Here is a 43017-nt window from a genome sequence, read left to right on the forward strand (position 1 = left end):
CGCTGGAACAACTCCCAAAGCCCGTCCGGTACCAGGCGTTCGACCATCAACACACAACCAGGCTACCGGTAACCCCAAATGAGATGGCCTCTAAGTAGGCGGAGTCGCGGCTGGGGGTGTGTTCATCAGTCCTGCGTCTGGTCAGCGCGGCTTTCGGATGCTGTCGATGATGCGGGTCCAGTTGTCGCTGCCGTGTCCGTTCTCGATCGCGCGCTGGTAGTGGGCCTGCACGGCCAGGGGGAGCGCGAGGTCGAGGCCGAGTGACGTGCTGGTTTCGACGATGTGGTCGGACGTCGCGCCCATCATGGTGACCGTGCTGAGGTCGCCGGGATGCTCTCCGGCATCGAGCGCGGCACCAGGCTTCTCTTCACCAGCCCTCAGGATGTCGCCGATCGAGTCGGCGGAGGAGAGCAACTCCGGCAGCACTTCCTCGGCCTTCATTCCTGCGGTACCCAGCATCGCGGTGGCGTGCATCAGTCCCGACAGGGTGGTGAGGAACACCGCGAGTTGGGCTTGGTACATCATCTGGGCGAGACCCGGATCCTCGCCCAGATACTTCGGTGTGCCGAGCAGTGCCAACGCCGCCCGGTGGTTCTCCATCACCTCGTCGGGGCCGCTGTAGTAGGCATGGGACGCCTCGGTGCCGACCATCGGCGCCGGGACCATGACACCACCGCTGAGGAAGGCGGCGTCGTGGCCCGCTGCCCAGGATGCTGCCTTGCGCGTGCGGTCGGGGGTGTCAGAGCTCAGGTTGACCAGCGTCCGGCCGGCGAGCGATGCGGTGGCGCTGTCGAGGATGTCGTACATCGCCTGGTAGTCGGTGAGGCTGAGGATCACGAGGTCACTCGCTTCGACCGCCTCGCCAGGTGTCGCTGCGAGCGTTGCTCCGTCGGCGACGACGCCGCCGGCCCGACTGGCGGTGCGGTTCCAGACGGTGACCGGGTGGCCGGCGGCGAGGAGGGTGCGGGTCATCGCCTGGCCCATCGGGCCAAGTCCGATCACGGTGACAGCGCTGTCTTGCCTGGTGGTGCGGTTCTGTTGTTCGTTCACCCCTCCATACTCGGAGAGCGCCACTACTCTCGGAAGTACCCACTATTTTCTGCGGTACTTACCTTTTAGTAAGGGGATCAGTGATGGCGAAGGCGCCGAGACGCGGGCCTTACATCTGTGGAATCGACGCTGCCCTCGACGTGGTGAGCGGCAAGTGGAAGGGACTGATCCTCTGGGAACTTGACGCCCATCGTGTACGCCGCTTCGCTGAGCTCCGTCGCGGTCTGCCTGGAGTGAGCGAAAAAATGCTGACGCAGCACCTGCGTGAGATGGAGCAAGACGGTCTCGTGCATCGGGAGGTCTATGCCGAGGTGCCGCCGCGGGTGGAGTACTCCCTGACCGGTCACGGGCGCGCGCTCAATCAAGCGCTCGGGCCGCTCGGCGCCTGGGGGACTGAGCGGATACGTCGTGAAGGCTCCGAAGTGGTCGACGTAGCCGAGACCTCACACAGCTAGGCATCCCCGGCCACCAACCCTGTGCGTGCGCGCCCCTCCTGAGGGCTGAATGCTGAGGGGCACCGCGCTACCCAAAGGCGTGAACAGCGCCCCACGCCGCAACACCTAGTAGTGCCTGTTCAGGTGCACTCGCTGGTGGCGTGTGCGGTTGAGGGGCAGTGTCGTTGACCGGTGTGTGACACCTGGGGAGTTGGATGAGGTCCGGTGCCGTCTGGAGCACTTCGCGGCGGATGTGTTCGAGCCGTTCGCGCGGGCGGATCAGCGGCGGTGGGGCGGGGTGTATCTGCGAGGGCTGTTGCTGGACGGGCAGCGCAAATCAGTGGAGCCGATGGCCGCCCGGCTGGGTGAGGACGGCAACCGCCAGGCCCTGGCCCACTTCATCACCACCAGCCCGTGGGATCCGGCGCATGTGCGGTCCCGACTCGCATGGAAGATGGCCGCGGCGATCAAACCGACCGTGCTGATCATCGATGACACGGGGCTTCCTCAAGGACGGCGACGCATCGGCCTGCGTGTCGCGGCAGTACACCGGCACCGCTGGGGCCCGTAATTGAATAACTGTCAGTGAAGGGGCTCGACGAGAGTCATCCGGGCATGCAGTTGTTCCAACGTGCGGGCTGCCGAGCCGGGTAGAGGCGCGACGACAACTCGGTGCAGGTCCAGGAGCCGGTTTCCGTCTTGGAACTGGTTGGACAGGTTGGTGCGGGTGACGCCCAGCAACTGCGCCAGGAATGTACTGGTCACCGCTTTGCGGCGGCGCAGGATGGCTGCCAGGAGTCGGTGGGTAGTGGTCCAGGCTGCTGGTTTGCGGGTGGAGGTAGCTGCGTGGGCGGTGGAACCGTCGCTGGAATGCCGCCTCGGCCATGGCGTCCCAGTATGGTTTCGAGATCGCCACCAGGTGTTCGAAGTCGGTCCGTGGCATGCCGGTCAGGGCCGGATTGGTGAGCATCGTGGTCAGGTCCGGATCGATCCGGCGGCCGACTGTCAGCACCTCTGGCGTTCGAGGTGGGACAGGAGCCAGTGAGTAGTTCCAGTCGCCGTGGAAGGCGTTGGTTGTGATCGCCAGGGCGTGGAATTCGGCGGCTGTGACACTGACGCCCAGGTCGTAGCTTCCGGTGTCGAGCTCGGCTCCGATGGTCAGCCCGGTCCTGGTGGTTGTGGCGGCGATGGTCTCGATGACGACCTGGTAGCTGGTCAGCGGTCACCCCCGCCAGTTCGCGGTGATGTGGCAGAACATTCGATGCTCTATTTTGTTCCATTTCGAAGCCCCGGGACAATGCCGTTGCTTGAACTCGTCAAGCAGTTCCCAGTGACGTTGGAGGAGCGGGGTCGTGCAACTCGACTCCACCCGACTCGGGACACTCCGGAGCCTCCATCAGACCCGGAGCGCTTCACGGCACGGGGCTGGGTACTTACCGGTGGGTGGTCGAGCGCACCTTCGCCTGGCTGCACGGCTTCCGGCGACTGCGCATCCGATGGGAACGCAGGGCGGACATCCACGAGGCATTCCTCAAACTCGCCTGCTGCCAGATCACCCAGCGACAACTCGGCTCATTGAGTCAGCCGTTGTAAGGGCTCCGTATCTCATCCTGAAACGATCAGTTAGAGAACGTGCCGCGAAGTTCAGCGGATCCCGACCGCAGCGAAGGCCGCTTCGACTGCGGCGACCTTGAAGGTCAGCTGGTTTGCGGGCAGTGCTCGGAACAGAGTCCGTGCGCTGGCCACGACCGCGCGTCGGCTGTCTGTGAACTGCGAGGTTCGCGACAGCCGCTGCGTGAGGGCCAGATAGAACATGGCCGCCACCTCAGCTGGGCTCAGTTTGAGTGAGCCATCGTCGGCCTGTGCGGTGAACAAGTGGAAGGCCGCCTTGTTGTGGATCCCGCTGTTGACGTGCACCCCGCCCCAATCACCAGCCCGGGTATTGGGCAGCACGCGGAACTGATCCATGTGTGCCGACTGCCTGAATCGAGGCGGGTCCGACAGGTCACGGAGCGGCTTGTCCCCGGGCAGGAGGTTCTCACCCAGCAGCCAGTCCCAAGTGCGGGGATCCTCCTTCCCCGAGTTGGCGACGATCGTTCCGAAGATGTCGGAGTAGGACTCGTTGAGGGCCCCCGACTGGAATGCGTACTCCAGACGTGAGGTGTGGTCCGTGACACCGTGGAACATTTCGTGCGCCACCACGTCAATATTGGCGGACAGAGAGCGTAGTTCGTCTCCACGCAGCACTTGGCCGTAGACCATCTGCCGGCCATCCCAGAATGCATTGATCCATTGATTGGGGCCGGGACTGCTGTCGGCGACGACGCAGTTGATGGTCGACCGCATGGGACCACCTCGTCCGTCAATGTTGTCCCGTCGCAACACATTGCGCAGAAACTCGGATACCGCGACGGCGTTGACGTGGGCGCTGACGGCGCCTGGTGTCCAGGTCGGCGGATTGGCGATGGGGTCACCCGGCAGCCGATCACGGTCGACGGAGGGGTCGCCGAAGTTGAAGCCGAAGGTTTGGACGTTGTGGATAGGGTCGTTCATCACCAGGCTTTCGCCTTGCCGTGAGACGAGGAAGGTGCACTTGACGTCGAAGCTGTCGGTCGCAGTTTGCTCTTCACCAGCGGTCATGCTGGGTGTACGCGGCAAGATGGATACGACTTGCCCGTCGTGAGCGTCCACCACGTAGTCGACCAACCGGGGCGGCTCGAACTTGCTTTGCTGGCCCAACTTAAGCTCAGCCGTGTGGTCCAGGGTCACCGGTACGTCTTCGAGTATGTACACGAGCCGCCAGCGAGACGCGGTAGCGTCGAAGTACTGGTTCAGGCGAGGAACCGCACCGGCCAGAACGGGTTGATAGCCATGCGGCGCGGTGGCGGCCGCTGCCAGGGCGTCGCCCGCCGAGACGGTGGCGACCGGGTCAACCCCCTGGGGCTCGCCGAGAGCTGAGTCGATGCCGACCAGATCGTTGGCCTTGTCGAGTTCCACGGTCACCAGTGAGCCGTAGACCGGGATGTCGTTCAGTGTCTGACGGAACTTCACCGTGCGGGTGTCGGTGAGCGGGATCGTCTCCGTGCCGATCGTCTTGAACCGGCTGGTGACTCCGTTCGCCACCGGAGCATTGAAGGATGGCACCATCGCGCTTGCCAGGGCCTGGTCGAGGTAGCGACGCGCCGCCATCTCGGGATCAAGGTCGCGCTCACTTTCGAGCCCCTCCGGCCTGACGCCGGGACGTGCAGCTTGCTCCTCCTGCAGTTGCGCGATGGTGCGGGACGACGACTCGTCGAATGTGTGCAACGAGAAGCTGCTCAGGCCGTTGTCTGGGGTTCGTTGGTTGGCCATGACGCTATTCCTTCCCGAGCAGGGTGCGTGGTTTGGCGAAAAACTCGCTCTCGACGAGGTGCAGCGCATGCAGTGGGTGGGGCGATACCCGGAAGCCGGCCGAGGTGGCCACCGCCCTCTCCGCCGCGCTCTCACCCACGAACAGGAAGTGGGCGACAGGGACAGCGGCGCGCTCCCGTGCGAGCTTGAAGAAGGCAGGCTGGGATTTGTCCAGCCCTTCGACCGAACTGAACAGGCAGAGGTGAGGTTCGACCAGGCCCGACAATCCGGCATCGGTAAGCACCTGGTTCATTCTTTCCGCGGTCTCGTCGCCGGTATTGGAGATCAACCCAAGTGACACGGAGACACCCTCATCCCCTGCCCGCAGCCGGGCCAGGACATCGGGAATAAACCGATACACGTCTATACGGGCGAGGCGCCCTCCCTCTACAACCGCGTTCGCCAGTGTGTCGCCGATGTCAAACAGGATCACCAAAACCCTGGCCATCCCCTCATTCTACCCACACCTCAAGTCCGCGCACCCGCTGACAAGGCATGGCCGGACCCGTGGCCTGCGCGGAAGAGTGCCCTTAAGGCTCGCAGAGAATTAACTTGGTGGTTTCGGGACTTGACCTCGCAGGCCAACGCCCCGTTCGCCTCCAAGTTGTTCTTCTGCGAGCCCTTACAACGGCTAACACAATGAGCCGAGTTGTCGCTGGATAATCAGGCAGCAGGCGAGTTTGAGGAATGCCTCGTGGATGTCCGCCCTGCGTTCCCATCGGATGCGCAGTCGCCGGAAGCCGTGCAGCCAGGCGAAGGTGCGCTCGACCACCCACCGGTAAGTACCCAGCCCCGTGCCGTGCCGGGTGCCACGGCGGGCGATGGCCGGGACGATGCCGCGATCGCGGACCTGGTCGCGGTAGATGTCGTGGTCATAGCCGCGGTCGGCGAACAGCGAGTCGGGCTTGCGGCGCGGACGACCCACCCGGCCGCGGACGGGCGGGATCGCATCGAGCAGCGGGATCAGCTGGGTGACGTCGTTGCGGTTGCCGCCAGTCAGCAGGACCGCGAGCGGGGTGCCGTGCCCGTCGGTGATCAGACATCCGATGCGTTTAAGGAGTCAAACTGCGGTCGTGAGGACCGGTTCGGGCTGGGTGGGAAATGCGATGGTCTCGTCGTAGCGGACGCGGTTGTCGAGGCAGTGGTGGAGGCATCCGATCATGCGGTTGAAGACATTGCGCAGGGCGGAGATGTGGCGGTCGCCGTGGGTGCGTCTGCGGTCGTAGTGGGCTCTGGCGCCGGATGAGGCAGTCAGGGAGGCGAAGGCCCAGATGTAGCCGGCAGCGGCGATCCGCTGGTTCCTGGATTCTTCGAGTCGCCCGCCAGGCTGGCCGACGGCAGCAGGAGATCGCGCGCGTCGGCGGATTCCAGTTCGGATTCCCCGCCAATCTTTCGACTGAGGTAGGCGACGCCGAGCCAACGTTGGCCCTCACGGCAGCCTGGGAAGCGATCAAAGCCGTTCACGAGATCGCAGCCCACCGCGACTCCGGCACAGACTTCGAGCAGTACATCGGCCCGCCGTCGCGGGCATGGTGCGGGCACAGGCCGCGATGGCGCACCGGGCGGGATGGAGGGGAGGTGGATGAGGTTGCTGGACATCAGGTACACGTTCGGGCTCAGCAGCGCCACGATGACGGGGAGCACGACCGGGTTGGTCCTCGTCCTCGGCTCGATGGCGCACGACCTCGGGTGCCACGCCCTGCGCGGCGACGGCTGACCACGGCCGCCGCCTGGAACCGGCAGTCGTCAGTCCGGGAAGCCCAGTTCCGGCGACCTGCCTGGTTAGCGGAAAATCCGCTGCCTGTCCGGCGGCCCGGCGCCTATATGGAGGTGAGAACTCCGCGCCCGGCCGGCCGCCGGGCCAGCCCGCACGGCGCGGGCTCCGACGGAACGGCGAGTCACTTCTCCGACGGAAAGCCTTCATCGCTGTCCTCGCCCCAGATCCGCCATTCACTCTCTACCCGCTTACCAGAAGAAAGCCGCGCCTTTACCCGCACAAGAGGGGGCGTGAGACTGATAAGCCGAGGAAGCGCTTCAGAGACGTCCACGGAGACCTGGCACTTCTTACCGTTAAGAGGAGGAACTTCGAGCGGTTCGGGGAGCTCAAGGTCAACGTAGAGATGGTGTCTTGTGTCCCAGAAAGAGTAAACGCGAGGGGTAGCTTGAAGCTCAACTTGTTCCACGTGGATAGCGGTAGCCCCTCGGTTGAGGAACCGCACGGTGAACTCACCAGCCAACTCGCGTACTCAAGCACTGGCTCGACGCTTGGCCGTGTACGGCGGTAGGTCTTGGCGGAGATCAAGACGTTGACGGACGTCACCGCCCCCACGCCGATTGCTGTCCAACGGGCTACCCAGTCGGGATCACTCATGCCCCATCCCTGCCCGCCCCTGGAGAGCCTGTGACGGCTCCTGCCGGGGCTTCACTCCATGTAGGCGCAGGGCACCAGCTCGCCCACGACAGCGGCTCACAGGGCCGTACAGCCCATCAGCCGACGGCGCGTCAGACACGGCCTTTACCTGCACAGACCATGATCATAATCGGACAGCCGACGGTTACCTGACGATCAAGGCTCGAACCCTTGCCGACAAGCACCAGGAGCAGGCCGCTGGAGCGTTGTCGGCAACGAGCTGGAGCCATCCGGTCAGCGGTTGTTGCGGGGGCACTCGGCGTCGGTGCACTCAGTCAGGCCGGGCACGTAGCGGGGCTCCCCTGGGTCGTTGGGGTTGGAGCGGAACCACCTCTCAACCCTCCGGGGACTTCCGCGCTCCGGGCACAGCTCAGGCTCGTATTCAGCCTGCTCTGCGGCTGTGTATTCACCGTGTACGTTCGGCATGAATTCACGGTAGGTCCGGCTCCCCCGTACGGCACGGCGGAGCCGTACAGGCGGCTCCTGGAGCCTGTACCGGCCGCAGACTCACGAGAGAGCCCCGCACCGCCTTCTCTCAGGCTCTGTGCGGGGCAATCCAGCTCACTGCGGGCGCCGAGCTCGTCAGAAGGATCCGGTGGAGTCTGGCCCAGACCCGGTTCCGGCTCCACTGGGCGAAGCGCCGGTAGACGGTGGGCCAGGCCAGCCCGAACACCGGCGGAAACTGTCGCCAGGTGCAGCCCGAGGTGGCCACGAAGATGATCGCCGCCAGGCATTGGCGGTCACCGGCCCGCCGCCCTGCGAACGTATGACCTGCGTCGACGGAACCACTCGCCGGAACAGCAACCACAACCCGTCCGGCACCAGACGCTCAACAAGATTCGTCATGCCCTGCACAACGAAGACGCCCGCCATAAGAAACGGTGTCGTAGTGCCTTCTGGCACGGCCTGCCGCCTTCGCAGGTTGTCAGCGCCAGGCAGCGTAGCTCTGGGACGATGTCCGTCGGGCTCAGCCACGAATACGCGGCTGGCAGGCCTTGACTTCCTTGTCGGACAGCGGCTCGCCCTGGATGGCGCGCAGGGTGCTGAAGTGCGCCTCGATCGAGTTCGCGGGGTGCCCGCGGTCGCCAAGGCAGGACAGGACAGCGTTGGGCTCGTCCTCGGCCCAGTCGTAGGTGGCGCACCACAGGGCGTACGAACGCCAGCGGCTGGCCCGGGCGTTGCGGGAGCTGCGTGGCACGGCATTGGTGAGCTTGCGGGCGGCCGACGCCGAGATCCGCTCGCCGACGGCGGAGACGATGTCCGGCTCGGCGCGGCGGCGACGCCGGACAGCCGTGGCGCGGCCGGACCCGACAGTGGGGACGAGTTCGCTCGACGTCATGAGCGGACTCCTCGGTCGTCATGCGGGGACGCTGCCAGGTGTGCTCGGACAGCCGGTGTGCCGGGTCGGCGGGGGCGAAACCGTGACGCCGGTAGAAGGCCTCCAGGCGGGTCCGGTCGGCGCCGAACTCGTCGGTGGGGGTGCACGCCAGGACCAGGCCGCGGGCGTCGGCCTCCGCGCAGAGCCGGGCCAGCACGCGGGTGGCGTGGCCGTCGCCGCGGTGCCCGATGGAGACCCGCAGGTAGCGCAGCTGCAGCAAGTCCTCGTCGGCGGCCAGGTCGAGGCCAAGGAGTCCTCCGGGTGGCATCGACCGCTTGAGCTCCCTGACCAGGTCCTGCAACCAGCCGTCTTCGCAGGCCGCGGTGGTGCGGTCGCCGCTCCCCGCTTCATGCAGGTCCTGGGATGCGGTCATGAGGTCGGCTCGCGGCGGGTCTTGGCGGCGGGGACGCCGGGGCAGACGCCGCACTCGGCGCCGCGCCAGTTGCGGTGCGCGGCGTGCGGTGCGGTTTTGTCGCACGGTTCGTCGGACACCGGCTGCCAGATCCTCAGCGTCATCTTCTCCCCCGCTCCTCTCAGGCCGTCTCACAGAAGTTCTTGCACGGGCCGGATACCTGCTGACACGGGTTGTCATGGCCCCAGCGATTTCTGATTACGGCTAAGCAGGGACAATCGGGTACCAGCCTTCCCCAACTCGCCCCCTCCGAATGGTATGCGGCCGGGTGGAAGTAGCCGAGTTCCGTGGATCGGATCGGCGTTCGAAGCAGGCGCATTCTCCGTACGTCGGCATCCTGTCGGCAGAGGGTAGGGGCCGCCCGGGTCGAAGTGCCGGGCGGCCCGGACAGCGAAGCGATGCGGTTCAGGACAGTGCCTTGTAGACGCCCCAGCCCTTCGCGATCAGTGTCCGTGCGCCGAACGTTCCCTTGCCGTTCCCGTTCTGGCGGTAGAGGTTGCCGCCCGTGTCCCGCGCGACGATGTCGGCCTTGCCGTCGCGGTTGAGATCGCCGACGCCGACGACAGCGTTGTATGTGCCACCCCAGTTGGCGAACAGCTTCACCCTCGCGGAGAAGGCGCCGTTGCCGGTCCCGAGGTAGCGGTACAGGTTGTTGGCTTTGTCCTGGGCGATCAGGTCTGCGACGCCGTCACCGTTGAGGTCCCCGACCCCGACGACCTTCTTGTACGTCTTCCAGTTGTCGTACAGCTTCACGCGGGCCGACAACTTGCCTGCGCTGGTGCCCTTGTAGAGGTACACGGTGCCAGTCGTGGCGTTGCGGGCGATCAGGTCGGGGCGCCCGTCCTTGGTGACGTCGCCGGGCGAGGTCAGCACGTCGTACTGGTTCCAGCCGCTGGCGGCCAGGGTGGTGTACGGCGTCGTCGGTTTCAGAGGCGCGTTGCAGCCCGGCTTGTACAGGCGCACCGCCCCGCTGCTCAGCCGGACGAGGACGTCGTTGCAGCGGTCGCCGTTCAGGTCGCCGAGCGGTACTGCTCTGGTGGACGTGGCCCAGCCGCTGCCGGCGACCTTTCCGGAGAACGCTCCGGTGGACGCCTTGCCGAGCATGAAGGACATCGTGCCGGCGGAGTCGAGCGTGAGCAGGTCGCCGGTGCCGTCGGGGGTGGCCGATGCGCCGCCGAAGTCACGAGCGGCGGCCGCGCCGCCGGTGACGGTCACCGTGCCGGAGGCCAGCGTCACGGACGAGGCCGCGCCCTCCTGGGTGGCGCGCAGAGTCCAGGTCAGTGGGCCGTTCGGGGCGAACGTGCCGGACGTCGTACGGCCGTTCCAGCTTGCCGCTGCCTTCATGCCGCCGTCGGGCGTGCCCGTGAGTGTTCGGACGGTCCGGCCCGCCGGGTCGGTGAGGATCACGGACCATGTGGAGGCGGGCCTGCTGAGCTGCCAGGTCGGCGCCCAGGCGGCGCTGGCTCCGGTGGTGCCCTTCAGCGGCGCCGTCGCCGGGATGCTGGAGCTGCCGACGGCGAGCGCCGGCCAGGCAGTCCGGGAGCCGTACAGCCGGTCCACGCCGTTCGCAGTGCCGGTCCAGACAGCCGTCCCGGTGCCATCACCGCCGACGGAGACCTGGCCGCGAACGAAGGGGTTCTGTGAACCGGGGAGTGCGGTGGCCGTACTCCAGGCGTCGTCTCTGCGCACGGACTCCATCAGCACGCGTCCGGTGCCGCTCTCCTGGGTCCACAGGGCGTGGACGGTGCCGTCGTCGCCGATGACGGCGTCGTACTGCTCTGGCACGTACGCGGTCGACAGCGTCTGGACGGCCGACCAGGCACCGGAGTCCGCGTCGCGGGTGGCGGTGCGGGTGTCGTAGACGGCCGCGTAGTCGACCCAGACGAGGGTGACGTCGCCGTCGGGTGCGATCAGGGGCTCGGGGGTCCCGACCGGGTGCTCCGTGGCGGTCAGCGGATCGGCCGGCGACCAGGCGCCCTCGGGGGTGCGGGCAGCGGTGAGGATGGCCTGGGACTGGGACTGGTCCCTGGCGGTCCAGGCGAGCGTCATGGACCCGTCGCCCGCTGCCGCTACCTGCGGGGCTCCGCCGGACAAATACGTGCCGGTCACGGCGACAGATGCGCTCCACTCCGCCGAGCCGGCCGCCCGGGAGGCCGCGTGCAGTCGAATGGACTCACCGGCCGTCTGTGTGTAGACCACGACGGCGGTGCCGTCGGCGGTGACGGCGACGCTCGGGGCCGAGGCGTGAGCCCCGTCCACCGCCGCAGTGCTGACTCGGACCGGTGCCGACCAACTGCCGTCGGCACCCCGGGTCGCGGCGCTCACCTCCCACCTGGAGGAGCTGTCGGCCCTGCTGCCCCAAGCCGCGGTGAGCGTGCCGTCTGACGCCTCGGCGACGTCGATGCCGCCGTCGCCCCAAGACGCGTCGGTACCGACGAGCTCGGCGGGGGCCGACCAGCCGGACTTGTCGGCCGCGAGCACAGAACTGACCAGCCGCGACTCATTGCGGCCGGAATAGGGCGATGTCTGGGCCGGGAACTCCCACCAGACGGCGGTGACGGTGCCGTCCGCGGAGGCGTGCAGCGTCATTCCGCCGCCCTCCGTCGGGGTGGTCGCCAACAGGGTCGGCGTGCCCCAGACGTCGCTGCCGGCCGGGCGTACGGCGGCGTACAGCTTGCGTTCGTAGCCTGTCGTGAACTGGTTCCAGAGCGCGACGGCGGACCCGTCGGCGGCGGTCACGACGTCCTTCACGGATGCTTCAACGTTCGTACCGGTGATGGCAGTGGGCGCTGTCCAGGGCGCGACCGGCGCCGCGGCGGCCGTCGGCGGAAGCAGCGTGACACCCGCGACCGCGAGCGTCACCGAAGAGATCGCGGCTGTGAGTCTGGCGCGTGACAGGGCGGTTCTGCCCATGTGATTGTCCTCCCCCGCGAGGATCAAAGTCCTCGCACAAGTGAGCGAAATTTTACCAACCTCTTGATCGGTCTCCGCTCGCCTTTTCCTGGGGGATCGCGTGGGCATTCCGCCAACTGGCTTGTGATTGGCCCTCGTCCGCGCCAAGACCACGACCCTTCCGCGCCTACCGGCCGCCACTCGCGCTGCCGTGGCGCCTGATGCTCTGTTGCGCCCCGAAGCTGATCTCGTTCGGCCGCCAGCAGGATGCGCTGATGCACGATCGGAACGGATTCCCCAGGGCGAAGCGGCGCAGCTGCCCTGCCGACGGCAGGGCAGCTGCGCCGAGGGCACGACCGTGCCGTAGCCATCGCCCAATGCAGAAGCTGGCGTGAATGAATCGCGACACGGACAGCGGGTCCAAGCGTGACCAGCAGCCTGCCGTCGAGGAACAGCTGGACAAACCCCAGCGCCACGCCTTAGTTGGCGGTGCAGAGCAGACGCGTCGGCTCAAGCGGCGACTCGGGCACGCATTGTGGAGGACCCAAATGCATGCCTGATTGGCGCTTCTCACCATGCAGCAGCGGAACGCGTGCGTCACGGTGAAGGACTCGAAGACATGTCCGCCTGTCCTCGTCCGACGCTGGCCCTGGGAATCGAGGAAGGCCGCCCTCCATCAGTGTTTTCGCTCCGGAGGGAGTGCAACGTAGATACGGTGCTCTAGATGATCAATTCCAAGGGATGCCTGCGGAGGGTGTGGGGTGGGCGGCGGGCTGCCGGCCGTGGTTGTCGAGGTGGCAGCGGGCGGTCAGGCGTCGGGGTCGACTTCGGGGTGCGTGAACCGCACGGGCTTGCCCAGCGACCGGCCGTAGGCGATTTCGGCTCGGGTGCTGTCTCCGATGTAGTCGCCGACTACGAGCACCTCATCAGCGAGCCGGATCTTCGCCCGGTGCAGATCGTCGAGTCGAACCTTCAGCGCCTCGGCCTCGACAGGATCGGACCAAAGTTCGTGCGGCGACTTCATGTCACAGCCCGGTTTGACGACAATCTTTCCGGCTTTGGTCTCCCGCAGATCGGCCTCGTTCATCTCGGTCATGAAGCGGGTGGAGCCGCAGATCACGACGATACGCGGGAGGCTCAACAGCTTCTTCGCGTCGGCGAGCTTCTCCTCGGGGGTGAGCAGTTGCGGGTATGACACTGGTTCCTCCTGGTGGTGTGGTCCAAGGGGTGCCTGCGGAGACGAGAAAGAGGGTGTCCAAGATCGTTTTTGTGTACAGCGGGCAGCACCGCCAGCCGACCAGTGACGGAGTCCGTTATGCCCGCTGAACAGTACGAACGCTGGTTCCGGTGCTGACAGCCTCGCACAGAACGGATATCCGTCCCTGGCAGGGTCGGCTGCCGACTCCGCCGACGCTGTCGGATATGGTGAAGGCATGTGCTGCCCCATGACTACCCGGACCGCCGCTTAGCGGCGGTACCCGAGGTTGCTGTAACCGCGGCCTCATTGCTGCCCCCTGCCGGGGCCAGTGCCGAGACGTACCGCCGGATCAGTGTCCTGCCGGCAGCCACTCGCTTATTTCTGTGCTGCCGGGCCATCCTGCCTGATCAGGGGAGTCATGTCTCAGCCGCAGCGTTTCCATTCACAGTACGAAAACCCATTCCCATGCCCGAATGCAGCCGGGCCCCTCGTCATGCAGGACCCGCGTGTCGCCACCCTGTTCCTGATGGTCGGGCTCCCCGGAGCCGGGAAAACCACCCGGGCCAAAGAGCTCGCCGCAACGCACCGGGCGCTGCGGCTGACCCCAGATCACTGGATGATCCCGCTGTTTGGCGATTCGATGGCCGACGGCAGGCGTTGGGTGCTCGAAGGGCGGCTCATCTCGGTCGCTCTGCAGGCGCTGCGGCTGGGGACCAGCGTCGTGCTCGACTATGGGCTGTGGGGCCGCGATGAACGGTCGGCACTGCGCTGGCTGGCACGGTCGGCCGGGGCAGCATGCCAGGTGGTCTACGTGCCCGTGGACAAGGACGTCCAGCTCGCCCGCATCGCGCATCGTCAGGCGACGACACCGCATCAGACGTTTCCGATGAGCGAGGCCGACGTAGACCAATGGCGGGAGCAGTTCCAGGTGCCTGACGCCGCCGAACTCGATGGCGGCGAGATTCCCAGCCCGCCGGCGGGCTGGCCGGGCTGGTCGGAGTGGGCGGTAGACCACTGGCCCTCGTGCACCGACAGCTAGGTGTTGCGGGTCAGGACGTTGGTGACGGCGCATAGTGGTGGGCAAGATGGGTGGCGAGGTCGCGGAGGTGAGCCCTGGCCTCGGTGGGGCCGTGCACAGTGATGGCGCTCCCGAACGGCAGTAGTGCTCGCACGTCCTCCAGATGCAGGAAGCGGATCGTCACCTTGCGTCCAGTGGCGGATTCTTCATGGTCGTCCGGGACGAGTCGTAGGCCAAAGATCCGTTGCGCTCGCTCGATCTGGGTCTGGTCGATGGTGGCGCTGACCTCTATCGCGTGGTTGTGCTCCCACTGATCAATGAGCGCTGCAGCGACGGTGGCCAGGGTCTGGCTCTCGCGGATCCGTCGTGGCTGGTCGACTTCTTTCCATGTCGTGATCCGTTCGAGTCGGTACATCCGTGGCACTCGGGCACAGTCGGCGACGAGGTACCAGATGCCGGCCTTGGCGAACAGCCCGTAGGGATCCACGACCAGGTCGCGTGGGCATGACTCGCGTGGGCTGTCGTACTCGATCCGTAGCCGGCGGCCTCGCCGCACTGGGCCGATCAGCGAAGCCGGAGTCGTGCCGGAAGCTCGTGCCTGACGCCAGGGACGGCTGTCCACGTGCACTACGTCGGTGAGCGGCAAGAGCTCATGAACTCGACGTGGCTGTGTAGCGACGATCTTGGAGAGCGCGCGCCTGCTTTCGGCCGATGCGTTGAGCTCCGCACGTTGCTTCTCATCCAGCCCGGTGAGCGACAGATGATCACGCTCGCCCGGTGTGAGTCGCGTGAGGTCGAGCCCGGACCCGGGCAGCATGGTCACGCCTCCGAGGCGGCCCCGGTGTGCGGTCACCGGCAGACCGGCGTCGCGGAGCCAGTTCAGGTCTCGGTTGATGGTTCGCAGGGACACCCCGAGCGCTGAGGCGAGTTCCTGTGTGGTCACGGCATCCCTCGATTCGAGGAGCAGCATCAGGGTGAAGAAGCGGTCTGGGGTCACCCACCAATTTTTTCAGGAATTGCGACACGATGCGGCGCATATCGCGGTCAGGCTGGTGGATGCGTACCTACGACCTGGGAGAAGGAACAACCATGACCAGATCCGTCGTGTCCATCGTCTACGTGAACGACGCTCCCGCCGCAGCTCGTTTCTACGGCGACCTCCTCGGCATGAACCCCTCGTTCGAGACTTCGGGATACATCACCTTCGACCTCGGGCCAGGCGCTGACCTCGGTGTGTGGTCCGGCCAGTTCGAGGATCTGTCACCGGACGTCCCGCGCACCAGTGAGGTGTGCCTGGCCATCGACGGTGGACCCGACGAGCTCAACGCGATCTTTGAGCAGTGGAGTTCCAAGGGGGTCACGATCCTGCGCGAGCCTCATGATGCGGGGTTCGGGCTGACCTTCCTCGCAGCCGATCCTGACGGGAACCGTATCCGCGTCGCACCGCGGGACTGAAAGGCCGCAATGCGGCAGGCGCGCACGATGGGTGTCGCGCCTGCCGTCGTCCGACTTCGGGAGGACGACGAGTGCCCCACGCGAATGCGCCCCTGAGCGTCGAGGGCCGTAGGCGGCTCGTGAAGCGGTGCCGGACACGTCCCATCGCCCACGTCGCCGCTGAGATGGGCATCTCTCGCGCATGCGCCGGCAAGTGGGTAAATCGCCGGCGGCTACACGGTGATGCGGGATTGCACGACCGGCCGTCGAGTCCGCACCGGAGTCCGAACGCGAGTCCAGCATGGGTCATCGAGCAGATCGAGTCCTGGCGCCGCGAGCACAACTGGTCCGCGCAACGGATCACCGACAAACTGGTGAGTATCGGCGCGCGGTGGACCCGACCTGCAGATGGGTTGGGTCCACCGAAGCTTCTGGCGCAGGGCAGCTGGCTCGCCGGCCAATCACTGAGACACAGAACACTGGGACACATGTTCCGCTTGCATAAGGCGTACCCGACATCTTCGAGCCGGCGGCCGGGTGAGGCCTCGGAGAAGTCGATGAGCGCGACGGGCGTGTCGCCTCGAAACACGTAGTTGTTCGGACCCGGGTCGTGGTGGCACACGACTTCAGAGTGGCCGGCGAGTTCGCTTCCGCTGGTGGCATCGTGCAACTGTCGGAGCAGTACGGCGGCGGCTTGCACCTGCCCGTCCGACCACGCCCGAAAGCGTGCGGGAACATCCCCTTCAATGAACGTGAGGATGTCGCACCCGTCAGCCTGGCCGAGGTTATTTCGGCGCGGCCTGAAAACCCTCTTCCTCCAGCAATTTGAGAAGCCTGGCAAGGAATGGCGACGAATCGTTCGACGGCTTTCGCACCGTGTTGCCCACCCGGACCACACCGAAGGCCATGCGCCCCCCGGTAAGGGCGATCTCGGCAGGTGGCTCTCCACTCATCACGCCTGTTCACGCCCTCCCACCCAGCTTGTCCGCGCCTCACCACTGGCCGTCAGCGAGTGCGCGAACGCCACCGGCGCGGACCCCGGCCTCGAAGGTGCTGATGGTAGCCGCAGGCGGGCCCGTTCACAGGTACGCCGCTCCGGTCGGCTCCCTGGTCAGACGGCACTTCAAGCCACATTGACGAGCGCCCAATTCCGGGCCGTGCCTCGATAGTTCGAGAATCCTTTCTTCCGGCTTCGCCCCAGGTCATCGGCCCGCACCGGCGCGGCTGACCGGGATCGCACCGTCGGCTCGGATTGTCCGGATCACGGTGTAGTCCCCCGCTGATTGTCAGTGGCGTGGGCGAAGGTGCCTTCCGCAGAGCACATGCACACCCCGCCGAAGGAGACCAGTGCCGTCAATGCCGTCGTGCAATCCCCCGCTCGGGCTCCAGCCGTGCCGGTGTCGCCTTGAGGGGTGAATCGAACGGGCAGGTGCCTTGCGCTCAGACCGGCAGCTCTTGCCCACTGCACCCGGCATCGAACTTGCACTCGACCAGTCGCCCGAGGTTGCCCGTATCGCGCCTGTGATCAGGGCGTTGTCCGGGTGCTCTGCCCGATCCCCCACTACCGAGGAGAATCCGTGAATCCCGTCCGCTTGCTTACCGCCCTTCACCCCGTGTTCGAGAATCCCCCCGCTCAGGCGGTTGAGGCCACCGCCTTCCGGCGTCCGGTCGACGTGCGTCGGGCCCTGTTCGCTTCCGCATCACGACCGTCATCGGGGTGGGGGGCATGACCAATCCGAAAACCCCCGCCCCCGCTCTGCTCGCGTGGGCCAGCAGGGCACTCGGCGCCCGGCCGTCCGTCCAGGACGCCTCACACCCGCAAGAGAACTCCCGTGTCTTTCAGCTCTCCCTGCCAGGCAACGTCCGCTTCTTCCTGAAAGTGTCCCCGCGCCCGTTGATGTACGAGCGCGAGACCCTCGCCCTGCGCCACGCGGTCCCGGCACTGGGCGCCGGCCGCGCGCCGCAACTGCGCGCCTCCAGCGCGGAACACCTGGCCCTGCTCCTGACCTCGGTCCCAGGACGGCCGCTCAACCAGCTCACGCTGACGCCCGCCGCGGAAGCCCGCGCCTACCGGCAAGGCGGCGCCCTGCTGGCCCGACTCCACGCGGCCGGTGACCTGTCCGGCCCCCGGCGTGCCGAGGCCGAGCAGGCACTGCGCTCCGCAGCGGATGGCGCCGAAAGGCACCTGCGGGAGGCCGGGGACCGGGTGACTCCGGCGGAGCAGAAGTTGGTGCGCGACTTGGCCGGGCAGCTTCGCGGCCTTCCGCCGCTGCCGCTCGCCTTCATCCACGGCGATGCCTGGGAACGCAACCTTCTGTGGTCGAAGGACCTGGGACAGGCCGGGTGGGTCGACTTCGAGAGGGCCCGGTTCGCGGCCGCGGTGCAGGACTTCGTGTTCATGGCCTGCACGACGTGGGCGGATCGGCCCGACCTGCGTGCCGCGTGCCTGCAGGGCTACGGCCGTGACCTCCTGCCCGAGGAGCAGCATGCGCTGAAGTGCCTGGCGGCGCTCGACGCGGTGAGCTGCCTGGTCTGGGGGCCCAAGCTCGACGACCCCCATGTCACCGCACGCGGCCGGCGCACCCTGGACCGGCTCGTCGAGGGGGTGTTCGCGTGACGGCACCACGCGAGAAGACGACGAGAACGCAAGCGGGCGAGGCGGACACGTCCGACGCGTCAGCGTCCGTTCCGGCGGCCCGGACGGGGGTTCCGCAGCCTTCCGCGCCACCGGAGCTCGACTTCAAGGGCCGTCCCCACCGGCTGGCGATGGAGGACGCCACGCTGTGGGAGATGGCCCGCCGCATCCCGCAGGCCCTGGCACAGACCGCCCGGCTGGCCTGGTCCGTGGACCGTCGCATGGTCATCACCATCATGGTGTGCCAACTGCTGTCCGGCATCGGCACCTTCATCATGCTGACGTCCGTCTCCCACGCCCTGGGGCCGCTGCTCGGCGCCGACGACCCGCGTGCCGGGCTGAGGGCGGCGTGGCCCGCGCTCTCGACCGCGGTGGTGGCGATGGCCGGCGGTGCCGCGGCGTGGATCCTGGCGGACTGGGCCACCCGTCGGCTCAATCCGCAGATCGCCGCCGCCGCGGACCTGACCATGATCGACCTGCACATGCGCGTCGAATTGTCCGCCTACGACCAGGAGGGCTTCAAGGACGCGAGCCAGGCCGCCGAGATCGGGTCCATGCGCGCCGTCGACCTGGCCGACGACGCCAAGACCCTTACTCAGGGGTTCGTCCAGCTCGTCTCCGCCGCGAGCGTCCTGACCAGCCTCCATCCGCTGCTGCTCGGCGTCCTGGTGCTGTCCGTCGTCCCCCGCGGTCTCGGTGGCGTGATCGCCGCCCGGATCGACTACCGGGTCCACGACCGCACCCTGTCGGCCAGAAATGTCCGGTCGATGATGCGGTGGTGGCTGACGACCAGCGAGCTCGCCGACGAGCTGCGCGCCAACACGATGCGTCCGTACCTGTATTACTGGTACCGCACGATGTGCGACAGGGTCGTCGGGCGTGAACTGGCGGGTTCCCGGCCGTACTTGCTGGTGACCCTGCTCGCTGCCTCCCTCTCCGGACTGTTCACGGTGGGTATGTGGGCCTCGCTCGCGGGCCTGGTCCTGGCCGGCGCGATGAGCACGGCCGCCGCCGGGACGGCGATCGTCGCCTCCCAGACCTCCGGACGCGCCCTGAACAGCCTGGTCAGGTACTCCGCGGTCATGTTCCACCACGGCCTCTACCTGCACGACTACTACGCGTTCATCGCCGCCTACCAGTCCATGACGGCCGAACGCGGCGACACCCAGGCCGACGCCCCGCACGAAGTGACCCTGGACAACGCCTCGTACACCTACCCCGGCGAGGACAAGCCGACGCTGCACTCCGTCTCCCTCACCCTGCGCCGGGGGATGCTGATCGCGCTCGTGGGCGAGAACGGCGCCGGCAAGTCCACGCTCGTGCGGCTGCTGGCCGGCCTGATCGTGGCGGACAACGGCGGCAGAGTTCTGTGGGACGAGACCGACCTGGCCACCGCCGACGCCGAATCGGTCTGGCGGCACGTCGGCCTCGTCCCGCAACGGCACGGCCGCTGGCCCCTGGCCGCCCGCGAGAACATCACCCTGGGCCAGCCCCGCGAGCACGGCGACGAACGGGTCTGGGAAGCCGCCGACCGCGTCGGCATGGGCGACGTGCTGCGCGCGCTCCCCGACCGGCTCGACACCCTGCTGGCACGATCGGTGTGGGGCGGACATGAACTGTCCGGCGGGCAGTGGCAGCGCGTCGCCTGCGCCAGAGCGTTGCACCGGCAGCCCGCCGTCCTCATCCTCGACGAGCCGACCAGCGAGATGGACGCGCGCGGTGAGCACCAGGTCTTCCACCAGCTCCGGGAGTGCAAGCAGGACCGGATCACGGTGGTGGTGACCCACCGCCTCGACAACGTACGGCTCGCCGACTGGGTCATCGCGTTGGACGGCGGCCGGATCCGGGAACAGGGCACGTTCGATCAGCTGATCGCGACGGAGGGCAGCCTCGTAGGCGAACTGCACGCACTCGCTCAAGATCGCTGACCTGCGTCACCCGATCGCGGGTGTGCCCGGGGCCGGTGCCGGCCTCGGGCACACCTCTCTACGGGCTACCGCTGCTGGATCCACCACACGATGCCCGCCACGCGTGCTGAGCCCAGGGCCCAGCACGCGCCGCGGACCAGGCTGAAGAGCGCGGCATGGCCCAGCTTTCGGGCGATGGGCGTGGTCATTGTGACGTGTTCCTCTCCTCGATGGCTGCCGTCCGGCCGGCCGGCCGGACGTGGAGATCGGTTCCGCGTGGGGGTGGTGACTGTCCGAAAGGGAGGGCAAGGCGGGAGAACTGCCTCTACGCTCCTGGTCATCGGCGTGCCCGCCGGCCCCGACGCGGGCAGCGGAGGGCAGGCGGGCACAGGGGAAAGGTGGCGCGGGTGGACGAGTCGTCCAAGGCCCGTGAGCTGTACGACGCTCTGCGAGCCCTGGAGGACAAGGCCCGAGCCGGATACGGCAGTTCGGGCACGCGTATTCGCGTCGTGGGTCGCAACGACCAGTCGGTATTCCTCGAGACGGTGATGCGGCAACTGGCGCTGATCGCTCAGCGGGAGGTCGCAGCAGCGGAAAGCCGTCCCGAGGACTTGTCCGGACTGTGCCGGGCCGCGGCGGAGACGTGCCAGAACCGGGGACGGCGCTGGTGCTGATTGTGGACGGCCTGGACGAGGACCAGGGAGCCGCTTCCGGTGGGCCGAACATTGCCGCCCTGCTGCCAAGGTTCCCGCCCGCTGGGATGCGAGTGGTGGTCACGAGCCGACCCGCTCCGTCCGTGCCGGACGACGTTCCAGACGACCACCCTCTCCGGGCCCGGGACGTCATCCGGACGCTCGCGCCGTGGTCTCACGCCACGGGCCTCAGCGTCCTGGCCCGGCATGAGCTGCGGCGGCTGCTGGACGACGAAGCGGTCGGGGTCCCGCTGCTCGGATTGCTGGTGACGTCCCGCGGCGGTCTGACGTCCGCCGACCTGGCCCGTCTCGTCGGGGTACGGCCGTACCGGGTGGACCGGCTCCTGCGGGGGATCACCGGCCGCAGTTTCGCACCGGGGAGCCACGGCCAGGTCCTGCTGCCCGATTCTCACGCCACCCCGCACGTCCACGCGCTGGGCCACGAGGAGCTTCGTCAGGAAGCCCTGATCGCCTTGGGCGATGTGACCGGGTTCGAGAGGCAACTGCACGAGTGGGCGGATGGCTATCGCGACCAGGAGTGGCCCTCGGACACCCCGTCCTACCTGCTCTACGACTACCCGCGCATGCTGCACAGCGCCGGCGATCTGAAGCGGCTGACCGGCATCGTCCTCGACCCGCATCGTCAACGGGCCCTGATGGAGCGCGCCTCGCTGGACACCGCGTTCAACCACATCGAGCTGACCGCCCAGTTGGTGCGCCGCCAATGCACCGAGGACTTGGTGGAGTTGACGGCGCTCGCGGCGTCCTCGGCTGCCGTCGTGCGGATGCCCCGGCAGGCGCGGCCGTCCAGGCCACCCGGTTCGTCGTCCTGGCCACGCATCCCGCTCTGCGGGAGGATTCCGACCGCATCGATGACGCCGAGGAGGCACTCGATGACAGCGTCGCCGTCGATGATCCACGGGTGGTTCAAGTGGCTGTCGAGCGGCACGCCTTCGAAAGCGCCCTGCAGGCCGTCATCGAGGAGTCCGGCCTGGGGAAGGACGACGATGCCCTCTTCGACGCCTGGGACACTTTGCACCCTGCTACCGCCGATGACGGCGAGGACGGGGCCGACCTCAGCTCTGACAGGCGGGAGGCTGACTCCATGAGCCAGGAAGTACACATCATCAATGTGACGCAGATCACAAAGCCAAGGTGAGGGGTGATTGCCGGTTCGCCTCCAGGCCGGGCCATAGAGGTAGCACCCTCAACACGCGCCACGAGCAAGGAGCATCACATGGCCCTCCTGTGTTATTCGGACCTTGACGACGATGACCATGCCGACGTCTCAACGCTCCACGCTTCGATGGAGAGCTGGGTACTCGGTCTGCTGGCCGACACCCAGGACCGAGCCACCCGGCTGCCCGCACGCTTCGCCCCGCATACCGACAAGCGAGCGCCACGGCCCGTAGCGCTGGCGCTGCGGACGATCCTGTTCATCCGGTACGCGCAGGAGCAGTTGTTGGACAGGAAGGCCTACCTTCGCTATCTGTGCCCAGACTGCCCCCGCGACGGACAATCGCGTTGCCCGTCCCCTCAGTCGCGCCCGGCACGGCCGGCCGTGCACGAGGCCGCGTATGCACTGCCCGTCGAGCCGCTGTCCCTGCGCGGTAAGACCTGGCTGGTGCAAACCCGGCCCGCAGCTTCCCGGGTGTTCGAACGGCTGCGCCGGATGGCCAGGCAACGGCGGGAATCCGCGCCCAGCGGCAGTGAGCAGGCAACCGGCAGGCGCGCCGTGCATCACTTCTACTACGAGATGGCGCGCATGTGGAGGACACAGGGGCTCCCTGATCACGCCGTGAACATTGACGAGAAGCGGGACGGGTACTTCGTCCAGGACGTCATGGGCGCGCTGATGCTGAGGGGGGACGACAGGGAAAGGGATACTGACGCCAGGCACTCCCCCGTGAATTTCATCGCCGCCGTCCTGCACACACTGGCCCAACAGCTCGGCGGACCTCAGGCTTTCACGACCCGCGAGGCCGTCATGGCCGCGCTGGTAGCGCGCAACGCCTGTATCGAAGGTGACACGGCAGCCGTGGACGAGTTCTCCCGGGCATGGCTCGGCCTCAGCAGGCCGCAACAATGGCGCTCGGCCGTCGAGATGGCCCTTCTCTGTGACTGGGTCGAAGCTCTCGGCAGGCACCTGAGCAACGACGCCGAGATCATGGAACTGCTCCATCGTCACACCGACCGGGCACATCGCTGCCTGCAACCGCTCTGGGAACGAAAATCCAGCGGCCGCCGGGTGCGCCTGCTGGACGAGCCTGTGACCCCGGGCGTGTCACTGAGAGACGTGATCACCGACCACCGACGCCCTGAGGACCATCTGATGCTCGGGGAGGTGGAAGACCCCCGCATCCGGACCGTTCTCACGCACCTGACGCCCTCGGAGAGAGCCGTAGCCATGACCTACGCTATGCAGCGCATGACATGGGCCCAGGCCGCAGCGGAGGGCGGTGCCGGCGATCCGGAGGCTTTCGGGGAACGGGTGCGCCGCAAGCTCAAACGGCTGGGAGCGCGCCGTAGTACGGTGAAATCGTCCGCCCCGGTGCCGGTGGCCGGCCGGTGAACATTCTCAGCTCAGCAGCGGCGGAGTTCCTGGGAAGTCTCGCAGCAGCACTGACGCTGGCCGCAGCGCACAGCATCAGGCGCCGCATCAAGCACCGGGCACGTTACGCCCTGACCAAGTCAGCCGCTGCCACGGCAGCCAAGCCAGGTTCAAGATCGCATTGACACGCCCGCCTCTTGAACATGTTCGCGCCGGAGCGCTCCGCCGATCGCAGCCGGGCCGGCCTTCTCCATGAAGTCCTTCCGCTCCAAAGCTGTGTCCCCGGCTTCCTGCGCGGGCTGCGCCCTCGGCGGCCGGCTGCGCATCCGCAGTTCTGGTTGCGCAGCCGCCTGGGCCGGGAGGCGAGGTACTGCTCGCCCGCAGGCTTTCCCGCGGGTGCGCACCGCTGCGCCGGCCGCCGCGATCACCATGGGACGGGCCTCCTCTTTTCACGAGACCAACGGACGGGGTGACCGTCGGGGCCGTCGGTGAGCCAGGAACCGTCGCCCAAGGGCACCAGCTCGTACGGGTTGCTCACCTCGACGGTGAATTCACCGCTGAGCATGCCTGTGCGCACGTCGACCAAGTGGTAGCGGAACCACTCCTCCTCGTCCTGACTCTCACCGCCCAAGGTGACGACGGCCGTGTCGTCGGTCAGGTAGCCGCCGCTCCATTCCACGAAGGACTCCTCCGGGTCGTACCCGAAGGCCTCGACGGGGAGGGTGAAGAGCACATCCCCGTTGGGGTGGTGGTGAAAGGCCACGTCCGCCTGGTCGTGGTCGACGGTCATGAACTGCTCCCCGGACGGTGCCAGGTCGATCAGGCAGCGGTCCGACCACGGGTACGTCACGAACTCCGGCTCTCCACCCGCCCCGGCCGTACCCCGGAGAATGACGGAGCCGTCCTGGCCCTCACCGATGTCGAGGTAGACGCTGCCGTCCGCGGAGTGCACGTGGTGGCCGGCGCCGTGCCCGACCGTCTCCAGCTCCCGGCGGGTGAGGATCTGACCGCTCTCGGCGTCGTGTACGACCCACTGGTCTCCGCCACCGCGTCCCGCCATCGCGTCCGGACGGTAGACCCACACCGTCCGACCGTCCAGAGACATCGCACACCCAGGCCGGTGGCCATGGCGTACGTCAGAGTGCGGCTCGAAGTCCGAAGCCCACACCAGGTCGCCGGCACGTGTGAGGCAGACGACACCGTTCAGCGTCGTGTACACGACCTGCTCCAGATCGTGCCGGACCACCGACTCCACGACCTCGTCGCCGGCCCGGGGCTGGAAAACCGCGGCGGGCTCCAGAGTCCCGTAGGCACCGGAGTCCACGACGTAGGCATGGATCCGGCCGTCGCGGTAGCGCGTGATGACCTTCGGTGGCGGCGCAGGAGTCATCCGCTGAGGCTAACCCCCGGTCAGGCCGACTGCTATCCGGAGCGGTGTGCACTCCGAACAACGTATCGCAGGCCAAATGTCGCGCTCAGGCTCATGAACGAACCCTCGTTGCGCAGCCTTTCGCGGCGGGCGCCAAGGGTCCGTTCACAGCTTCTCAACCACTGTTGATGCTGTGGCGCGGTGCTTGGGAGACCTCGGGCCGCCAAGTTTCAGGGGCCAAGGCTGTGCAACGACAACTGCCTTCCGCGAGCGGGCCATTACCGGCCCGGCCGCCACTGCCGAGAAGGGCACGGCTGTTCCGCCCAGCCGGACCGGATCCGGTGCAGCCGTAGATGCTGTTCCTCGCGCCGTCGCCCGTTCACTTCACTCCTGAGCGGCTTCCGAGTCGCCCAGTTCGGCGTCGGGATCGTATGCGTAGACCCAGCGGTTGGCGACGAGCGGGTCCTGCCGGGCGTAGGCCTTGTCGCGGGCCTGCTGTTCGGTGCCGTCCGGGAGATGGTTGCTGTGCGCGCGGTCGCGGCTGGCGCTCTGCAGCCGGGTGGTGCGTGGCAGGCGCAGCTGCTCGTATCTGCGTAGTGCCGCGGGCGGGTCGTCGATGCCGACGGCCAGGCACCGGGCCAGCGCCGCCGCGTCCTCGATCGCCTGGGCGGCGCCTTGGGCGAGGAAGGGAAGCATCGGGTGCGCGGCGTCACCGAGCAGTGTCACTCTTCCCTCGGACCACCGGGACAGGGGTGCCCGGTCCAGCAGCGCCCAGCGGCCGGGCGTACCGGCGGCGCTGATGAGGTCGGTCAGCCGCTGGTCCCAGCCGTCGAACTCGGCAAGGAACTCCGCGACAGTGGCGGTGGCCGCCCAGGACTCGACGGTGAAGTCGCCCGCGGGCGCGACAGCAACCAGGTTGACCAGCGCACCTGCTGAGACGGGGTAGTGGACCAGGTGGTGGTCGGGACCGATCCACAGCGTCTGGGCCGGGCGGCGGGCGAAGCGCGGGGCCCGCTCGGCGGGCACCAGGGCCCTGAAGGCGCAGAGACCCGAGTAGGTCGCGGGTGAGGTGCCGAAAAGCGTGCCGCGCACGACGGAGTGGACCCCGTCGGCGCCGATCACGACGTCGGCCTCGGCCTGTCTCCCGTGGGTGAAGTGGAGCCGCAGCGCGTCGCCCTTGTGGTCCAGGCCGATACATTCGTGACCGTGCCGGACGCTGTCGTCCGGCACGGATGACATGAGGGCGGTCAGCAGGTCCGCCCGGTGCGCGGTGTAGGTGTGCTCGCCGTAGAGCCGTTCACAGGCGGCTGACAGGTCCTCCGAGGACAGGACCGTCCCGTCCTGCCAGCGCCTGAACTCCCAGCCGGTGTCGAGCCGCACCGCCCGCTCGCGGAACACGTCGAGCACCTTCAGTCTGCGGAGCTGACGGGCGGCGTTCGGCGCCACCACTACCCCCGCACCCACCTCCGTGCGACGGGGCGCCTGCTCGTACACCGTGCTGGGCAGCCCGGCGCGGCGCAGGAACCCCGCCGTGGCGAGGCCACCGACACCGCCGCCCAGCACGGCGATCCTCGGCGGTGCGGTAGTGGACGCTGTCATCCTCACGGCTCCTCGGTTCGGGCGCTCGGCACAGGGCCGGCATACGGGGAACGGGTTCGGCAGCCCTCCGCGGGACCCCGCTGCCCAGGGTGAGCCTCGGAGCAGACCCCGAAGACACCAACGTCCACCGAAGCAGTGGGGCTACCTGATGAAGAGTTCGTCCAGATCGACGTCGTTCTTGATGACCTTCAGGTCTTTCATGGTCGTGAGGTACGTCTGGAAGTTGTCGCGGTCCGTCGTGGCCGAGAAGTGCGGCATCAGGAGCTGTTTGCTCTGCTGCTCGGATGTCTTCGTGTACGTGGTGATGGCCTGTCGGACTTCGGTGTCGTGGGTGGCGGCGTATTCGTTGGACTTCTTCAGCGCCCGCGTGAACTTGTCGACCGTGGCCTTGTTCCCTGCCAGGTACGAGGCGGAGGTGATCCACATGGTCTGCACGGTCTCCGGTTCGAAACCGGAGCCGTTGGACAGGACGCTGCGGTCTCCCTTCTGCAGTGCTGCCGACAGGAAGGGTTCCGCCAGGTCGGTGGCGTCGACCTGGCCCTTGGCGAGCGCGTCGGCCATGGCCGAGAACGGCGTCTCCACGAACTTGATCGTGTCCGTGTCCACGCCGGTCTTGCGCGCCGAGACGATGAAGCTCAGGTGAGGCAGCTGGTAGAGGGTGTCCACCGCGACTTTCTTGCCCTCCAAGTCCTTGACGGAGCGGATCGGGGAGTCTTTCGGTACGACGACCTGGATGTGCACCTTGTCGTTGTCACGGGCGAACTTGCCGGCCGGGCCCACGATCCGCACCGGAAGGCCGTTGGAGGCGCCGGCAAGGATGGCCGGCACATTGGTGAAGCCGAACTGCGCGTCGCCGCTGACGACGGCGGCCTGTGTCGAGGCGGGCGGAGTGTCCCTGAGCTTCACGTCCAGGCCCTCGGAGCGGAAGAAACCCTTCTCGACGCCCAGCACCAAGGAGGCGGAGTTGGTCACCGCCGCGTTGGCGACAGTGATCTTCGTGAGGCCTCCGGAGGACGAGGAGGAGCTGGGCGAGTCGTCACCGCAAGCGGTGGCGAGCAGCAGGGGAAGTGCGAGCAACGCGGGCAGGAACCGTTTCACGAGTGCCTCCTATGGACCCGGGCGGTTCAGCCGGGTCAGAAGTGGGAACGCGGGTGGATGTTCATCCCGCCGTGCCGATGAGTCCGAAGATCTCCTTGCGGTACTGCTGGAACTCCGGGAGGGCCCGTGTCTCCACCTGATCGCGGGGCCGATCGAGGTCAACCGTCACCGTGCGCAGCACACGGCTCGGACGGCGCGACAGGACCAGCACCCGGTCCGCCATGAAGATCGCCTCGTCGATGTCGTGGGTGACGAGCAGGACGGTCCAGCCGAACTCACGCCACAGATCCAGGACCATGGACTCCAGTTGGGCACGGGTCTGCGCGTCCACGGAGGCGAAGGGCTCGTCCATCAGCAGATAGGACGGCCGGGAGGCGATGGCCCGGGCGATCGCCACGCGCTGCTGCATGCCCCCGGACAACTGCCACGGATAGTGGTCCGCGAACTCGGTGAGCCCGACGTGCCCCAGAGAGTCGGCCACCCGGGCGGCGCGCTCCCGGCGGTGCAGGGCATGCAGCCCGAACTCGACGTTGCGGCGCACGGAGAGCCAGGGGAACAGGCTGCGCGTGTACTCCTGGAAGACCACGGCGAGGGAGTGCTGTACGTCTTGCACGGCCCGCCCGTCCAGCCGGATCGCGCCGGAGGACGGCCTGTCGAGTCCGGCGAGACAGCGCAGCAGTGTCGTCTTGCCGCATCCGGAGGGGCCGACCAGCACCACGAACTCACCCCGGGCGGCGCTGAACGTCAGGTCGGCGATCGCCTCGGTGCCGGCGGCGGACGAGCGGGACGCGGCGTACACCTTCGCCAGCCGGTCCACCTCCAGCACACTGCGCGCGAACGCCGCCCCGGTGTCCCGGGCGAGGTCCCCCTCAGCCACGGCCGATTCCCTTCTGTCCCTCGTACCAGGCCAGCACGTGGTACTCGACAACGGTGAACAACAGGGTGAACAGGCCACCGAGCAGGCCCAGGACGAGGATGCCGGCGTACATGTCCTGGAAGGCGTACGCTCGTTGGGCCTGAAGTACGAAGAAGCCCAGACCACTCGTCGAGGCGACCATCTCACTGATCACCATCATGATCAGTGAGATGCCGAGGGCGATCCGCAGCCCCGCGAAGACCTGCGGCAGACAGGCCGGCCAGATCACCCGGCTCACCACCCGCCACCGTCCGACGTGCGCCGCACGCGCCGCGTCCACGAAGCCCGCGTCGACCGTCCGAGCCCCGTCCATGGTGTTGAGCAGGACGGGCCACACGGCTCCGAGCGCGATCAGGCCCACCCGCGTACCGGAGTTCGGGCCGAAGGCGAGCACCGCGACGGGGAGCACGGCGGGGAGCGGCACGGCCCTGAGGAACTCCAGGACCGGGCGTACCCACGGGTCGAGTGCACGGAAGTGCCCGAGCAGGAGGCCGGCGGCGACGCCGAGCGACGATCCGACGAAGAAGCCGACCACGGTACGAGTGGCCGACGGCAGCACGTCCTGGCGCAGACCGGGGCCGGAAACTAGGTCCCAGGCTCCGCGGGCGGCGACGGAGAACGGCTCCAGGAACATGACGGAGCCCGATCGCCCCACCGCCTCCCACATCCCCAGTACCGCGAGGGTGGTCAGTACGCCGACGGCCCGGCGAGCCTGGCGGACTCGGCGGGACCGGCCCTGGACGCGGCTCACTGGTCGCCTCCCACCGTGATGGCGCGCCAGCGGACGGTCAGGCGGTCGGCCGCGAGAACGGCGGCGTTGACGAGATACCCGATCGTCCCGGCGGCGACGATCCCCGCGTACGCCTCGGGCATGTCGCCGACCTGCTGGTGCAGGTCGACATAGTGCCCCAGGCCGGTACCGGAGGCGACCAGTTCGCTCACCACGGTGACGACCACCGCGATGGAGGCGGCCAGCCGCAGTCCTGTGAAGACGGCCGGCAATGCGCCGGGCAGGACGACCCGCCGGACGAGAGCGAGTCGGCGCAGTCCCAGGATCCGCCCGCTGTCGAGGTGGAGAGGATCCACGTTCCGCACGCCGTAACGTGTGTTGAACACCACCGGCCACACCGCGGCGAAGCTGATGAGAAAGGTCTGCATGCGCAGCCCGAGCCCCAGCAGCACGATGGCCACCGGTACCAGCGCCACCGCCGGAATCGGCCGGAGGAAGTTGAAGAGCGGCCCGGTGGCCGCATCAGCCCACTGCGAGAGTCCCACCAGCGTGCCGAGCAGTACGCCGATCGACGCCGCGGTGGCGAAGCCGACGGCCCACGCGTACGTGGTCTGCGCCGCGGCCGTGGCAAGCGGACCCTCGCCGATCTCGTTGAACAGCGCGGACGAGATCGCGCCTACGGACGGAGCGTTGGTCTCCGGCAGGACCGAGGTGGCGCGCAGGATCTCCCAGACGCAGACGGCCCCGACAACACCCCCGATCCCCTTGGCAGCCCGCACCGGCCTGGGCCGCGCATCGGCGTCACGCGCGGCACCTGTCGTGTCTTCGGCACGCCGAATCGGCCGGCTCTCGGAGTCGGAACCGCGCACCACAGTCATGTCCGCCTCCACCGCCCCCCTACCGATGCACCTGCGACGGTAGTGTCTAGCCGTGTCCATGCTCAATCCCATGGGTGGAGATCAATTCCCCAGCCCGGTAGGGAGGTTGGGGAAGATGGTCGACATCCGGACTCAGAGACACCTGATCACAGAAGACTACGACGGTCCACTCTGCAGGCCGGCCACGACGCGGCCGGTGCCACCCGTTTCCCCTGCGCCGGCCGGTCATCGCGCCGACTCGGTCGGGTGAAGACGGCAGCATGCTCATCGAGTCGGTTGGCCAGGATCACCAGGCCGCGACACCTATGCGGTCGCAGCACTAGCTGCGGTAGTCGACGAAAAGCTCCCAGGTGGAGGCTGTGGCGCTGATGGCTGGTTGGGCTTGCTTCGGCATTGCCTGGGCGGGCACGGCGGCAGCGCCGAGAGTGAGCGTGCTGCCGAGAACCGCAGTCACGAGCGTTCGACGAAAACGCATGTGTGGCTCCTCATCCAAGGAAGTTGATGTTCTGGCGCCAAGGCTGTTCTGGTCTTGACTCACGTGCGGAAGCAGTCTTGGTAGTCCTGTGGCCGGTTAGCCGCTTCCTCGTGTCCGACGTACGGCTCACACTCGGAACCGCTGCCCCACGATCGGGTTCGAGCGTGGTTCACGCATTCGATTCGCTCCTGGCCGAACTGTGCGGTGCCGGAACTGAGTCACCATGGCAAGGGGGAACCGTGCTGCGACTGTGCTTCACTGCCGAGGATCTGCTGCAAGTGACGTTCGCCGACGAGCCGGCACCGATGGTGGAGCTGGCACTCGCCGTTGCTGCGCTGCAGCGGCCTGACCCGCTGTTCACCCTCTGGCGGCGGCGGACGCTCCACGCCCTGCCGCGCTCCGCGGGGCCGCTGCTGGAACTGATGCCCGCCACGGCCAAGGGGCCGTTGTTCCTGGACCCGCTGAGTCTGGGATTCGACGACGGGCTCGACCAGGTCCTGTCTGCCCCCACTCCGTTCGTCCGCAACGAACTGCGCCGCGTGCACATCGGCGGCCGCCGCCCAATCCCGTGGACCCGCCTCCTGGCCGACCGCGACCGGGAATCCTGGCAGATCCTCGAGCACGCCGTACGGGCAGCACACGAATGCTTGCTGGCCCGCTCGTGGGACCGTATCCGTGCCGGATTCGACGCCGAACGCGCCTGGCGCGTCCAGCTCCTGGCCAGCCAGGGCATACGCGCGACGCTGGCCGGCCTCGCCCCGGGGGCCCGCTGGCACGGCACCACCCTCGAGTTCGACAGCGCCGACGACGTCGAGGCCACACTCAACGGGCACGGCATCACCCTGCTGCCGTCCGTCTTCTGGACCGGACGGCCCTTGGTCGGCAAATACGCCAGGTCAACGTTCCTGGTCTACCCGGCCGTAACCCCTCTCCCCTTACTCGACGACCCCACCGCCAACGCCCTGGCCACGCTGCTGGGACGCACCCGCGCCACCATCCTGGAACAGCTCACCCGACCACGCACCACCACCGACCTCGCCCGCCAACTCCACCTGGCAAAGTCCTCCGTGTCCGAACACACCAAGGCCCTCCGCGCCGCCCACCTCACCACCGCCCACCGCGACGGCAAGACCGTCTGGCACACATGCACCCCACTGGGCTTCGGACTCCTCACCGGCTCTGCCGGCACCACAAATGGCTGAGTGCCTCAGCGCCAAGTGGGCCTCAGTCAGGTATGCACAGCTTCACCAGGTTGTAGCCGAGGAAGTGTCGTCTCCTTCGGCGGCGGGGCGGCCTGGTGCCGTCGCAGATCGCGGCGTTGCGGGTGTTCGTCGCTCTGACCCGGGCTACTGCGGACGCCGCGGCGCCCGAGCTTGCCGAGCAGGTCCGTGCAGCGGTGTACGACCGGGGTGCGGGCCGACGGCAGCTGTCTCTCACGCTGTCGAGACCGATGACGGAAACCGGTCGGTTCGATCTGGAAGCCGTCGTCGTAGGGGAACCGAAGCGTACGGCGCGGTGGCTGCGCGGCTTGCGCCCGCCGTGCCGGTGAGGCGCGGCGCTTGGGCGACCGTGCGGCCGGGGCGGCTGGGGCAGGTCAGAGGCCGCCGGTGTTGAGCAGCCGGTTGGGGGTGTCGGAGCGGACGCCGCCTTCGACACCGCGGGTGGCCGTGTGGTCGAGCCAGACGTGGACCTGGTCGGCCGTGGCGTGCGGGTGTGCCGACAGGTACAGCGCGATCACGCCGGTCGCGTGCGGTGCGGCCCAGGACGTCGCGCCGCCGGTCTCCGTGACCGTACCGCCGCCGGCGAGGGCCGAGGTCACCTTCTGGCCGGGGGCGTACAGGTCCACGCACCGTCCGTAACCCGAGCCGTAGGAGCCGCCGTCGCTCCACGCTCGGTCGTTCGAAGTGGAGGCCGCCACGACGATCGTGCCGGGGACGCCGGCCGGCGAATGCTTGCAGGCGTCGTCATGGAAATTGCCGGCCGACACCACCGTCGGGATCCCCGCATCGACCATCTTCTTCACGGCGGACTCCAGCGCCGCCGACCGGTGGTCGAGGTTGAGCGACATGTTCACCACCGCCGGCTTCTGCGCGTGCGCGGTGACCCACTTGACCGACTTCACGAGCGCCGCCTCGGCCGCCGCCGACGAACCGCCGCCCCCGCTCTCGCACAGGACGCCCTGGACCCGTACGAGCTCCGCCTTGGGCGCCACCCCGTACTTCGCCCCGCCGATGACGCCGGCGACGAACGTGCCGTGGCCGGTCCCCTCCTCGCTGAAGCAGTCACCGGAGTCCTTCGGGCCCACGAAGTCGGCGCCGAGGTGGGCGCGTCCGCCGAACTCCTTGTGGGCGATGTCCATCCCGGTGTCGATCACATAGACGTGCACGCCCTTCCCAGTGGCGGTGGTGGTGAGCTTCCCGTTCAGCGGACGCGACCGCTGGTCCAGGATGTCCAGGTTCCACGGCACGTTCCGGGTGACGCGCGCCGCCGCGGCCGGTGCGGCCAGCTTCTCCAGGCCGGCGTCGGGCACCGCCGCCGAGCCGGACGGCGCCCCGCCCCCGGAGGCCGCCGCGCCGGCTTCCCCGCCGCAGGCCGAGGCCCCGAACACCGTCACCATGGCCACCGCGATAAGACCGGCCTTCGTCACATTCCGCGTCACGACGTCCCCCACTTGCCCGTTTCGTACTCAGTCAGCGCACAAGACGAGCACAGGGGGCGAGCGGTTCCGGCGAGGCGTGCGGGCGGGTCGGTGCACGCCCTCGACGGAACCTGACCGGCTACGCACCAGTAAGGCACGATCATGAACGGCCTCGCGCGGTGAGTAGGACCCGTTTGCGGAGGAGGCCGAAGTCGGCACGGCCGAACATCTGCCGCTTCAGCATCTTGATCTTGTTGTTCTGGCCCTCGACGGCTCCGGAGCTACAGCGGAGGCTGAGGCCGGCGGCGACGGCGTCGAGGTCCTGGCCCAGGCCGGTGACGAAGGTGTGCAGGGAGGGCAGGTCGTCGGCTTGGACCTGGGTGATCCACCGGTCGACCTGTTTGCCCTGGCGGTCGTTCATCAACTCGGCGAACGCGCGGACGTGGTGGGCGGTTCGGTCGAGGGCGGGGCAGCGAGCCAGGATCGCTTTGAGCTGTTGGGCCTGGTCGTCGGTGAGACGGTCGGGAGGGCGGGTGAGCCAACTGGTCACGTCCCGCACGGACGGAGCCTTGCGGGGCGGGGCGGGCGGAAAGTCCCCGCGGAGTTTGGCCAGGTAGACCTTCACGACGTTCTCGCCGCCGGGGTAGCCGCGCTCGCGTACTTCCTCGAACAGGCGGCGGGAGACGGTGCAGCGCTCGACCCACCGCTCGTGCAGGTAGAGCTTGTAGTCGTCGAGCCTGGTCGCATGGCTTTGCCACTGACCGGTGAACATCTCCTCCGGAGTCGTGGCGCGGGAGAAGCGCAAGATCGTGTTGAGGGTCATGCCGAGCTGCCGGGCGACGGACCGCTCGCTGTGACCGGCGCCATTGCTCCACCGAACGCTCGCTCACCCGCAGGTCCTTGGCGATGTCCGACGATCTGTCACCTCGTGCGAACCTCTGCCCGGCCTCCAGCCGGATCACTTCACGCGCAGCCCGCCGCTCAGCAGCCAGGCCCCCCACCATCCGCGTACCGCATGACACCGGCATAACGAAGGGATCACCCAACGTCACCACCCGAACGCAACCCGAAAAGGTCAGTAGGTCCCCACCAGGGCCATTACCCGGCCAGCATGACCGGCTGGCGGCGGGCCGTGTGGGACCCAACTTCCAAGACCCCAGTCCGCCGACATCTGACCGGCCCCGCTGGGGCACCGCCCTCGCCATCACCATCGACGACATCGAGTGGCAGAGAGGGAGTTGAGGGCATCACCAGGTCGATCTCGATGCCGCTGGTCACATATGCGTCGCACACCCCGCTACGCACACGAACCTCGATGGGGTCTCCACCTATGGAGACCCCATCGACTCGCATTGTCGGCAGCCCAGCCAAGGATCTGCCGCGCGCCCCGACTCCGTACGGGAACCCGGAGGCCGGACGGGCCCGCGATCAGGCGGCGCGTGCGGTGCGGCCGGCCACCCACGTGGCGGCGGCATCCGCGACACGACGCCCCAGCGCCTCGGCGGTGGCAATGTCGCTGGCCGTCACCCCCTCGGCCCCCTGATCCGAGTTGGACTGAGCGGCGGCACCCAGGAAGAAGCCCAGCCTGTTGAGATCGTTCTCGCTCCCCTGGGATGAGTTCCAGCCACCCTGCAGGCCGAGCGCGATCCAGTGCATACCGTGCTGCGACGCCAGCGTCGCGAAGTACTGGAGGGTCGACTGCTTGTCGCCCGCCTTGGAAGCCGAGTTGGTGAATCCGGCCGCCAGCTTGTCCTTCCAAGCCTGCCCGAACCAACGCTCGGAGCTGGCCTCCGCGAAGCCGTGGAAAGCGGTGGCAGCGGTTCCCATGTAGGTGGGGGAGCCAAAGATGATCGCATCCGAGGCGTCCAGCTGCGTCCACTGGGCGTCGGTGATCTCACCGACGGCGATCAGGTTCACGACGGCGCCGGCCTCCTTGGCGCCACGTTGGACGGCCTCGGCAATGACGGCGGTGTGGCCGTAGCCGGAGTGATAGGCGATGGACACGATGGGCGAAGTCACAAGTACCTCCTACGCTCAAAATTGAAAGCTTCGAGATTCAACGTATTGGCGTCCTTGCAGGTGAAGCAGGTAGGAGGCGGACTAGTCATGGTGAAAATCCGACACTTGGGTGTGACGGCTCCTCTTGGTTACGCTGGCACCGGCCAGGTTCCTTGCGTGATGGTGGCTACTGGTGACGGTGAGAAAACGACAGAGTAAACCGCGCGAGATCGCGGACATCGGCTTCGCATCCGCCGTCGGCACACCGACCGGCGTCGAGATCATGTCTCTGGCGGAGCTGCGAGAGCGGGCCGCCGTCCATATGGGCAGAGCAGGGCTGCGGGTACCGCAACGGCCCACGTTCCACCATCTGATCACGCTGTCCAGCGGCTCTTTGTGGCACACGGTGGACTTCACCGGCTACGCCCTCGAGCCGGGCTCCTGGCTCTGGATCCGGCCCGGTCAGGTACAGCAGTGGGGTGATCTGGACGACGCCGAGGGCACCCTGGTCCTCTTCGAGGACGACTTCCTGGAACCGGCCACCGTGGCCGCAGCTCGGATGGACGATCCGTACGCCCCCGCGCTCCAGGTTCCCGACCCCGAGGACCGTCACGCGCTGGAGATGGCAGTGAACCATCTGTCGTTGGAGTTCCAGGAGTGGCACGGCATTTCGCTGGAAGCGCACGTGGCAGTGCTGCGCCACCTGCTGGCGGTCCTGGTGCTGCGCCTTTCGCAGCGCATCGCGCCGGTCGGCAGCCCGGCTCCGGATCCCGGGGAGACCTTCGTCGACTTCCGTGACGCGGTCGAACGCGACTTCACCCGCACGCGCCGCCTGGAGGACTACGCCCAGGCTCTGGGCTACTCACCCCGCACCCTCTCCAGGGCTGCGCTGGCCGGCGCAGGCGTGGGGGCGAAGGAGTTCATCGACCGGCGGGTCGTCCTGGAAGCCAAACGCCTCCTGGCGCACGGCAATCAATCAGCCGCCCGTATCGCGGCGCAGCTGGGCTTCACCAGCGCGACCAACTTCAGCAAGTTCTTCCACCAGCGCACCGGCCAGTCTCCGATCGCCTTCCGCTCGACGGTCCGCGGCCGCTCCTCGCAGGACGGCGGGAGCGAAGCGCCCGACGCCAGGCGACCTGGGCGGTGAGCGCCGCTCCCACCAGCGGCTCCAAGAGGCAGAGACCCACAGAGGCCGCCCGCCGACGGGCCGGTTCGCATCAGCAGCAGGATGACGCCGAGGTTCGCCGCGCAGCACGCGGCTTCGGCGATGAACAACGCAGCGTCGGGCCGGACGGGGTCGGGCCCGACCGCGGCGTAGGCGATCCGCCGCCGGTCCCCAGGCGAGGCGGGCCAGGCTATTGCCTACTACGAAACCAGCGAGCTGGGGCGATGCACACCGGAACTCGGCGGCCGGGGAAGGCACCGGTCAACCACAGGCCGAGGGTGACGGCCGGGCCGAGGTGTCCGCCGGAGTGACGCCCCCCTGGAGACGACGAGGCCCACGCGAGCCTCGCACCGACGATCACCGCCACGGCCGCGAGCCGAAGATGCGGCTACGGCCGGTCCCGGCCGAGCGGGGAAACCACCGTCACCCGGCGGACGGTGCTGGCCGCGGCAGAGAAGACACCGATGGCCAGGACGAACTCCACGACGGCCTGTGCGCTGGGTGGTGGTCACGGTGGCCCGCCGCCCGGCGCACGGCGCCCGTCGTGAGGATGGGTCAGCCCCAGCTCATCTCGCCGGTGGCAACCTTGGTTCCCAGGTCCAGAGCCGCCGCCAGGCCCAGGTCCGGGTGGCGCTCCAGGATCGCGGACTTCAGAGCCTCGGAGTCGTTGCCGTGCTTGGCCAGCTCCTCTTCGAACTCGGCGAGGTAGGCGCGGGTGTAGGCGATCACGGAGGCGTCAGTGGCGGAGTCGGCGGAGCGGTGGCCGACGACCACGAAGCGCGGGGCGAGCTGCTCCATCTCGGCGAGCGTCTCGGCCCAGGCGTGCCGCTCGCGCGGCGTTGGGGTGTCGGCGGTCCACACGTGCAGGCCGGCGAAGAGCAGAACCCCGCCCACCACCGCGCGGTCCTCGGGCTGCCACAGGTACTCGGTGCGCCAGACCGTCCGCCAGCGCGGCCCGGTAACCGTCGCCGAAAGTGACACCGGTCAGTTGGGTGATGCGCTCCTTGGCGCCGGGGATGTGCGGGTAGGCCGACACCGGAAGTGCGCGCGCCGGTGAACAGACCGCCGGACAGCACTCGCGGCTCGAGCCGGTCCGCGTTGGCGGCGGCGAACTCGTGCAGGGCCGGGCCGAAGCCGTAGCACCAGCCGCACTAGGCATCGAAGGCACAGGTCAGCCGAGTGCGCTCCACAGAACTCATCGCGCTTCGTCCTTTCCGGAATCCGTCACCTGGCGCTCTGCATCGGTCGGACCGATGCCGTCAAAACTGTGTTCAGAAGGCTGTAGTTGCCGGATGCGCATACGACTCTCCATGGTCAAAATCCGACTTCCCGGCGATCCCCTCAGGGTAGAAGGACGAGATGTCGGGCGGAGTCGGCCGCATATCATGCAGATGTCATGCGAAACGCCCGGCCGGATGTCTCCGGCCGGGCGTTTCGTGGTTGCGACGCGGCAGCCCCACGTCTGCCCTGTCGCTGTGCGGCTAGCGCAGCGTGGTGTTGCCTTCGCCGCCGACGACGACGGGGGCGTCCTCCACCGGCGTGGCCTCCCCGAGCTGCCAGCCCTCCGGCTTCGCGCCGGGCACCTCGTCGACGGACGGCTTCTCGCCCGTGACGGGGCCGCCCTCGACGACCGTGAGGTCTCGCAGCTTCTCGGCGGTGCCCGGCTTGATGTTCTGCGGGTGCGGCTTGCCGGGAGCCTCGGAGACCGTACTGCCGTGGTGCTCGGTGGTGCTGCTGCCGGTCGAGGCCGCAGCGGCAACCCCGCCCGAGGCGAGCAGTACGGCCAGTGCGCCGGCCATCATGGCACCCCGACGACGCGAGATGCTGTTCATACGCACCTTCATGTGATCAACTCCTTCGCAGGTGGAGGGAGACAGGGGTACCGGCACGCGTCCGGCCCCGGTTCCCCCGGGATCGAGTACGAGGCAACTCTCGTTCCTGCCGGCTGAAGATCCGCTGAACGTCCTGAAGATCCCTTTCAGCACCTGACGTCTCAGGCCCGACGCCTGGCGTCGAAGTCGTCCTGATCCGAGCGACCACAAACCCGGCCGGTCCCGGTGAGACTTGACCACGGAGTTCTCCCTAGCCCGCACACAAGACGGAAAGCCGACGGGGATTGTGCTGGATGTAGGACTCGCCCGCCAGATAGTTGCCCACGTCGGAGAAGTCGTTGTCGACCAGAATCGTGCGCACCGTCTCTTCCGCCACCCTGCGCGTGGCGTCCGTGTCAGCCGTCGTGTCGATGACGGCGACGCCGTCGACCTGAGTGTGACCGTTGGCCGTCTGTTCCACGATCGCCGACGCCGTCGGACTCTCCCCGACGCCGCTGTCCACACGGCTGCGTCGGCTGGAGACGGCCGGCGTCGTGGAGCGGCGACGCTACAGCGAGCACCCGCCGCGCGACGAATACGTCCTCACGAAGGCGGGCTTGGCCCTGCTGCCCGTGCTCGCCGCCCTCAAGGAGTGGGGCGACACGTACTGCCGGGACGGCCTCGCCACAGCGGAGTTCCAGCACCGATGCGGCGCTGTCCTGCATACCCGAGCGGACTGCGCCGCCTGCGGCGAGGAGATCCGCTTCGAGGACCTGACCGTGGCGGGAGGCAAACACCCGCCTCAGATACGGCTCTGAGCCGCCCCGCTCGCACACCCTCCGAGCCCGGAACCTCGCGCCAGCCGCCTCCGGGCGCCAGAGCCGGGCCGCACAGGCGAAGGGCGGCACGTGCTGCCCGAGCGGTCATCGCACAGTCCGAGGAAGCCTCGGAGCCGGACCCTGGGACGCTTCTTCCGGATCATCGGGAGTGCCCCTTCCATCGGATCCACCTCTCACTGGAGCGTGCCTGGGCCCCGGGTCCGGGGTACCGGAGGTACGCGGTCACCTGGGATGCCGCTCCAGCGCCGTGAACCGCCGCGAGCGTTCACCAGGACGGCCGTCCAGCCAGGTCCGGCTTCGCACGGGCACCGGTTCTGAATCCAGCGTCGATGACCAATCGGCCGCTTGTCTCTCATCTCCGGACCGCGGGGCCGTAGAGAGCGCAAAACACCTCTCTCGACGCCATGGGAGCCTTGAGCACGGCGGCCACTCACCCGCCGTCACGCGCATCCGATCCTCGGTCGCGCGGCCGCGACGTGCTGCGCGGTTGGTCTTGCCTGACGATGATCAGGAGCAGCCGGGCACCCCCGTCGGTGGTCCGAGGTGGTTCGGCAGTGAGCGTCCCCCCGTGAGCAGTCGCGATGTCGCGGGCGATGGCGAGGCCCAGACCCGTGCCGCCTTCGCTGCGGGTACGGGCGCTGTCCAGCCGTGTGAAGCGGTCGAAGACCCTCTCACGGTCGGGTTCGGGGATGCCGGGACCGTCGTCGCTGACCTCGACGACCAACTCGCGCTCGGTGTGGTGCACTTCCACGGTCACGGTGCTGTGTGCGTGGCGCACCGCGTTGTCGAGGAGGTTCGTGAAGAGGCGGGCGAGTGCCGTGGGGCTGCCCAGGATCGCCTCGTCGGAGGCGGAGTCCGTGACGAGGACGACCGGTTGACGGGGGTAGCGCTCGGCGAGGGTCCGTTGCAAGAGGTCGGTGACGCGCAGGGGTTGGAGTTTCAGGGGCTGGCGGGCGTCCAGACGGGCAAGGAGCAGCAGATCGGTGACGATGTCTTCCAGACGTGTGGTGTCGCGCAGGGCTTCGTTGCCGACGGCGGTCCATTCAGCCCGGTCGGGGCGGGCCAGGGCCAGCTCGAGACGGGCCTTCAGGGTGGTGAGGGGGCCGCGCAGTTCGTGCGAGGCGTCCGAGGTGAAGGTCCGCAGGCGGCCGACGGCACTCTGGAGTTGATCGAGGGTGCCGTTCATCGTCTGTGCCAGCAAGGCGACTTCGTCGTTGGAGCCGGGGACGGGGACGCGCTGCTGGAGGCTGTGGGCGGTGATGTCTGCGAACTCGGCACGGATGTTCTCCACCGGTCGCAGGGCCCGGCCCATGGCGTACCACGTCAGGTAGGCGACCAACAGGACCAGCAGGGCGGTACAGGGGACCAGGGCCCAAGTCAGCGTGATGACGGCGGTATGCGCGGGAGCACGGTTCGGGAAGGCCTGCACCAGGATCGGCCCCGTGGACGTGACCACGCTGGCACTGGCCCCCTGGTCTGGTGATGTGGTGGTCGACGAGCCGACGGAGGACGCGGTGTCCAGGATGATGTCCGGCAGAGCAGCCTGCACGTCGGCCGGAGGCATCCCTGAGCCTAGTTGGTGGGCTGCCTTGTCGACGTGGTCGCGGGCTGTGTTCTGTGCGGAGGCGACCAGGTTGGTGTGGACGGCGTAGAGCAGGACCACCGAGCAGGCGGCGAGGGCAAGGCTGGCGACGAGTGCGACGGCGGCGGTGGCCCGGCCGCGCACGGTCTGCGGCCGCAGCCACACGCGCCGGCGCCGGCGGTGGCCGCGGTCAGGCTCCGTCGGAGCGGAGCTGGTAGGCCCCGCCGGGCACGGTTTCGATACTGGCCCGGCCGAAGGGCCGGTCGATTTTCCGGCGAAGAGCACTGACGTAGACCTCCACGATGTTCGGGCCGCCCTCGTACGCGCTGTCCCAGACCCGGTCCAGGATGGCGGCCTTGCTGATGGCGATGTCCGGCGTTGCCGCGAGCAGCGTCAGGACGTCGAACTCCCGAGGAGTGAGGGCGATGTCCGTGCCTGTGCGGCGGCAGCGTCGGGTTCCTGTGTCGATCTCCAGGTCCCCGAAGTGCTGGACGATCTGCCGCTCCGGGCGCGCGCGGCGCATCAGGGCGTGCAGGCGAGCGGTGAGGACGACGAAGGAGAAGGGCTTCGTCAGGTAGTCGTCGGCCCCGGTTTCCAGCCCTTCCGCTTCGTCGTACTCACCGTCTTTCGCCGTCAGCATCAGGATCGGGGTGTTGTCGCCGATCGAACGCAGGTGGGCGCACACCTTGTAGCCGTTCAGGCCAGGCATCATGACATCGAGAATGATCACGTCGTAGTTGTCGGCCGCTGCCTTGGCGAGACCGTCAAGGCTGTCGCTCGCGGCGTCCACCGCGAAACCCTCCGCTCGAAGGCCCTGTTGGAGCAGCTCCACGAGACGGGCATCGTCGTCCATCACCAGCACACGCATGCCGTCTACCTTGCCTGACCGGTCGCGCCAGGCGCTGAAGAGGATCTTCAGGACGTTCAGCGGCCCTTCAGTCGGCGGATCGGACTGGCCCAGGTTGTCGGCGACGACCTCGGGCCACCGCCTCCGCCCTCGCCCGCCATCTGCACATCTACGAGGACGACATCCGGCGCCTCGCCACGGAGAACGCATCCCTGCGTACCGTCCTGGAAACCCACAGCGACGTCGCCGTCATCCGCCCCACGGCACAGCGAACCGAGGCGTGACGGCGCAACAGTACGCCGATGGTCACTTTGGCGTCGGTTCACCGGATGGCATGAGCCTTGTGGCCTGACCATGCCTCGGGCTGCGGTCACACGGATGCCGAGATGTCGAGTTCGACGAGCAGGGTGACTCTGTGACCGCGCAGCGCGGCCTTCGCCGTCAGGCGGCCTGGTGCTGGAAGGTACGGCGATAGGCCGTGGGCGTGACGCCGACGGCGTCACGGAATCGGGCGCGCATGTTGGCGCCGCTGCCGAGGCCGCACCGGATGGCGATCTGTTCCACCTGGAGGTCGGTGGTCTCCAGGAGTTCTCGCGCGCGGTTGATGCGGGCGGTCAGGAGCCATTGGTGGGGGCTGACGCCGGTTTCCTGGCGCCATAGGCGGGTCAGGGTGCGTGGGGAGACGCCGGCATGGTCGGCGAGGTGGGGGATGGTGAGGTCTTCTTCGAGGTGGAGCAGGGCCCGTTCACGGGTGTCGGCGAGCGTGGTGGCCTGGGGGGTGGGGAGGGTCCTGTTGATGTATTGGGCCTGTCCGCCGTCGCGGTGTGGGGCGGCGACGATGTCCCTGGCAATGTCGTTCGCGACGGCTGCGCCGAGGTCTTTGCGGACCAGGTGCAGACACAGGTCGATGCCGGCCGTGAAGCCCGCGGAGGTCAGGATGGTGTCGTTGTCGATGTAGAGGACGTTGCGGTCGACGCGCAGCCGGGGGTAGAGCTCTTCGAGGTCATCCGCCTTGGCCCAATGGGTGGTGACGGTGCGGCCGTCGAGCAGTCCGGCCGAGGCGACGGCGAAGGCGCCGGTGCAGATGGAAGCGATGCGTATCCCGGCGCGGCCGGCGAGCTTGAGAGCGGCCCTCACCCGTGGGCGCGGAGGGCGCCGGAAGTCCTCGAAGCCCGGGACGATGATCGTGTCCGCTTCGGCGAGCGCCTCGAGACCCGCGGTCAGCCCGAGGGTGAAACCGGAGCTCGTGGTCACGGCCTCCTCGGTGTCGCCGCACACGGTGAGCTCGTAGGGGGTGTTCGGACGGGCGTTGAAGATCTGCGTGGGGATCCCCAGATCCATGGGCAGCACGCCGTCGACCGCCAGGACCATGACCCGATGCTTGTTCATGGCCGCAATATTACGTCTGACACCCATGTCGCGGGGAAGGCCAGGAAGCCGTCATGCCCTGATCCAAGGTTGTTGCCTGGATGAATTCCCTGATCAAGCCGCTGATCGTGTGACCGGAAAGCAAGGACCCACTCGCACAGTTCTGGCCCAAAAGATGCGGATGCTGGCAGATGAGCCGTGGCCTGGGAGGGAGGTTCGGGAGCAGGATCGAAGAGCAAGCGCGGGGCAGCCGACTCCACACACCGGTGGAGCGGTCCGAGAGCCCCGGCCGTGGACGAGGAG

37 protein-coding genes and 8 pseudogenes are annotated in these 43017 nt (G+C 67.9%); 14 read left to right on the top strand and 31 right to left on the bottom strand.

What is annotated here, in order from left to right; genetic code table 11:
• Positions 1 to 141: 141 nt before the first annotated feature.
• Positions 142 to 1050, bottom strand: a complete 909-nt coding sequence (locus ABZ725_RS50965) for an NAD(P)-binding domain-containing protein (protein WP_358809234.1) — start codon at positions 1048 to 1050, stop codon at positions 142 to 144.
• 83 nt (positions 1051 to 1133) lie between these two features.
• Here ABZ725_RS50965 and ABZ725_RS50970 point away from each other — a divergent pair, with 83 nt between their 5' ends.
• Both ABZ725_RS50970 and ABZ725_RS50975 read left to right on the top strand, forming a co-directional pair.
• Positions 1134 to 1505, top strand: a complete 372-nt coding sequence (locus tag ABZ725_RS50970) for a helix-turn-helix domain-containing protein (protein ID WP_358809200.1) — start codon at positions 1134 to 1136, stop codon at positions 1503 to 1505.
• A gap of 175 nt (positions 1506 to 1680) precedes the next feature.
• Positions 1681 to 2047: pseudogene (locus tag ABZ725_RS50975) on the top strand (transposase); the annotation flags it as partial.
• 19 nt (positions 2048 to 2066) lie between these two features.
• Here ABZ725_RS50975 and ABZ725_RS50980 read toward each other — a convergent pair.
• Positions 2067 to 2249 (bottom strand): hypothetical protein, encoded by a 183-nt coding sequence (locus ABZ725_RS50980; protein ID WP_358809201.1) that lies wholly within the window; start codon positions 2247 to 2249, stop codon positions 2067 to 2069.
• 262 nt (positions 2250 to 2511) lie between these two features.
• Positions 2512 to 2778: pseudogene (locus ABZ725_RS50985) on the bottom strand (ISAzo13 family transposase); the annotation flags it as partial.
• Between the two features lie 119 nt (positions 2779 to 2897).
• On the opposite strand from ABZ725_RS50985, the pseudogene ABZ725_RS50990 reads away from it, so the two are divergent.
• Positions 2898 to 3077: pseudogene (locus tag ABZ725_RS50990) on the top strand (transposase); the annotation flags it as partial.
• A gap of 51 nt (positions 3078 to 3128) precedes the next feature.
• Here the strand turns inward: ABZ725_RS50990 and ABZ725_RS50995 are convergent.
• The 3 genes and pseudogenes from ABZ725_RS50995 to ABZ725_RS51005 form a co-directional block, all read right to left on the bottom strand.
• Positions 3129 to 4835, bottom strand: coding sequence for a M4 family metallopeptidase (locus ABZ725_RS50995; RefSeq protein WP_358809202.1), 1707 nt, complete (start codon positions 4833 to 4835; stop codon positions 3129 to 3131).
• A gap of 4 nt (positions 4836 to 4839) precedes the next feature.
• Positions 4840 to 5322, bottom strand: coding sequence for a hypothetical protein (locus ABZ725_RS51000; protein ID WP_358809203.1), 483 nt, complete (start codon positions 5320 to 5322; stop codon positions 4840 to 4842).
• Between the two features lie 183 nt (positions 5323 to 5505).
• A pseudogene (locus ABZ725_RS51005) lies at positions 5506 to 5913 on the bottom strand (IS5 family transposase); the annotation flags it as partial.
• A gap of 543 nt (positions 5914 to 6456) precedes the next feature.
• Here ABZ725_RS51005 and ABZ725_RS51010 point away from each other — a divergent pair.
• Complete coding sequence (locus tag ABZ725_RS51010; protein ID WP_358809204.1) at positions 6457 to 6591, top strand: hypothetical protein; 135 nt, start codon at positions 6457 to 6459, stop codon at positions 6589 to 6591.
• 1247 nt (positions 6592 to 7838) lie between these two features.
• Here the strand turns inward: ABZ725_RS51010 and ABZ725_RS51015 are convergent.
• The 5 genes and pseudogenes from ABZ725_RS51015 to ABZ725_RS51035 all read right to left on the bottom strand — a co-directional run.
• Positions 7839 to 8130: pseudogene (locus ABZ725_RS51015) on the bottom strand (transposase); the annotation flags it as partial.
• A 121-nt stretch (positions 8131 to 8251) separates the two neighbouring features.
• On the bottom strand, positions 8252 to 8623 hold the full coding sequence (locus ABZ725_RS51020) for a hypothetical protein (protein ID WP_358809205.1): 372 nt from the start codon (positions 8621 to 8623) through the stop codon (positions 8252 to 8254).
• A 408-nt stretch (positions 8624 to 9031) separates the two neighbouring features.
• Positions 9032 to 9178 carry a hypothetical protein gene (locus tag ABZ725_RS51025; protein WP_358809206.1) on the bottom strand — a complete coding sequence of 49 codons (147 nt, stop codon included), beginning with the start codon at positions 9176 to 9178 and terminating at the stop codon, positions 9032 to 9034.
• Between the two features lie 301 nt (positions 9179 to 9479).
• On the bottom strand, positions 9480 to 11987 hold the full coding sequence (locus ABZ725_RS51030) for an FG-GAP-like repeat-containing protein (protein WP_358809207.1): 2508 nt from the start codon (positions 11985 to 11987) through the stop codon (positions 9480 to 9482).
• Positions 11988 to 12774: 787 nt separating this feature from the next.
• Positions 12775 to 13164: a hypothetical protein gene (locus tag ABZ725_RS51035; protein WP_358809208.1), complete on the bottom strand. Its 390-nt coding sequence runs from the start codon at positions 13162 to 13164 to the stop codon at positions 12775 to 12777.
• A gap of 493 nt (positions 13165 to 13657) precedes the next feature.
• Here ABZ725_RS51035 and ABZ725_RS51040 point away from each other — a divergent pair, with 493 nt between their 5' ends.
• Positions 13658 to 14203: an ATP-binding protein gene (locus ABZ725_RS51040; RefSeq protein WP_358809209.1), complete on the top strand. Its 546-nt coding sequence runs from the start codon at positions 13658 to 13660 to the stop codon at positions 14201 to 14203.
• Between the two features lie 10 nt (positions 14204 to 14213).
• On the opposite strand, the gene ABZ725_RS51045 is transcribed toward ABZ725_RS51040, so the two are convergent.
• Positions 14214 to 15179, bottom strand: a complete 966-nt coding sequence (locus ABZ725_RS51045; RefSeq protein WP_358809210.1) for a WYL domain-containing protein — start codon at positions 15177 to 15179, stop codon at positions 14214 to 14216.
• A 92-nt stretch (positions 15180 to 15271) separates the two neighbouring features.
• Here ABZ725_RS51045 and ABZ725_RS51050 point away from each other — a divergent pair, with 92 nt between their 5' ends.
• Both ABZ725_RS51050 and ABZ725_RS51055 read left to right on the top strand, forming a co-directional pair.
• Positions 15272 to 15637 carry a VOC family protein gene (locus ABZ725_RS51050; protein WP_358809211.1) on the top strand — a complete coding sequence of 122 codons (366 nt, stop codon included), beginning with the start codon at positions 15272 to 15274 and terminating at the stop codon, positions 15635 to 15637.
• Positions 15638 to 15708: 71 nt separating this feature from the next.
• Positions 15709 to 15990 (top strand): annotated as a pseudogene (locus ABZ725_RS51055) (leucine zipper domain-containing protein); the annotation flags it as partial.
• A gap of 131 nt (positions 15991 to 16121) precedes the next feature.
• On the opposite strand, the pseudogene ABZ725_RS51060 reads toward ABZ725_RS51055, so the two are convergent.
• A pseudogene (locus ABZ725_RS51060) lies at positions 16122 to 16565 on the bottom strand (phosphotransferase); the annotation flags it as partial.
• A gap of 777 nt (positions 16566 to 17342) precedes the next feature.
• Between ABZ725_RS51060 and ABZ725_RS51065 the strand changes: the two are divergent.
• Positions 17343 to 18233: an aminoglycoside phosphotransferase family protein gene (locus ABZ725_RS51065; RefSeq protein WP_358809212.1), complete on the top strand. Its 891-nt coding sequence runs from the start codon at positions 17343 to 17345 to the stop codon at positions 18231 to 18233.
• 173 nt (positions 18234 to 18406) lie between these two features.
• Positions 18407 to 20179, top strand: coding sequence for an ABC transporter ATP-binding protein (locus ABZ725_RS51070; RefSeq protein WP_358809235.1), 1773 nt, complete (start codon positions 18407 to 18409; stop codon positions 20177 to 20179).
• Positions 20180 to 20244: 65 nt separating this feature from the next.
• Here the strand turns inward: ABZ725_RS51070 and ABZ725_RS51075 are convergent, their stop codons facing one another.
• Positions 20245 to 20367, bottom strand: coding sequence for a hypothetical protein (locus ABZ725_RS51075; protein ID WP_358809213.1), 123 nt, complete (start codon positions 20365 to 20367; stop codon positions 20245 to 20247).
• A 362-nt stretch (positions 20368 to 20729) separates the two neighbouring features.
• Positions 20730 to 21359 (bottom strand): hypothetical protein, encoded by a 630-nt coding sequence (locus tag ABZ725_RS51080; protein WP_358809214.1) that lies wholly within the window; start codon positions 21357 to 21359, stop codon positions 20730 to 20732.
• Between the two features lie 287 nt (positions 21360 to 21646).
• On the opposite strand from ABZ725_RS51080, the pseudogene ABZ725_RS51085 reads away from it, so the two are divergent.
• Positions 21647 to 21961, top strand: a pseudogene (locus tag ABZ725_RS51085) (MerR family transcriptional regulator); the annotation flags it as partial.
• A gap of 126 nt (positions 21962 to 22087) precedes the next feature.
• A complete protein-coding gene (locus ABZ725_RS51090) occupies positions 22088 to 23422 on the top strand; it encodes a hypothetical protein (RefSeq protein ID WP_358809215.1) in 1335 nt (444 codons plus the stop codon).
• 403 nt (positions 23423 to 23825) lie between these two features.
• Here the strand turns inward: ABZ725_RS51090 and ABZ725_RS51095 are convergent, their stop codons facing one another.
• The 6 genes from ABZ725_RS51095 to ABZ725_RS51120 form a co-directional block, all read right to left on the bottom strand.
• The gene (locus tag ABZ725_RS51095; RefSeq protein WP_358809216.1) at positions 23826 to 24791 is read right to left on the bottom strand and encodes a hypothetical protein; all 966 of its coding nucleotides are present in this window, start codon (positions 24789 to 24791) and stop codon (positions 23826 to 23828) included.
• Positions 24792 to 25154: 363 nt separating this feature from the next.
• Positions 25155 to 26369, bottom strand: coding sequence for an FAD-dependent monooxygenase (locus ABZ725_RS51100; RefSeq protein WP_358809217.1), 1215 nt, complete (start codon positions 26367 to 26369; stop codon positions 25155 to 25157).
• A 141-nt stretch (positions 26370 to 26510) separates the two neighbouring features.
• Positions 26511 to 27467, bottom strand: a complete 957-nt coding sequence (locus ABZ725_RS51105) for an ABC transporter substrate-binding protein (protein WP_358809218.1) — start codon at positions 27465 to 27467, stop codon at positions 26511 to 26513.
• 61 nt (positions 27468 to 27528) lie between these two features.
• Positions 27529 to 28344, bottom strand: coding sequence for an ABC transporter ATP-binding protein (locus ABZ725_RS51110; protein WP_358809219.1), 816 nt, complete (start codon positions 28342 to 28344; stop codon positions 27529 to 27531).
• Positions 28337 to 29134 carry an ABC transporter permease gene (locus ABZ725_RS51115; protein ID WP_358809220.1) on the bottom strand — a complete coding sequence of 266 codons (798 nt, stop codon included), beginning with the start codon at positions 29132 to 29134 and terminating at the stop codon, positions 28337 to 28339. Before ABZ725_RS51115 ends, ABZ725_RS51110 begins: the two co-directional genes overlap by 8 nt.
• Entirely contained in the window at positions 29131 to 29991 is an 861-nt protein-coding gene (locus tag ABZ725_RS51120; protein WP_358809221.1) for an ABC transporter permease, read from the bottom strand. The genes ABZ725_RS51115 and ABZ725_RS51120 overlap by 4 nt, the downstream gene beginning before the upstream one ends.
• 714 nt (positions 29992 to 30705) lie before the next feature.
• Between ABZ725_RS51120 and ABZ725_RS51125 the strand changes: the two genes are divergently transcribed.
• On the top strand, positions 30706 to 31668 hold the full coding sequence (locus ABZ725_RS51125) for an ArsR family transcriptional regulator (protein WP_358809222.1): 963 nt from the start codon (positions 30706 to 30708) through the stop codon (positions 31666 to 31668).
• A gap of 392 nt (positions 31669 to 32060) precedes the next feature.
• Here the strand turns inward: ABZ725_RS51125 and ABZ725_RS51130 are convergent, their stop codons facing one another.
• The 3 genes from ABZ725_RS51130 to ABZ725_RS51140 form a co-directional block, all read right to left on the bottom strand.
• Complete coding sequence (locus ABZ725_RS51130; protein ID WP_358809223.1) at positions 32061 to 33125, bottom strand: S8 family peptidase; 1065 nt, start codon at positions 33123 to 33125, stop codon at positions 32061 to 32063.
• 139 nt (positions 33126 to 33264) lie between these two features.
• Positions 33265 to 33927, bottom strand: coding sequence for a transposase (locus ABZ725_RS51135; protein WP_358809224.1), 663 nt, complete (start codon positions 33925 to 33927; stop codon positions 33265 to 33267).
• A 605-nt stretch (positions 33928 to 34532) separates the two neighbouring features.
• Positions 34533 to 35123, bottom strand: a complete 591-nt coding sequence (locus ABZ725_RS51140; protein WP_358809225.1) for a flavodoxin family protein — start codon at positions 35121 to 35123, stop codon at positions 34533 to 34535.
• Positions 35124 to 35295: 172 nt separating this feature from the next.
• Here ABZ725_RS51140 and ABZ725_RS51145 point away from each other — a divergent pair, with 172 nt between their 5' ends.
• A complete protein-coding gene (locus tag ABZ725_RS51145) occupies positions 35296 to 36249 on the top strand; it encodes an AraC family transcriptional regulator (RefSeq protein ID WP_358809226.1) in 954 nt (317 codons plus the stop codon).
• Between the two features lie 208 nt (positions 36250 to 36457).
• Here the strand turns inward: ABZ725_RS51145 and ABZ725_RS51150 are convergent, their stop codons facing one another.
• The 4 genes from ABZ725_RS51150 to ABZ725_RS51165 form a co-directional block, all read right to left on the bottom strand.
• Complete coding sequence (locus tag ABZ725_RS51150; protein ID WP_358809227.1) at positions 36458 to 36634, bottom strand: aquaporin; 177 nt, start codon at positions 36632 to 36634, stop codon at positions 36458 to 36460.
• 188 nt (positions 36635 to 36822) lie between these two features.
• A complete protein-coding gene (locus ABZ725_RS51155; protein ID WP_358809228.1) occupies positions 36823 to 37248 on the bottom strand; it encodes a hypothetical protein in 426 nt (141 codons plus the stop codon).
• 500 nt (positions 37249 to 37748) lie between these two features.
• Positions 37749 to 38111: a hypothetical protein gene (locus tag ABZ725_RS51160; RefSeq protein WP_358809229.1), complete on the bottom strand. Its 363-nt coding sequence runs from the start codon at positions 38109 to 38111 to the stop codon at positions 37749 to 37751.
• Positions 38112 to 38349: 238 nt separating this feature from the next.
• Positions 38350 to 38559: a hypothetical protein gene (locus ABZ725_RS51165; RefSeq protein ID WP_358809230.1), complete on the bottom strand. Its 210-nt coding sequence runs from the start codon at positions 38557 to 38559 to the stop codon at positions 38350 to 38352.
• On the opposite strand from ABZ725_RS51165, the gene ABZ725_RS51170 reads away from it, so the two are divergent.
• Entirely contained in the window at positions 38543 to 38896 is a 354-nt protein-coding gene (locus ABZ725_RS51170) for a winged helix-turn-helix transcriptional regulator (protein ID WP_358809231.1), read from the top strand. The two genes, ABZ725_RS51165 and ABZ725_RS51170, sit on opposite strands and share 17 nt — an antisense overlap.
• A gap of 451 nt (positions 38897 to 39347) precedes the next feature.
• Here ABZ725_RS51170 and ABZ725_RS51175 read toward each other — a convergent pair whose 3' ends face one another.
• The 3 genes from ABZ725_RS51175 to ABZ725_RS51185 form a co-directional block, all read right to left on the bottom strand.
• Positions 39348 to 40664 (bottom strand): ATP-binding protein, encoded by a 1317-nt coding sequence (locus ABZ725_RS51175; protein ID WP_358809232.1) that lies wholly within the window; start codon positions 40662 to 40664, stop codon positions 39348 to 39350.
• A 25-nt stretch (positions 40665 to 40689) separates the two neighbouring features.
• Positions 40690 to 41367, bottom strand: a complete 678-nt coding sequence (locus tag ABZ725_RS51180) for a response regulator transcription factor (RefSeq protein WP_358809236.1) — start codon at positions 41365 to 41367, stop codon at positions 40690 to 40692.
• Between the two features lie 420 nt (positions 41368 to 41787).
• Positions 41788 to 42735, bottom strand: coding sequence for a helix-turn-helix domain-containing protein (locus ABZ725_RS51185; protein WP_358809233.1), 948 nt, complete (start codon positions 42733 to 42735; stop codon positions 41788 to 41790).
• Positions 42736 to 43017: the final 282 nt, after the last annotated feature.

The organism is Streptomyces sp. NPDC006872 (assembly GCF_040635845.1).
GTDB lineage: Bacteria > Actinomycetota > Actinomycetes > Streptomycetales > Streptomycetaceae > Streptomyces.

Coding starts and splice junctions, on each gene's coding strand:
- ABZ725_RS50970 (WP_358809200.1), top strand. CDS start 1,134: ATGGCGAAGGCGCCGAGACGCGGGCCTTACATCTGTGGAATCGACGCT.
- ABZ725_RS50995 (WP_358809202.1), bottom strand. CDS start 4,835: ATGGCCAACCAACGAACCCCAGACAACGGCCTGAGCAGCTTCTCGTTG.
- ABZ725_RS51000 (WP_358809203.1), bottom strand. CDS start 5,322: ATGGCCAGGGTTTTGGTGATCCTGTTTGACATCGGCGACACACTGGCG.
- ABZ725_RS51010 (WP_358809204.1), top strand. CDS start 6,457: ATGAGGTTGCTGGACATCAGGTACACGTTCGGGCTCAGCAGCGCCACG.
- ABZ725_RS51020 (WP_358809205.1), bottom strand. CDS start 8,623: ATGACGTCGAGCGAACTCGTCCCCACTGTCGGGTCCGGCCGCGCCACG.
- ABZ725_RS51025 (WP_358809206.1), bottom strand. CDS start 9,178: ATGACGCTGAGGATCTGGCAGCCGGTGTCCGACGAACCGTGCGACAAA.
- ABZ725_RS51030 (WP_358809207.1), bottom strand. CDS start 11,987: ATGGGCAGAACCGCCCTGTCACGCGCCAGACTCACAGCCGCGATCTCT.
- ABZ725_RS51040 (WP_358809209.1), top strand. CDS start 13,658: ATGCAGGACCCGCGTGTCGCCACCCTGTTCCTGATGGTCGGGCTCCCC.
- ABZ725_RS51050 (WP_358809211.1), top strand. CDS start 15,272: ATGACCAGATCCGTCGTGTCCATCGTCTACGTGAACGACGCTCCCGCC.
- ABZ725_RS51065 (WP_358809212.1), top strand. CDS start 17,343: ATGACCAATCCGAAAACCCCCGCCCCCGCTCTGCTCGCGTGGGCCAGC.
- ABZ725_RS51070 (WP_358809235.1), top strand. CDS start 18,407: ATGGCCCGCCGCATCCCGCAGGCCCTGGCACAGACCGCCCGGCTGGCC.
- ABZ725_RS51075 (WP_358809213.1), bottom strand. CDS start 20,367: ATGACCACGCCCATCGCCCGAAAGCTGGGCCATGCCGCGCTCTTCAGC.
- ABZ725_RS51090 (WP_358809215.1), top strand. CDS start 22,088: ATGGCCCTCCTGTGTTATTCGGACCTTGACGACGATGACCATGCCGAC.
- ABZ725_RS51095 (WP_358809216.1), bottom strand. CDS start 24,791: ATGACTCCTGCGCCGCCACCGAAGGTCATCACGCGCTACCGCGACGGC.
- ABZ725_RS51100 (WP_358809217.1), bottom strand. CDS start 26,369: ATGACAGCGTCCACTACCGCACCGCCGAGGATCGCCGTGCTGGGCGGC.
- ABZ725_RS51120 (WP_358809221.1), bottom strand. CDS start 29,991: ATGACTGTGGTGCGCGGTTCCGACTCCGAGAGCCGGCCGATTCGGCGT.
- ABZ725_RS51135 (WP_358809224.1), bottom strand. CDS start 33,927: ATGACCCTCAACACGATCTTGCGCTTCTCCCGCGCCACGACTCCGGAG.
- ABZ725_RS51160 (WP_358809229.1), bottom strand. CDS start 38,111: ATGAAGGTGCGTATGAACAGCATCTCGCGTCGTCGGGGTGCCATGATG.
- ABZ725_RS51180 (WP_358809236.1), bottom strand. CDS start 41,367: ATGCGTGTGCTGGTGATGGACGACGATGCCCGTCTCGTGGAGCTGCTC.
- ABZ725_RS51185 (WP_358809233.1), bottom strand. CDS start 42,735: ATGAACAAGCATCGGGTCATGGTCCTGGCGGTCGACGGCGTGCTGCCC.